The 56,464-nt window shown below is 63.1% G+C and carries 55 protein-coding genes (1 of these 55 cut by a window edge); 36 read left to right on the top strand and 19 right to left on the bottom strand.

The genetic code is table 11. The annotated features are described in order from the left end of the window. The 9 genes from R3E49_RS14435 to R3E49_RS14395 all read right to left on the bottom strand — a co-directional run. Nucleotides 1-116, bottom strand: the 5' portion of a protein-coding gene (locus R3E49_RS14435) for a cbb3-type cytochrome c oxidase subunit 3 (protein ID WP_290744270.1). Its footprint begins 64 nt before the window's first position; 116 of the gene's 180 nt are visible here — the first part of the coding sequence; the start codon lies at nt 114-116; its stop codon lies beyond the left edge, outside the window. 5 nt (nt 117-121) lie between these two features. Continuing rightward, nucleotides 122-730 (bottom strand): cytochrome-c oxidase, cbb3-type subunit II, encoded by a 609-nt coding sequence (ccoO, locus tag R3E49_RS14430; protein ID WP_290744268.1) that lies wholly within the window; start codon nt 728-730, stop codon nt 122-124. Next, nucleotides 727-2,175: a cytochrome-c oxidase, cbb3-type subunit I gene (gene ccoN, locus R3E49_RS14425; protein WP_371295681.1), complete on the bottom strand. Its 1,449-nt coding sequence runs from the start codon at nt 2,173-2,175 to the stop codon at nt 727-729. The genes ccoO and ccoN overlap by 4 nt, the downstream gene beginning before the upstream one ends. 54 nt (nt 2,176-2,229) lie before the next feature. Beyond that, nucleotides 2,230-2,832, bottom strand: coding sequence for a Yip1 family protein (locus R3E49_RS14420; protein ID WP_371295680.1), 603 nt, complete (start codon nt 2,830-2,832; stop codon nt 2,230-2,232). A 116-nt stretch (nt 2,833-2,948) separates the two neighbouring features. Further along, nucleotides 2,949-3,707, bottom strand: coding sequence for a fumarate/nitrate reduction transcriptional regulator Fnr (gene fnr / locus R3E49_RS14415; protein ID WP_371295679.1), 759 nt, complete (start codon nt 3,705-3,707; stop codon nt 2,949-2,951). A gap of 86 nt (nt 3,708-3,793) precedes the next feature. Then, the gene (locus tag R3E49_RS14410; RefSeq protein ID WP_371295678.1) at nt 3,794-4,993 is read right to left on the bottom strand and encodes a helix-turn-helix transcriptional regulator; all 1,200 of its coding nucleotides are present in this window, start codon (nt 4,991-4,993) and stop codon (nt 3,794-3,796) included. After that, nucleotides 4,990-8,415 carry a DUF1631 family protein gene (locus R3E49_RS14405; protein WP_371295677.1) on the bottom strand — a complete coding sequence of 1,142 codons (3,426 nt, stop codon included), beginning with the start codon at nt 8,413-8,415 and terminating at the stop codon, nt 4,990-4,992. The genes R3E49_RS14410 and R3E49_RS14405 overlap by 4 nt, the downstream gene beginning before the upstream one ends. Continuing rightward, nucleotides 8,402-10,630, bottom strand: coding sequence for a pyrroloquinoline quinone-dependent dehydrogenase (locus R3E49_RS14400; RefSeq protein ID WP_371295676.1), 2,229 nt, complete (start codon nt 10,628-10,630; stop codon nt 8,402-8,404). The genes R3E49_RS14405 and R3E49_RS14400 overlap by 14 nt, the downstream gene beginning before the upstream one ends. Then, entirely contained in the window at nt 10,627-11,409 is a 783-nt protein-coding gene (locus R3E49_RS14395; RefSeq protein ID WP_371295675.1) for an SDR family oxidoreductase, read from the bottom strand. Before R3E49_RS14395 ends, R3E49_RS14400 begins: the two co-directional genes overlap by 4 nt. Nucleotides 11,410-11,618: 209 nt before the next feature. Here R3E49_RS14395 and npdG point away from each other — a divergent pair, with 209 nt between their 5' ends. From npdG to ung, 5 genes are read left to right on the top strand one after another with little or no spacing between them, the layout of a single operon-like run. Further along, nucleotides 11,619-12,302 carry an NADPH-dependent F420 reductase gene (gene npdG, locus R3E49_RS14390; RefSeq protein ID WP_290744253.1) on the top strand — a complete coding sequence of 228 codons (684 nt, stop codon included), beginning with the start codon at nt 11,619-11,621 and terminating at the stop codon, nt 12,300-12,302. After that, on the top strand, nt 12,299-13,066 hold the full coding sequence (gene cofE, locus R3E49_RS14385) for a coenzyme F420-0:L-glutamate ligase (protein WP_371295674.1): 768 nt from the start codon (nt 12,299-12,301) through the stop codon (nt 13,064-13,066). Before npdG ends, cofE begins: the two co-directional genes overlap by 4 nt. Then, on the top strand, nt 13,066-14,022 hold the full coding sequence (gene cofD, locus R3E49_RS14380; RefSeq protein WP_371295673.1) for a 2-phospho-L-lactate transferase: 957 nt from the start codon (nt 13,066-13,068) through the stop codon (nt 14,020-14,022). The genes cofE and cofD overlap by 1 nt, the downstream gene beginning before the upstream one ends. After that, entirely contained in the window at nt 14,019-17,252 is a 3,234-nt protein-coding gene (cofH, locus tag R3E49_RS14375; protein ID WP_371295672.1) for a 5-amino-6-(D-ribitylamino)uracil--L-tyrosine 4-hydroxyphenyl transferase CofH, read from the top strand. Before cofD ends, cofH begins: the two co-directional genes overlap by 4 nt. A gap of 3 nt (nt 17,253-17,255) precedes the next feature. Then, a complete protein-coding gene (gene ung / locus R3E49_RS14370; RefSeq protein ID WP_371295671.1) occupies nt 17,256-17,957 on the top strand; it encodes a uracil-DNA glycosylase in 702 nt (233 codons plus the stop codon). On the opposite strand, the gene R3E49_RS14365 is transcribed toward ung, so the two are convergent. Next, entirely contained in the window at nt 17,936-18,907 is a 972-nt protein-coding gene (locus tag R3E49_RS14365; RefSeq protein ID WP_371295670.1) for a folate-binding protein YgfZ, read from the bottom strand. The two genes, ung and R3E49_RS14365, sit on opposite strands and share 22 nt — an antisense overlap. A 110-nt stretch (nt 18,908-19,017) precedes the next feature. On the opposite strand from R3E49_RS14365, the gene R3E49_RS14360 reads away from it, so the two are divergent. Together R3E49_RS14360 and R3E49_RS14355 are read left to right on the top strand one after the other, a co-directional pair. After that, nucleotides 19,018-19,278, top strand: a complete 261-nt coding sequence (locus R3E49_RS14360; RefSeq protein ID WP_371295669.1) for a succinate dehydrogenase assembly factor 2 — start codon at nt 19,018-19,020, stop codon at nt 19,276-19,278. A gap of 37 nt (nt 19,279-19,315) precedes the next feature. Then, complete coding sequence (locus tag R3E49_RS14355) at nt 19,316-19,678, top strand: hypothetical protein (RefSeq protein WP_371295668.1); 363 nt, start codon at nt 19,316-19,318, stop codon at nt 19,676-19,678. Here the strand turns inward: R3E49_RS14355 and R3E49_RS14350 are convergent. Beyond that, a complete protein-coding gene (locus R3E49_RS14350) occupies nt 19,675-21,210 on the bottom strand; it encodes a S10 family peptidase (protein ID WP_371295667.1) in 1,536 nt (511 codons plus the stop codon). The genes R3E49_RS14355 and R3E49_RS14350 overlap by 4 nt on opposite strands. A gap of 215 nt (nt 21,211-21,425) precedes the next feature. Here R3E49_RS14350 and R3E49_RS14345 point away from each other — a divergent pair, with 215 nt between their 5' ends. Next, nucleotides 21,426-22,985: an arylsulfatase gene (locus R3E49_RS14345; RefSeq protein WP_371295666.1), complete on the top strand. Its 1,560-nt coding sequence runs from the start codon at nt 21,426-21,428 to the stop codon at nt 22,983-22,985. An 87-nt stretch (nt 22,986-23,072) separates the two neighbouring features. Here R3E49_RS14345 and R3E49_RS14340 read toward each other — a convergent pair whose 3' ends face one another. The 3 genes from R3E49_RS14340 to nadB form a co-directional block, all read right to left on the bottom strand. After that, nucleotides 23,073-23,648: a CBS domain-containing protein gene (locus R3E49_RS14340; RefSeq protein WP_371295665.1), complete on the bottom strand. Its 576-nt coding sequence runs from the start codon at nt 23,646-23,648 to the stop codon at nt 23,073-23,075. Nucleotides 23,649-23,716: 68 nt separating this feature from the next. Next, entirely contained in the window at nt 23,717-23,992 is a 276-nt protein-coding gene (locus tag R3E49_RS14335; RefSeq protein ID WP_371295664.1) for a hypothetical protein, read from the bottom strand. A 160-nt stretch (nt 23,993-24,152) separates the two neighbouring features. Further along, entirely contained in the window at nt 24,153-25,760 is a 1,608-nt protein-coding gene (gene nadB, locus R3E49_RS14330) for an L-aspartate oxidase (RefSeq protein WP_371295663.1), read from the bottom strand. Between the two features lie 262 nt (nt 25,761-26,022). On the opposite strand from nadB, the gene rpoE reads away from it, so the two are divergent. The 17 genes from rpoE (at nt 26,023) to R3E49_RS14245 (ending at nt 41,975) form a co-directional block, all read left to right on the top strand. Then, on the top strand, nt 26,023-26,607 hold the full coding sequence (gene rpoE, locus R3E49_RS14325) for an RNA polymerase sigma factor RpoE (protein WP_371295662.1): 585 nt from the start codon (nt 26,023-26,025) through the stop codon (nt 26,605-26,607). Between the two features lie 111 nt (nt 26,608-26,718). After that, nucleotides 26,719-27,321 carry a sigma-E factor negative regulatory protein gene (locus R3E49_RS14320; protein WP_371295661.1) on the top strand — a complete coding sequence of 201 codons (603 nt, stop codon included), beginning with the start codon at nt 26,719-26,721 and terminating at the stop codon, nt 27,319-27,321. Between the two features lie 6 nt (nt 27,322-27,327). After that, entirely contained in the window at nt 27,328-28,281 is a 954-nt protein-coding gene (locus R3E49_RS14315) for a MucB/RseB C-terminal domain-containing protein (protein ID WP_371295660.1), read from the top strand. Beyond that, entirely contained in the window at nt 28,282-28,767 is a 486-nt protein-coding gene (locus R3E49_RS14310; protein ID WP_371295659.1) for a SoxR reducing system RseC family protein, read from the top strand. It abuts the gene before it with no gap. Between the two features lie 31 nt (nt 28,768-28,798). Next, nucleotides 28,799-30,199 carry a Do family serine endopeptidase gene (locus R3E49_RS14305; protein WP_371295658.1) on the top strand — a complete coding sequence of 467 codons (1,401 nt, stop codon included), beginning with the start codon at nt 28,799-28,801 and terminating at the stop codon, nt 30,197-30,199. A 115-nt stretch (nt 30,200-30,314) separates the two neighbouring features. Then, a complete protein-coding gene (gene lepA, locus R3E49_RS14300; protein ID WP_371295657.1) occupies nt 30,315-32,114 on the top strand; it encodes a translation elongation factor 4 in 1,800 nt (599 codons plus the stop codon). Nucleotides 32,115-32,118: 4 nt separating this feature from the next. After that, on the top strand, nt 32,119-32,958 hold the full coding sequence (lepB, locus tag R3E49_RS14295; protein WP_290744218.1) for a signal peptidase I: 840 nt from the start codon (nt 32,119-32,121) through the stop codon (nt 32,956-32,958). A gap of 24 nt (nt 32,959-32,982) precedes the next feature. Then, nucleotides 32,983-33,369, top strand: a complete 387-nt coding sequence (locus R3E49_RS14290) for a DUF4845 domain-containing protein (RefSeq protein ID WP_371295656.1) — start codon at nt 32,983-32,985, stop codon at nt 33,367-33,369. Nucleotides 33,370-33,375: 6 nt separating this feature from the next. Then, the gene (gene rnc / locus R3E49_RS14285; RefSeq protein WP_371295655.1) at nt 33,376-34,050 is read left to right on the top strand and encodes a ribonuclease III; all 675 of its coding nucleotides are present in this window, start codon (nt 33,376-33,378) and stop codon (nt 34,048-34,050) included. After that, nucleotides 34,043-34,951 carry a GTPase Era gene (gene era / locus R3E49_RS14280; protein ID WP_371295654.1) on the top strand — a complete coding sequence of 303 codons (909 nt, stop codon included), beginning with the start codon at nt 34,043-34,045 and terminating at the stop codon, nt 34,949-34,951. Before rnc ends, era begins: the two co-directional genes overlap by 8 nt. A 17-nt stretch (nt 34,952-34,968) precedes the next feature. Next, nucleotides 34,969-35,697 carry a DNA repair protein RecO gene (gene recO / locus R3E49_RS14275; protein WP_371295653.1) on the top strand — a complete coding sequence of 243 codons (729 nt, stop codon included), beginning with the start codon at nt 34,969-34,971 and terminating at the stop codon, nt 35,695-35,697. Beyond that, nucleotides 35,694-36,065 (top strand): holo-ACP synthase, encoded by a 372-nt coding sequence (gene acpS, locus R3E49_RS14270; RefSeq protein ID WP_371295652.1) that lies wholly within the window; start codon nt 35,694-35,696, stop codon nt 36,063-36,065. Before recO ends, acpS begins: the two co-directional genes overlap by 4 nt. An 82-nt stretch (nt 36,066-36,147) precedes the next feature. Then, on the top strand, nt 36,148-37,044 hold the full coding sequence (gene cysM, locus R3E49_RS14265) for a cysteine synthase CysM (RefSeq protein ID WP_371295651.1): 897 nt from the start codon (nt 36,148-36,150) through the stop codon (nt 37,042-37,044). 13 nt (nt 37,045-37,057) lie between these two features. Then, nucleotides 37,058-39,292, top strand: coding sequence for a GTP diphosphokinase (gene relA / locus R3E49_RS14260; RefSeq protein ID WP_371295650.1), 2,235 nt, complete (start codon nt 37,058-37,060; stop codon nt 39,290-39,292). Nucleotides 39,293-39,300: 8 nt separating this feature from the next. Beyond that, a complete protein-coding gene (gene mazG / locus R3E49_RS14255; protein ID WP_371295649.1) occupies nt 39,301-40,113 on the top strand; it encodes a nucleoside triphosphate pyrophosphohydrolase in 813 nt (270 codons plus the stop codon). A gap of 176 nt (nt 40,114-40,289) precedes the next feature. Continuing rightward, nucleotides 40,290-40,937: an adenylate kinase gene (adk, locus tag R3E49_RS14250; RefSeq protein ID WP_371295648.1), complete on the top strand. Its 648-nt coding sequence runs from the start codon at nt 40,290-40,292 to the stop codon at nt 40,935-40,937. Between the two features lie 189 nt (nt 40,938-41,126). Next, a complete protein-coding gene (locus R3E49_RS14245; protein ID WP_371295647.1) occupies nt 41,127-41,975 on the top strand; it encodes a hypothetical protein in 849 nt (282 codons plus the stop codon). Nucleotides 41,976-42,047: 72 nt separating this feature from the next. Here R3E49_RS14245 and mobA read toward each other — a convergent pair whose 3' ends face one another. After that, nucleotides 42,048-42,611 (bottom strand): molybdenum cofactor guanylyltransferase MobA, encoded by a 564-nt coding sequence (gene mobA, locus R3E49_RS14240; protein WP_371295813.1) that lies wholly within the window; start codon nt 42,609-42,611, stop codon nt 42,048-42,050. A 122-nt stretch (nt 42,612-42,733) separates the two neighbouring features. Here mobA and tsaB point away from each other — a divergent pair, with 122 nt between their 5' ends. The 4 genes from tsaB to R3E49_RS14220 all read left to right on the top strand — a co-directional run bounded on the left by tsaB (nt 42,734) and on the right by R3E49_RS14220 (nt 46,670). Beyond that, nucleotides 42,734-43,432 carry a tRNA (adenosine(37)-N6)-threonylcarbamoyltransferase complex dimerization subunit type 1 TsaB gene (gene tsaB, locus R3E49_RS14235; protein WP_371295646.1) on the top strand — a complete coding sequence of 233 codons (699 nt, stop codon included), beginning with the start codon at nt 42,734-42,736 and terminating at the stop codon, nt 43,430-43,432. Continuing rightward, a complete protein-coding gene (locus tag R3E49_RS14230) occupies nt 43,432-44,232 on the top strand; it encodes an undecaprenyl-diphosphate phosphatase (protein WP_371295645.1) in 801 nt (266 codons plus the stop codon). The genes tsaB and R3E49_RS14230 overlap by 1 nt, the downstream gene beginning before the upstream one ends. Nucleotides 44,233-44,258: 26 nt before the next feature. Beyond that, the gene (locus R3E49_RS14225) at nt 44,259-45,566 is read left to right on the top strand and encodes a M18 family aminopeptidase (protein ID WP_371295644.1); all 1,308 of its coding nucleotides are present in this window, start codon (nt 44,259-44,261) and stop codon (nt 45,564-45,566) included. 96 nt (nt 45,567-45,662) lie between these two features. Beyond that, a complete protein-coding gene (locus R3E49_RS14220) occupies nt 45,663-46,670 on the top strand; it encodes a tryptophan--tRNA ligase (protein WP_371295643.1) in 1,008 nt (335 codons plus the stop codon). 6 nt (nt 46,671-46,676) lie between these two features. On the opposite strand, the gene R3E49_RS14215 is transcribed toward R3E49_RS14220, so the two are convergent. The 3 genes from R3E49_RS14215 to R3E49_RS14205 all read right to left on the bottom strand — a co-directional run bounded on the left by R3E49_RS14215 (nt 46,677) and on the right by R3E49_RS14205 (nt 50,295). Beyond that, nucleotides 46,677-48,734, bottom strand: coding sequence for a TonB-dependent receptor (locus R3E49_RS14215; protein WP_371295642.1), 2,058 nt, complete (start codon nt 48,732-48,734; stop codon nt 46,677-46,679). 3 nt (nt 48,735-48,737) lie between these two features. Continuing rightward, nucleotides 48,738-49,166 (bottom strand): group II truncated hemoglobin, encoded by a 429-nt coding sequence (locus tag R3E49_RS14210; protein WP_371295641.1) that lies wholly within the window; start codon nt 49,164-49,166, stop codon nt 48,738-48,740. A 103-nt stretch (nt 49,167-49,269) separates the two neighbouring features. Continuing rightward, nucleotides 49,270-50,295 carry a phospholipase A gene (locus tag R3E49_RS14205; protein ID WP_371295640.1) on the bottom strand — a complete coding sequence of 342 codons (1,026 nt, stop codon included), beginning with the start codon at nt 50,293-50,295 and terminating at the stop codon, nt 49,270-49,272. A gap of 175 nt (nt 50,296-50,470) precedes the next feature. Between R3E49_RS14205 and R3E49_RS14200 the strand changes: the two genes are divergently transcribed. The 6 genes from R3E49_RS14200 (at nt 50,471) to R3E49_RS14175 (ending at nt 54,946) form a co-directional block, all read left to right on the top strand. Next, nucleotides 50,471-51,574 carry a phosphoribosylaminoimidazolesuccinocarboxamide synthase gene (locus R3E49_RS14200; RefSeq protein WP_371295639.1) on the top strand — a complete coding sequence of 368 codons (1,104 nt, stop codon included), beginning with the start codon at nt 50,471-50,473 and terminating at the stop codon, nt 51,572-51,574. Between the two features lie 9 nt (nt 51,575-51,583). Continuing rightward, nucleotides 51,584-52,339 carry a sulfite exporter TauE/SafE family protein gene (locus R3E49_RS14195; protein WP_371295638.1) on the top strand — a complete coding sequence of 252 codons (756 nt, stop codon included), beginning with the start codon at nt 51,584-51,586 and terminating at the stop codon, nt 52,337-52,339. Between the two features lie 76 nt (nt 52,340-52,415). Continuing rightward, nucleotides 52,416-53,096 carry a DUF3313 family protein gene (locus tag R3E49_RS14190; protein WP_371295637.1) on the top strand — a complete coding sequence of 227 codons (681 nt, stop codon included), beginning with the start codon at nt 52,416-52,418 and terminating at the stop codon, nt 53,094-53,096. 12 nt (nt 53,097-53,108) lie between these two features. After that, on the top strand, nt 53,109-53,510 hold the full coding sequence (locus tag R3E49_RS14185; protein ID WP_371295636.1) for a TIGR01244 family sulfur transferase: 402 nt from the start codon (nt 53,109-53,111) through the stop codon (nt 53,508-53,510). A gap of 5 nt (nt 53,511-53,515) precedes the next feature. After that, nucleotides 53,516-54,253: an NUDIX domain-containing protein gene (locus R3E49_RS14180; protein ID WP_371295635.1), complete on the top strand. Its 738-nt coding sequence runs from the start codon at nt 53,516-53,518 to the stop codon at nt 54,251-54,253. A gap of 6 nt (nt 54,254-54,259) precedes the next feature. Next, the gene (locus R3E49_RS14175) at nt 54,260-54,946 is read left to right on the top strand and encodes a cytochrome b/b6 domain-containing protein (RefSeq protein ID WP_371295634.1); all 687 of its coding nucleotides are present in this window, start codon (nt 54,260-54,262) and stop codon (nt 54,944-54,946) included. Nucleotides 54,947-54,958: 12 nt separating this feature from the next. Here R3E49_RS14175 and R3E49_RS14170 read toward each other — a convergent pair whose 3' ends face one another. Further along, the gene (locus R3E49_RS14170) at nt 54,959-55,438 is read right to left on the bottom strand and encodes a cytochrome c (protein WP_371295633.1); all 480 of its coding nucleotides are present in this window, start codon (nt 55,436-55,438) and stop codon (nt 54,959-54,961) included. Between the two features lie 203 nt (nt 55,439-55,641). On the opposite strand from R3E49_RS14170, the gene R3E49_RS14165 reads away from it, so the two are divergent. After that, the coding region (locus R3E49_RS14165; RefSeq protein ID WP_371295632.1) for an FAD-dependent oxidoreductase at nt 55,642-56,464 on the top strand (823 nt) is incomplete at its 3' end.

The raw sequence follows: 56,464 nt of genomic DNA, 5'->3' as shown, positions 1-56,464 counted from the left end.
TTGGCAGCCTCGTCAAAAGATTTCTTGCGCTTGCTGCTCCAGGCCCAGATACACAGGCCAATAAAGGCGAACAGCAGCATGGCAGTGCTAAGACCCCGAAGGTCGTTGATATCCATAATCCCTAGCGCCTCGTCTGCAGCAGCGTGCCGAGCTGTTGCACATAGGCAATCAGGGCATCAATTTCCAGCTTGCCCGCAACCGCCGCCTCCGCACCGGCGATGTCTTCATCGGTGTAGGGCACACCCACGGTGCGCAGGGCGTTCATCTTCTTGCCGGTGACCGTGCCGTCGACTTCACGTTCGAACAGCCAGGGGTAGGCAGGCATATTGGATTCCGGTACCACGTCACGGGGGTTGTAGAAGTGGGCGCGGTGCCAGTCGTCACTGTAACGCTGGCCGACCCGAGCCAGATCCGGTCCTGTGCGCTTGGAGCCCCAGAGGAAGGGGTGGTCATACACGAACTCACCGGCAACCGAGTAGTGACCGTAGCGCTCCGTTTCTGCACGCAATGGGCGAATCATCTGCGAGTGGCAGTTATTGCAGCCCTCGCGAATGTAGATGTCACGCCCCTCCAGTTCCAGGGCAGGCAGCGGCTTGAGGCCCGCGATCGGCTCGTTGGTCTGCTTGATGAACATCAGCGGGACCAACTCGACCAAGGTGCCGAAGCTGATGGCCACGATGATCAGGATCATCATCAGGCCAACGTTCTTCTCTACGACTTCATGCTTCATGCGTGACTCCCCTGTGCGGCACCAGCGGGCAGGGGCTGTGCGGCGACATCCTTGCGCGTGGTCATGTAGACGTTGTAGGCCATGATCAACATACCGCCGAAGAAGATGGCTCCACCGGCGAGGCGAACCAGGTAGCCCGGGTAGCTCGCGGCGACTGACTCGACAAAGGTGTAGGTCAGCGTGCCGTCATCGTTGTAGGCGCGCCACATCAGGCCCTGCAGGATGCCGTTGACCCACATGGAGGCGATATACAGTACCGTACCGATGGTCGACATCCAGAAATGGGTGTTGATCAGGGTCGTGCTATACATGCGCTCCTTGCCGAACAGGACCGGGATCAGGTGATAGATACAGCCGATCGAGATCATGGCAACCCAGCCCAGGGCACCGGAGTGCACGTGGCCGATGGTCCAGTCGGTATAGTGGGACAGGGCGTTTACCGTCTTGATCGACATCATCGGGCCTTCAAAGGTAGACATGCCGTAGAAGGACAGGCTGGCCACCATGAAGCGCAGGATCGGATCGGTGCGCAGTTTGTGCCAGGCGCCCGACAGAGTCATCATGCCGTTGATCATGCCGCCCCAGGAGGGAGCGAGCAGTATGATGGACATGACCATGCCCAGGCTCTGGGCCCAGTCGGGCAGGGCGGTGTAGTGAAGGTGGTGAGGGCCGGCCCAGATGTAGACGGCGACCAGGGCCCAGAAGTGCACGATACTCAGGCGGTAGGAGTATACGGGGCGTTCAGCCTGCTTGGGGACGAAGTAGTACATCATGCCCAGGAAGCCGGCGGTCAGGAAAAAGCCCACCGCGTTGTGCCCGTACCACCACTGTACCATGGCATCCACGGTGCCGGAGTAGGCCGAGTAGGACTTTGTAAGGCCGACCGGAATCGCCGCACTGTTGATGATGTGCAGGACCGCCACGGTGAGGATGAACCCGCCGAAGAACCAGTTGGCGACGTAGATGTGGCTCACCTTGCGCTTGGCGATGGTACCGAAGAACACGATGGCGTAGCTGACCCAGACCACGGCGATCAGCAGGTCGATGGGCCATTCCAGCTCGGCGTATTCCTTGGAAGAGGTCATCCCCAGTGGCAGCGTCACCGCCGCCAGCACGATCACCGCCTGCCAGCCCCAGAACGTGAAGGCCGCCAGCTTGTCGGAAATCAGCCGCGCCTGGGTGGTGCGCTGAACCACGTAGTACGATGTCGCGAACAGCGCGCTGCCGCCAAACGCGAAGATCACCGCGTTGGTGTGCAGCGGGCGCAGGCGCCCGAAGCTGGTCCAGGGCAGGTCGAAGTTGAGGATGGGGAAGGCGAGCTGGGCGGCGATCAGGACGCCAACCAGCATCCCCACGATACCCCACACGACCGTCATGATGGCAAACTGGCGAACGACCTTGTAGTTGTAGGTCGAGTGCTCCAGTGCAGCGTTGAGTTCACTCATGTCTTGTTTCCACTGTCAGTAATGTCAGGCAGATCGCCCGCTCGATAAATGCCTTTACACATCGGTAAATGCTGGCCCTGCGCCGAGATCCCAGAGGAACACCGTGGTCACCAGCAGCGATACCAGGATAACCAGGCCGACACCGACCACGGCGGTAGAGAACAGGAAACCCCGCTCCTCCGGAATATTCATCATGATGGGGATGCCCAGGTAGAGCAGATACACAGACCAGCTCACCGCTACCACCCCAATCAGCAGGTCGACCCAGAGCAGGGGGTAGAACCCCGCCGCGCCGAAGACAAACATCGGTGTAGCGGTGAGACCCGCGACCACGATGCCCTTGGCGAAGGATGTTTCCGCCCCATAGGTGCCCGCCATCCAGTGGATGAAGTAACCCACCGCGACGACGCAGCCGACCATGGCGAAGTAGAACAGGATGCAGAGTTGTAGCGCGCTGTCATAGGTCAGGCGTATGGCGGGCCCGTTGCCCACTGTCCAGCCCACGTCGGTGGTGCCGAAATACCAGGCAACCGCAGGAATCAGGGCGAGCACCCAGGGGTAGAGCACCAGGATGTTCTGGCTGCTGGTCGGCAGGCCGGCAACGCTGCGCCACTGGGCGCCGGGTTTGGTCAGAAGACCGATCGTGTGCTGGATCATGTGTTTTTTTTCTCCCCAAAGAATGACTGGTGCCGGGCACAGGCGAAGTGTACCGGGCCGCTCGCCCGCGGCCATGATGCAGATCAAGAATCGGCGGGGTCTTCCCGCTTGAGGTGTCAGTTGGCGATGTTGGCTGCCAGCTGCAGGGCTTCCTGATCCAGGATTTCGATTTCCTTGTTGTCGACGCAGAGGATGCCGTTTTTCTGCATCCTGCTGAAGACCCGGCTGATGGTTTCCACGGTCAGGCCCAGGTAGTTGCCGATATCCACCCGCGACATGGGCAGGCGGAACTGGCTGGCGCTCAGGTTGCGCCGCGCGTTGCGGCTGGCAATGCTGAGCAACAGGGTGGCGACGCGCTCGTCAGCGGAGTTTTTGCTGAGCAGTGTGATCAGCAGCTGATCCTCGGTGATTTCACGGCTCATGAGCTGGAACAGGTGGCGCTGAAGGCTGGGCATGGAGGCGCTCAGGCGCTCCAGGGAATCAAAAGGTATGGCGCAGATGGCCGAGGTCTCCAGCGCCCGCGCCGAGGAGGCGTGGCTGTTGTTGCTGATGCCGTCCATACCGAGGATTTCGCCGGGGAAATAGAAGCCGGTAACCTGCTCGCGACCGTCGCTGGTGGTGCGATAGCCCTTTACGGCACCCGAGCGCACGGCGTAGATGGACTGGAACGGAGTACCTTCGTGGTAGAGCAGTTCGTTCTTCTGCAGCGGCTTGCTGCGCTGGATGATGTTTTCCAGCTGTTCCAGGTCCTGGTGGTTGATGGCCAGTGGCAGGCAGACTTTGCTGAGGCGGCAGGTTTCGCAGTTGACCTTGTACTCGTGGGTGCACGAGCGCAAGGGCGCAGTTTCACTGACATCTTGCAGGCGCATGGACATGCGTGACTCCCCTGGTTTGTAACGCGCAGTATAGTGTATTTGACAGGGCTACTGAACCTCTGTGGGCCAGCTCGCAAAACGATTTCCTAGCCCAGCGAGGCCACACTTTTCAGCACCAGTCGCACCAGTTCCGCCTGCCGCGAAACGCCGGTTTTGGCGAAAATGGACTTGAGCTGGGCACGGGCGGTGTGCTGCGAGATATTCTGTGCCTCAGACACCTCAGCGAGGCTCAGTCCCCGCGACAGCAGGATGGCAAGGTTGGCTTCGGCAGGGGTGAGGTCAAACAGCTGGCCAAGGGTGCCCTGAGAGCTGGGCTCATTCAGGTCCGGGTCGGAAATGAACACGGCAACGCAGGGGCTGGACTGGCCCTCACCCCACTCTGAAACCGGGACCGGGCGCAGTACCAGCCCCAGCTGCGCCCGATCACCGCCGCGCGGTACGCGCAGGGCACGGATGACCGACGCCTCGCCCCGGTGCAGGGCCTTGATGATGGTGTCCAGTGCGGTCTGCAGCTCGCGATTCTTGTCCCGCCCTTCAATGACCAGGTGTTGTCCACGTACGCTGAGGCCGTTGTCGCCCTCCAGAAGCGCGCGTGCGACGGTGTTGGCGCTGAGTACGCGGCCCTGCTCGTCGAGCACGATGGTGGCCACCGCCAGCTGTTCCACGGCGCCGGCGTACAGGTTGCGCTCCGAGGCGGTGCGCCCCAGGGTGGCATACAGCTGGATGGAGAGACGCAGGTGGGGCGCGATGCGGGCAATGGCAGCGCGCTCGTCGTCGTTGAAGGGCGGCTCAGTGTGGCGCCGGGAAAATCGCAGGCGTGCCAGCATCCCTCCGGGCTCCACCGTGTCCAGGCCGAGAATGCGAAACAGCCCCGCGGACTTCAGGTAGTGCTCGTAATACTCCGAGGCGACCAGCTCATCGTCGCTGAGAATGTCCTCCAGTGCCACCACCTTGTCGGGCGGCAGATTGACGAACGGGTCCAGCGCGAAAAACTGTTCGCGGTAGGCGGTGACCTCCCAATCTGCCGGGTCGGAAAGCGGCCGGGCGGCGGTGCCGTCCGCCGCTGGCCGCACACTGTTCAGGATGACGCCGCGATCGTCTTCTGCGGGTGGCCGCAGGACCAGTGAGACCACCTGACACTCAACGAGGCTGCGTAGCAGGGGGAGCGCTGAGGACCAGGGCGGGTTTTCCAGTGGGCCGCGGTACAGGGCCGCCACCAGGTCATCATAGGCAGCGGGCACACCGCCGATCGATGCGACGTCCAGCGGATCGCTCCGCGGGCTCATTTTTCGATACTCGACAGATCCATGGTGACCTCCGCAAGCGGTTTTGGTCGTCCAATACCCCAGCCCTGCAGGTAGTCAACACCAATTTCCTGGAGTTTGCGAATGATGTTCTCATTCTCTACGGATTCGGCAATGGTTTCCTGTCCGAGGAAGTGGGCGAGGTCGTTGATCGAGCGCGCCATGGCGTAATCGTTGCTGTCCTGGTCGATGCTGGTGATGAAGCTGCCGTCGATCTTGACGTAGTCCACCGGCAGCTCGCGCAGGTAATTGTGGCTCGCCAGCCCGGTGCCAAAGTCATCGATGGAGAACTTGCAGCCGATATTGCGGAAAGCCCGCACGAAATCCGCCGCTTTCACCAGGTTGGAAATGGTGCCGGTTTCGGTGATTTCGAAGCACAGGCGGTTGGTGCCTACACCGAACTCCGATATCTGCTCGAACAGGAAGTCCAGGAAGGCATCGTCGGTAACGCTGGCCCCAGACAGGTTGATCGCTACACTCGGGACGACCTTCTGGGCATCCATCAATGAGTTTATCCACATGAACGCTTCGCGCACCACCCAGCGATCCACCAGGGTCATGATGCCGTGGCGTTCGGCCGAGGTGATGAAGTTCTGGGGCGAGCTGAGCTTGCCGCTCTTGTCACGCATGGCCAGCAACAGTTCGTAGTGGCGCGTTGTGGGGCTCTCGCCGGTCATTGCCGTCTTTACAATCGGCTGGGCGCGCAACATGAAGCGCTCGCTGGAGAGTTCGTCCTCCAACGCCTTGCGCGAGCGGCGCTGCTCGCTGCGCAGGTTGCGCACTGTATCCTCGCTGGGCTGGTAGAGGTGTACACAGTTGCGGCCCAGCTGCTTCGCCTGCGTGACCGCCGCCTGGGCATTGGTCATCACCGCATCGACGTCCGGGCTGTAGTCCTGAATCGGGGCGATGCCCACGGAGACGGTGAAACTCACCTTTTCGCCGTCGATGTCCACACTGCCATTGGCAATATCGCTGCGCACCTGTTCTGCCAGCGCCTTGGCCTTTTCGGTGTCGCCATCGACAAGCAGAATCGCGAAAGTGTCCTCCTCCAGCCGGGCGGAGGAGGTCTTGCGCCCATGCAGCTGCGCCAGCAGGCGCGAAAACTCAAGCAGTACCTGGTCGCCGCTGATGCGATCGTAGATCTCGTTCACCAGACCGAAGCGGTCGATATTGAGCAGCAGGATGGCGTGCTGCGAGTGATGCGCATGGGCATGGCGCAGCGCGCGACCCACCTGGTCAAGAAAGGTGTCACGGTTGATCAGGCGGGTGAGGGGGTCGTGGTTGCGGGCGAAACTCAGGGTGCGCTGCACGTCCTCCAGTGTGTTGTACATGCTCTGGTCGACGACGGACAGGCGGTCGGCCGGCGCGGGAGGCTGCGCCCCGCGACTGAGCTGGCGTGCCAGTTGCACCTGGTTGAGCTCGGCGACCTTCTGGCCGCGATCGTTGACGAACAGGAAGCGTTCCCGATCGTCGCTGATCCAGGCCAGCTGAATGCGGTGCTTGACGCCGGCTTTGTCGCGATAGTTCAGCCACATGCCCTTGCCGAGGCTGTCCACCCGCTGCACCCAGCGGCGCAGGCGCCGGGTTTTCGCCAGGCGCTCCTCGCGCGTGGGTTCCGGTTCATCGCCGGCCCCGGAATCTCCCTCGCCTTCACGTTGCAGCAGTTCGACGGGGATGTCGCCGGCGAGTACGCCGCGCAGTTCATCGTATACGGCCTGAATCGACACGTTGCCGGGCAGCGCGCTGCTGATCTGCTGCTCCATCAGGTCGATGAAGGGTTCTGCTTCGAGGCTGCGTTCGACGCACTGGTCCTCGCTGACCTCGCCGCGTTGCTGCTCCAGCAACCAGGTGGTCAGCAACTGCAGGGTGCGTCGCTGCTCCTCCCACTCGTCGCTGTCCACGCCCTGTTTGACGTGCGTCAGCACCATCAGGTCGCGCCAGCCCTGATCGATCAGGTCCTGCAGTATCCGGGGAATCTGCCCGGGCGGGAGGCAATCCCGCACCACGGTTTCCACCGCGTCACGCGCGCGGCGCAGTTTCTCTTTGCCCTCCTGGGTTTTGACCACCCGTTCGATATTGCGCGCATGCGCCTGTGACTGCTGTCGGGACAGCCGTTCAACATGCTCCAGGGCTGCAGCGAACACCGCGGAGTCGCCGTCATAGTCGCGGACAATCGTCGCGACAATTTCGGCGACGCGGCTCTCCAGCATACGGTTCGGGAAGTTCGCTGAACTGCCCAGCGCCGCCAGCTTGTCCACCAGCGTACGTGCCGGGTGGTCCGGTTGCAGGAAAAACTGCGGTTCGGTCAGCGCCAGCCGTGCGAGGGGCAACTGCAGGTTGCTCAGCACAGGCTGCAATTCACTGCTGACGTCCAGCTGTGAGCGGATGGTCTCGAACAGGCTGTCGATCATCTCCAGCTGGTTGCGGTTGTCCGCGCTCAGCGCGACATCGCCTGCAAGTTCCGGTGTCTGGCCCAGCAGGAAATCCGCGACGGCGGTTTCACCCCGCGCCACCTGTGGCGATTCACCACGCTGCTGCAGCAGGGCCAGTGCGTTGATCAATTTCTCGGTGTCGATGACGGCACCGGTCTGTGCCGGCGGCTGCTCAACCTTGCGCTTGAAGTTCAGGGCATTGATCACAGAGGAATACAGTTTTTCTGGACGCTGTTCAGCACTGCCACCGCCTCCCGTGCCAGCCGTGGCGTCGCCTGGAGGTTGCCGCCGTCGGCTGCGATCGGGCCGCTCATCGGCCTTGCGCAGCAGGGAGCCGTTGGCCAGTATCTGGCCTTCGAGGTCCGGTCGTATCCCGGCCTGCTCCAGAATCTCGTTCAGGTGCCGGTACAGGCTGTCGAGATTGCGGACAAACAGGCGGGCAAAGAGATCATAGATGCGCTGGGTGAGCTGCTGCGGTATGCGGTACTCCTCCAGCACCAGTTGCAGCGCACGTGCCAGCTGGGCGACGTGCTCCGGCAGTCGCAGGGTCAGCGGATCGACCCGCACCAGTTCTGCCACGCGAATCTGCAGGGCTTCCATGCCGATGCGGTGCAGGTCCTCGCCGACGTGCGCGAGGCGGTCGACGGCCAGGTAGTTTTCGAAGGTGTGGAGATCCACCAGATCCATGGTGCCACTCTCGTCCATGACGTCCCACCAGTGGTTCAGCTCGGCAGCGGGCGGCGTCAGCTTGTCGTGGAAGCTGCGGTAGTGCCCCAGGAAACTGCCGACCATGCCGCGCTGGTGGATTTGCAGAATGCCGATGGCGTCAGTGACCTGGGTGCGCGATATCTGGCCCTGTCGCGGCGAGGGCGCAGAGCGCAGCAGGTTTTCTGTGAGCTCTTCCAGGAAGCGCGCAAAGCGGCGCTCAAGTTCCCGTTCGCTGATCTGGCGGTAGGTGTCAAACGTGTTCACGCCGGTTTCTCCGCGACGACTGGGCAACCGCGCCGCGCCATGCAGCGGCAGTCCCGGGCGGACGAGCGGAGGTGGATCGCGGAAAGGGGGGCAGGTGACATGTCAGCTCTGTATCGGATGGGGAAGCTCCCGCCGCGGCGAACGAATGCACGCAGTATACCTGCACCAAATCCAGCGACAAGCGCTGGTGTGGTGTGCAGGCCGCGGCATCTAGAGCGCTGCGGGGTTTTTTTTCCGGTAGCGCAAAGGCCAGGATCGCGTCACCGGCAGTGGACCAGCCGTGACCCCCGGCTGCCAGCACGACGAACTGCCTGCCACCGGCTTTGGCCCGGTAGCTCAGTGGCGTGGCGTTCCCGGTGTACGGCAGATCGTATTGCCACAGCAACTCACCGCTGGCGCTGGAAAACGCGCGCAGGTAGGCATCGGTGGTGGCGGCGATGAAAATCAGGCCGGACGCGGTGCTCAGCGGACCGCCCGCATTGGGGGAGCCCGCCTCGAACCAGAACGGCCAGGGTGCCTGCCCGCGGGTCGTGCCCAGCGGGCGTGTCCAGGCGACCTCCCCGGAGAGCAGATCCACGGCTGTCAGGCTGCCCCAGGGACGCGGGTTGCAGGGTGCGCCCAGCGGGGAGAAGAGCGGAAACCGGCGCACGCCATAGGGACTGCCCTGCATGGGGTAGTGCTCAATCGGGTAGCCCGCCGTCGGGTTGAGAGCATCGTACTCGGCCCGCGGTATGAGCTGCACCACCGTCGCCAGGTGCATCTGGTTGACAATAAGCAGGCCCCGCCTGGGGTCGATGCTGGCGCCGCCCCAGTTAATGCCGCCAGTGGTGCTGGGGTAGAGCACGCTGCCCTCCAGGCTTGGCGGCGTGAACATCCCCTCCGACCGGTAGCGTGCGAGGGTTCTGCGGCAGGCGAGTTTGTCGAGCCAGACCAGCCCGTCCATGTCTTCCGGCCCCAGTCTGGCGGGCAGGTGCAGCGGCGCCGGATGTGTCGGGAACGGCTGGGTTGGGGAGAGGGTCTCGCCGGGTACACCGCCCTGCGGCACCGGCCGCTCCTCGACGGGATACAGCGGCTCGCCGGTTTCCCGATCAAGCAGGAACACATGGCCCATCTTGGTGGCCTGCGCCAGCCCCGCGCGGCCGGCACCCACGCCGGGAATGCGAAACAGCGTGGGCTGGGAGGCAACGTCGTAATCCCAGACGTCGTGATGCACGGTCTGGAAATGCCAGCGCACCTCGCCGGTGCTGGCATCCAGCGCGACGACGGAGGACCCGTAGGCGTCAATGCCATCGCGCTCCCCACCAAACAGGTCCGGGGCGGGGTTGCCGGTCGGGACATAGATCAGACCGCGCTCCGGGTCCCCGGCAATCGGCGCCCACACGTTGGGGCTGCCCTGGTGGTAGCGTGCGCGGCCCAGGCTGTCGCGATGCCGCGCCCGGTAGGCCTCGGTGAGAGGCTCCCAGGCCCAGACCAGCTCGCCGCTACGCACGCTGAAGGCGCGCACCACACCGGAGGGCACATCCTTGCGTTCATTGTCCGGTACCAGCGCGCCGATAATCGCCAGGTCGTTCTGTATCCACGGCGGTGACGTGGGATAGTAAACCAGCGGTTCGCCGCCCTGGATATCCTCCTTCAGCGAGACCCGACCTGCAGTGCCAAACTCCTCGCAGGGTTGCCCACTGCGCGCATCCAGGGCGATCAACTCGGCGTCCCGGGTGCCATAGAGAATGCGTGTCCCACAGTGGGCGGCAGCCTCCTCGGGCTCCGCGGACCGCCACAGTGCCACGCCGCGACAGACGGCGGGGTAGAGGCCACTGCGCCGGTTCTGCACATCGGGATCAAACACCCAGCGCTCCTCGCCGGTCTCTGCATCCAGCGCAAAGACCCGCCCAAAGGGCGTGCAGTAATAGAGGCTGTCACCATCCACGATCGGCGTCACCTGCAGCGAGGTCAGTCCCCAGTCCCCGCTGCCGTCGCTGAAATCGCCTGAGCGGTGGCTCCACGCGAGCTCCAGCTGGTCGACGTTCTCCGGCGTAATGTCGGTCAGGTCGGCATACTGTGCTGCCTCCCTCCCGCCGTAATGCGGCCAGCCCTGGGGCGCAGCACCGGCTGCCGCAGCGTGTGCCGGCACGGTGTCGGCGTCGGTGGCGGCATGACAGCCAGCGGCCAGAGCAAGGGCAGCGAACAGGGCAGCGAGGCCGCGATAACGGTTCACGAGCCGGTCGAGGTGTTGGCGGCCTGCAGGAAGGCGGGTTTCTCCCCGCCGCCGTGCACGGCAATACTGGTGCCGCTGATGTAGGAGGCAAGGGGTGATGCCAGGAACAGGCAGGCATCGCCGATATCCTCCGGTACCGCCATGCGGCCCAGTGGTATGGTACGGCCCACGGCGGCCACCCCGGCTGCATCGCCGTAATGCAGGTGGGATTGTTCGGTTTCTACCAGGCCGGCGATGATGGCATTGATGCGCACCAGGGGCCCCCATTCCACGGCCAGCGAGTGGCCCAGGTTGACCAGCCCCGCCTTGGCTGCGCCATAGGCGGCCGTGCCGGGAGAGGGCCTGATCGTGCTGACGCTGGCGATATTGATGATGCTGCCACCCGACGCCTGCCCCTGCATGACCCGGTTGGCCAGTTGGGCGGCGTGCAGCGCCGAGGTGAGATTGAGGGCAATGATGGATTCGTGGAAGCGCGGCGAGACGGTCGCCGCATCCGCATGCGGTGCACCGCCGGCGTTATTGACCAGCACGTCCAGCCGTCCGCAACGCGCGACCACAGTATCGATCAGCGCCTCCAGTTCGTCGTATTTGCGCACGTCGCAGGCGAAGAAAAAGGCCTCGCGGCCGCCAGCGGCGGGCAGCTGTTCCGGAGGATTGCGGCCACAGATGGCAACCTCGGCGCCCGCCGCGAGGAATCGCTCGCTGATGCCGCGGCCAACGCCTTTGCCGCCACCTGTCACCAGGACCACGCGGCCGCTGAAATCCATCGGGTTGTGCATAATGTCTTGCTCCTTGTCAGGGATGGCGGGCAACTTGTGATCGGCGTATGAATTGCCTAATATGCCTCGGCCTCGCGCATCCTAACCCGGTCCACAGAAAACCGGAAACAGCGAGGGTCAAGCGGTCATTTTCGGGCGAACAGAGACGCGGTCGGTAGACTTTGCTGAACTGCTTGCCTCTCCATCAAGCAATCAGGACGTAGACAGTTATGACAACAGAATCTCTTCCTGTACTCGCCATTCTGGGCGGTACCGGCGATCTCGGCACAGGTTTGGCGCGGCGTTGGGCGCAGGCGGGATATCGGGTCATCATCGGCTCCCGCACCCAGGAAAAAGCGGAGCAGGCCGCCAGCGACCTGCGTCAGGTGATGGCTGCGCGCGGTGCCACGGTCAACGTGGAGTCCATGGAGAACCTGGCGGCTGCCGAGGCTGCGGATATCGTCGCGATCACGGTGCCCTTCAGCCACCAGAAGAGCACCCTGGAACTGGTCGCACCGGCCCTGCAGGGTAAAATACTGATCGACGTCACCGTGCCGCTGGTGCCGCCGCGCGTGGCCCGCGTACAGCTGCCCCCAGAGGGCAGCGCGGGCCAGATTGCCCAGGATCTTCTGGGCGAGGGTGTGGATGTGGTGTCCGCCTTCCAGAACGTGGCCGCAGCGCACCTGCAGGATGAAGGCGCGGTGGATTGCGATGTGCTGGTGTGTGGCAATAAAAAGGAAGCCCGCGCCGCGGTCATTACCCTGGTCGAGGCGGCGGGTTTGCGCGGCTTCCACGCCGGAATGATCGCCAATGCCGCTGCGGCCGAAGCGCTCACCTCGGTACTGATCACGATCAACAAACAGTACAGCTGCCACGCCGGCATCCGCATCTCCGGCCTGGATAGCCATGGATGAGTGCACGGCTTGAACTGATTCCCCTGGAGGGCTTTCCCGAAGTCGCACCGGGGGATGACCTTGCCGCACTGATTTACGCCAGCCTCCAGCACAACCGCCTGCAGTTGCAGGACGGTGATGTGCTTGTGCTGGCGCAAAAAATTGTCTCCAAGGCGGAGAACCGCTACCGCCGGCTCGCCGAGGTCGTACCCGGTGGGCGTGCCCTCGACCTTGCCCGCGAGGCGGACAAGGATCCGCGGCTGGTACAGTTGATTCTCGATGAATCTCGAGACGTACTGCGCGTGCGCAAGGGCGTCATCATTGTCGAGCATCGCGAGGGGTATGTGCATGCCAATGCCGGCATCGATCGCTCCAACATCCATAACGCCGCCGACGACCCCCGCGTGCTGCTGCTGCCGGAGGACAGCAATGCCTCTGCGGCGCGCCTGCGCGAGAACCTGGGTGCGCTCTGCGGGCTGCTTCCACAGGTGATCATCAACGACAGCGCTGGCCGGGCCTGGCGGGTTGGTACGGTGGGGCTGGCGCTCGGCACCGCGGGCCTCGACCCCTTGTTCAACCAGATAGGGGATTGCGACCGGTTTGGTAACCGGCTGGAAGTGACGGAGCCGGCTGTGGCTGATGAGCTGGCCGCAGCGGCCTCGCTGGTGCAAGGCCAGGCGGCTGAGGGCCTGCCGGTGGTTCTGGCCCGCGGCGCGCGCCTGCGCGCGTCTCCGCGGGACGCGCGAGTGCTGCTGCGCCCCCGCGAGCAGGACATGTTCCGGTGATGACGGCTGCGGCGGGTTCAGTGCTGGCGCTGTCCGGTGGAGTAGGCGGTGCGAAGCTGTGCCTGGGCCTGAGTGATTGCCTGCCGGCGGAGCGTCTGCATATCGCCTGCAATACCGGGGACGATTTTCAGCACCTCGGTTTGACCATCTGCCCGGATATCGACACGGTGCTGTACACCCTGTCCGGGCGCAATGACTCGGCCCGGGGCTGGGGGCTGGCCGGGGAAACCTGGGAAGTGCTGCAGGCCCTGCAGGCGCTGGAGGCTGACACCTGGTTTCGCCTGGGCGACCGGGATCTGGCGACACACCTCTGGCGCGCCGGTGAACTGGCGCGCGGTGGCTCACTGTCCGCCGTGACGGCAGAGCTGGCCCGCCGCCTGGGTGTGCGGGCGCAGGTCTACCCCATGAGCGATGATCCGGTGCCTACCCTGGTGCACACTGATGCGGGGGAACTGGCATTCCAGGAGTATTTCGTGCGTGAACAGTGTCGTCCACGGGTCAGCGGTTTCCGCTTTCGTGGCATTGATGCGGCTCGATTGCAGCCCTCACTGGCCGCACTCTGCAGGTCGGCCGATCTGGCTGGCGTGATTATTTGTCCTTCCAATCCCTTTGTGAGTATCGACCCGATACTGCGGCTGGACAATTTCTGGCAGACCCTGAGACAGTGCAACACCCGTGTCGTGGCGGTTGCTCCTATCGTTGCCGGGCAGGCGCTGAAAGGGCCCGCGGCGAAGATGATGGCGGAACTCGGGATGCCGGTAACCGCCTGCGGCGTGGCAGAACACTACGCGCGTCATTACCCCGGCCTCGTCACGACGTTTGTTATCGACCACAGTGACGCTACACTGGCGCCGGAGATTGCGGCGCTTGGAATGGAGGTGCAGGTGAGATCAACAGTCATGCAGGAGCGCGCGAGCAAACAGGCGCTGGCGAAGTCCTGCCTGGAGCTGCTGTGACGTCGCCGCTGCATGTGGTGCTGCCGTTGAAGCAGCTGGAGGCGGCAAAGACCCGACTGGCCGATGCGCTGCCACCGCCACAGCGACGGGCGCTGGTGCTGGCGATGGCCGGCGATGTCGTGCGTGTGCTGTCATCCCATCCGGGCGTGGCCTCGATCACCCTCATTTCAGACGCCCCGGAGGCAGATTCCCTGGTCATCGGCGGCAAAGTCCGCCTCTGGTCGGAATCCTCCCTGCTCGCGACCCCCGCTGCGGCGGAGGCGCCGCTGCAGGCGCTCAACCAGGCGCTGGGGGCGGCCTGCGAGCGGTTGCGTGCCGACGTTGTGCCGGCAGATGCCCTGCTCATGGTCATGCATGCCGACCTGCCATTCCTCACGCCCGAAGATATTGACGCTGCACTCGCCCGAAAAGAAGTGGGGAGTGGCTTGCTGGTGGCCTGTGATGAGGCGGGCACTGGAACCAACCTGTTGCTGTTCAGAGCCGACCTGCGGCCAGCTTTTTCGTTTGGCGGTGACTCCTGTGTGCGACACCTCGAGTGGGCCCGCCGGCAGGGGCTTGCGGCGGGTTCACTGTTGCGCCCCGGGCTGGCTCGCGACATCGACACCCCGCGTGACCTGGAGCGCCTTTGGGCAGCACCGGAGACCATTTCTGGGCCTTTGACCCGTGCCTGGGCAGGGCAGTTTGCCCGCGCGCAACAACTGGCGGGTGCGACGGTGGCAGCGCCACCGCGCTCCGGTCTGGCCGCGCTACGTGCCGAATTGATGGGCGGTGTACTGCCCTCTGAGGCGGTCTGCCTGTCCCTCGCGGAGTTCACCGACACGCCCGGTCTGGTAGCACTCGCCGGTGAGCTGCGCGACCGTGGTCACGGCCAGGTGGTGACCTATTCGCGCAAGGTATTTGTGCCACTCACGCGCCTGTGCCGGGATGTCTGTCATTACTGCACCTTCGCTACGACCCCCAGGCAGGTCGCGGCGCCTTACCTGAGTGTTGACGAGGTGCTGGCGCTGTGCCGCGCCGGTGCGGCACAGGGGTGCCAGGAAGCGCTGCTGACGCTGGGTGAGAAGCCCGAGTTGCGCTACCGGGCTGCGCGTGAGGCACTCGCCGACATGGGTTTTGCCACGACGCTCGAGTACGTGGCGCATGTCGCTGGACGTATTCTCGAAGAGACCGGCCTGCTGCCGCATATCAACGCGGGCTGCATGACGGCAGAAGAAATTGCCGCGCTGCGACCGGTCAGTGCGTCCATGGGCATCATGCTGGAGTCTGCCTCCGAGCGCCTGTGTGCAAAGGGCATGCCGCACTATGGGTCACCGGATAAACAGCCTGCAGAGCGCCTGCGCACCCTGCAGTTGGCCGGCGAGGCCTCAGTGCCCTTCACCTCTGGTATTCTCATTGGTATTGGTGAGACCCGGCGTGAACGTATAGAGTCCCTGCTGGCGCTGCGCCGGCTGCACCAGCAGCACGGGCATTTGCAGGAAGTGATTGTGCAGAACTTCCGTGCCAAGCCCGGTACCCTGATGGCCGGTGCGCCGGAACCCGACCTGGAGGACCTGCTCTGGACTCTGGCCGTAGCACGCATCATCTTTGGCCCCGAGATGAATTTGCAGGCCCCCCCTAATCTCAGTCCTGGTGTTCTGCCGCAATTGCTTGCAGCAGGCATCAACGATTGGGGTGGCGTGTCACCGGTGACGCCAGACCACGTCAATCCCGAGGCTCCGTGGCCGCATCTGGACCATCTCGCCCGGGAGACGGCAGCGGCCGGTAAATTCCTGGAGCAGCGCCTGACGATCTACCCCGGCTATGTGCAGCAGGCATCACGGTGGCTTGACCCCGCCCTGCGCACCCCGGTGCTCAGACTGCAGGATGCCGCCGGGTTTGCGCGACGCGACAGTTGGGTTCCGGGAGAGGAGGCGCCCGTTCCGGCAGTTGAGGCAGCACTGCTCTCGTCGCCCCTGAACGCCTTTGCGGTTGCATCCGAACTGCGCGCCGTGGTGGAGCGATGCGAACGCGCCGAGCCCCTTGGCGAAGCCGATGTGGTGCGGCTGTTTGCGGCTCGTGGCCCCGAATTCCGCTTTGTCGTTGAGGCAGCGGATCGCCTGCGCCGGGTGCGCTGTGGTGATGCGGTGAGCTATGTCATCAACCGCAATATCAACTACACCAATGTGTGCTACTTCAAATGCCAGTTCTGTGCATTTTCCAAGGGCAAGCACAGCGAGGAACTGCGTGGCAGGCCCTACGATATCAGTGCCACCGAGATCGCGCGGCGCTGCCGCGAAGCCTGGGCGCGCGGTGCCACAGAGGTCTGCATGCAGGGTGGTATTCACCCGGATTACACGGGCCAGACCTATCTGGACATTCTGGCCACAGTGCGGGCAGCGACTCCCGATATGCATATTCATGCATTCTCCCCGCTGGAAGTGTGGCAGGGCGCCGCAACACTGGGTCTGCCGCTGGTGGATTACCTGCGGCAACTCAAGGCCGCAGGTCTCGGAACGTTGCCGGGAACCGCGGCTGAAATCCTCGATGACGAGGTGCGAGCCACGCTGTGCCCGGACAAACTGAACACGGCGGAGTGGCTGGAGGTGATGGAAACGGCCCACAGCATCGGTTTCCGTACCACCGCAACCATCATGTACGGGCATATCGAACAGCCGCAGCACTGGGCGCGACACCTGCTGCAGCTGCGCGCACTGCAGGCGCGCACCGGCGGTTTTACTGAACTGGTGCCCTTGCCCTTCGTGCACATGGAAGCCCCGATGTTTCTGCGCGGCAAGGCCCGGCGGGGCCCAACCTTCCGCGAGGCGGTGCTGATGCACGCGGTATCGCGGCTGGTGCTGAACGGCTTTATCGACAACATCCAGACCTCATGGGTCAAGATGGGCGAGGCGGGCGTGGACGTCTGCCTGAACGCCGGGGCCAATGATCTCGGTGGCACCCTGATGAACGAGAGCATCACCCGGGCTGCCGGCGCGGCCCACGGCCAGGAGTGGGCACCCGCAGTGATGGAGGCGCGAATCCATGCACTCGGCCGAAACCCACGGTTACGCACCACCCTGTATGGTGATGCAGCCGTGGAGCGTCGCATCGCGGCGGATGCAGCGATTCCCCTGGTGGCGATAGAAAACGCCGATGCCGGGAAATTGGCCCGTGACAAACGGCTGTTGCCGCATGCTGATCTGCCCGTTGTCACGCCGCCAGAGCAGGTGGTACTGATGGCAGCCTGCAACTGAGTCGTGGCTGCGCGCGTACAGCTTGAAGCGAGCTGGCTCAGGCATCTGGCCCCGGAGTTTGAAAAGCCCTACATGCGCGAACTCCGTGCCTTTCTGCAGGCGGAAAAGGCTGCCGGTGTACAGGTGTTCCCGCCGGGCGCCGAGATATTCAAGGCCTTTGCGCACACCCCGCTGGAGCGCACGCGGGTCGTGATATTGGGGCAGGATCCCTACCACGGCCCCGGCCAGGCTCACGGCCTGTGCTTTTCTGTGCGCCCGGGCGTTGCGCTGCCACCGTCCCTGCAGAATATTTTCAAGGAACTGGAGCGAGACCTGGGCATACCCCGCCCGCAGCAGGGGTGCCTCATCCCCTGGGCGGATCAGGGAGTCCTGCTGCTGAACAGCGTGTTGACCGTCGCTGCGGGCCGTGCGGCCTCACATCAGGGCAAGGGCTGGGAGACCTTTACCGACTGCGTGGTGGAACTGGTCAACCGCGAATGCCGTGGCGTTGTGTTCATGCTCTGGGGCAGTTATGCCCAGCGCAAGGGTGCGGCGATAGACCGCGATCGCCACTGCGTACTGACCGCGCCCCATCCCTCGCCACTCAGTGCGCACCGTGGCTTTATCGGCTGCGGACATTTCAGCGCGGCCAACACCTGGCTGGCCCGGCAAGGACAGCCTCCCATCGACTGGCAGCTGCCACCTCAGCCAAACGGCACCGCATAGGGAAGTTGCAGAACCGCCAGTGCGGTGCCCCTTTCGGCTGCGGTGAGCAGCCCTTCCTCCACTGCAGTCTCGGTCGTGGATACCAGGGCCAGCTGCGCACCACTGTCTGCATGTGCGGCATTGATGACCGTGCCGGCGGGCTGCGCCTGGCCAGCCCGGAACAGTGCATCACCGGCGTGCAGCTCGGTGCCAACAGGCGCTGTCATAAGCAGCATGCGGCGTTTCGCCTTGCCCTTGTAATGCATGCGTGCGATCACCTCCTGCCCGGGGTAGCAACCCTTGCGAAAGTTGATGTGGCCGATGAGGTCGTAATTCAGCTGTTGCGGCAGGAACTCGCCGCTGGTTGCCGCGGACAGCCGCGCAACACCCTGTCGCAAGGTGGCGGCCTGCCAGGCAGTTTCATCCGCCTGCAGGGCCGACTGTGCCCTGAGTGAGCTGAGCAGGTCGCTCGCGGCGGTGCTGCGCACCCAGAGTTCCACTGCGTCTGTATCTCCAGTGGTGCGCAAGGCGATGGCGTCTGCTGTGTGCGTCCAGGCCAGCGGGGCTGCGGGAACCTCCGGAAGCCCCTCGCCCAGCGCGCCGGTCAGCTCCCGCCCCTGAATCCCCAGCAGCTGCCAGTCCTCGCTCGCATTGCGCAGCTGTACCTTGGAGAACACGGCGAACCGACGCAGGTTGTCCAGTGTGCGCTCGAGTATCTCCCCGCGCAGGCGCAGCAGCAGCGTGTCGGGTGCCACGGCGAGAGCGACGAAATCGGCGAGCACGCGCCCCTGTGGGTTGCAGAAGGTACCGTAACAGGCGGCGTCCGATGCGAGCTGCCGAATGTCGCAGCTGGCCTGGTTGTGCAGGAAACTCACGGCATCGGGGCCGCTGACTTCGAGCAGTGCTTCGGAAACCAGCGGCGTCAGCAGCAGCTTGGTGTGTGGGCAGTCGGGGCTCTGGTGGTCTGTCACAGTATGCTTTGCACCTCCTGTCTGTGTAGTGCGGCCGCGGTTTGGCCGTGCGTGGCGACGACAGGCTATAATAGCGGCTTTTGACGTTTGCGTACCCAATGGGAGCTGTCATGCTCGACACAGAAGACCACAATCGCATGCGCTGGGCCAGCCGTCGCGGAATGCTGGAGCTCGATCTTGTGCTGGAGCCATTTGTCAACCAGTGCTACCCGCAGCTCGATGCCGTCGATCGGGAACGCTATCGCCAACTGATGCTCTGCGAGGATCAGGAGTTGTTTGGCTGGTTCCTGCGCCGGGAGATGCCCGAGGACCCGGAGCTGGCCGCCATTGTTCGCAACATACTCACCTTCACTCGTCCTGACCTGGACTGACCGTCGCCCACAACCCTGCTGGTGTCTGTTCTGTCTGTTGCTTCTGCTGGCCATCACCGAGTTGGCCGCGCGCGGCTACGGCGAGTATGCGCTGGCTGCATTACCCGCCTGGGCGCTCGTCGCCCGGGTGGGCATGCCGCGGCCCAGGGACCGCTGGCGTCTGGAGATTCATGCGCAGCAGTGTTGGCTGAGCGGCCCCTGCTGCAGCCGTCTGGCGCCGGTCGCTTTTGAACCCCATGCCGTCCTGCTGCCGCGTGTCTGCGTGCTGGTCTGGCTGCGGCTAGGCAGTCGCCGGCGACACTACCTGTGGCTCTGGGCGGCAGATTTTGATGACGCCGACTACCGCGCACTGCGCCGCTGGTGGCTTGTCTACCGCCCTCGCGAGGAGCGTTTCCGCTAACGGATGAAGTGTGCGAGATCGGCCTTGAAGCTGGCCATGGAGGGAGGGTGCAGGTACATCATGTGACCCGCTTCGTAGTACGCTTCGCTGATATTGCCGCGCAGTTTCTCCGGCAGATCCATATGCCGCAGGAAGTGGCGGGTGGCGCCGAGTGGGGTGGCCAGATCGTAGTAGCCCTGCTGCACCAGAACGCGCATATTGGGGTTCTGGGTCATTGCAAAAGCCAGGTCCACCGCCGTGTTGGCGACGGGCTGCGTGCCCACCGGGCCAGGATGGGTGTGTTCCTGGCTCCACGCCTGCCAGAGGTCTGCCGAGGTGATGTAGGTGAGGTCAGTCTTCACCCCGACCACCTCGCGATAATAGTCGTTGAAGGTGGCGACAAAGGCCGGGCCGACGGCGGGGAAAAAGGGGTCATACATGAAGTCCTCGGCCACATGATTGATCCCGTCGCCGACAAAGCGGGAGTCGATGCGACCAACAGTTTTGCGCTGGCTGCGCAGCAATTCCTTGGCGAAGCGCGCCTCATCGATGCGCAGGTTGGCCCGCTCCCAGTAATCCGCGCTGATGCCGGTGAGTCGCTGCAGGCCACGCAGCACCTCCTGACGCGCCGCGGCGCTGGCGGCGTTGCCCTGCAACAGCAGCGGGGCGTACTGCTCCAGCGCGAAGCGCTCGGCCTCTTCAACCATCGTGTCCAGCGACTCGGGACGGAATTCGCTGACGCCGTGGTACCAGGCCGTGGCGGCAAACGTGGACAGGTAGTTCACATAGGGCAGGTCGTTCGGGGTGCCCGCGCTGCCGGCGATGTAGTCCATGTAGGGGGAGACCAGCACCACCCCGTCCAGCGCAATACTGTGGCGGTTAAGCAGGTCCCATGCCACACCGCCGCTGCGTATGCCGCCGTAGCTCTCCCCAAGCAGATACTTGGGAGACGTCCAGCGGCCGTTTGCCGTAATGTAACGCGCGATAAAATCTGAGACTGTCTGGATATCCTTGCTGACGCCCCAGAAGTCTTCACCTTTGCCTTTGCCGACGGCGCGTGAGAATCCGGTGCCGACGGGGTCGATCATGACCAGGTCGGCCCTGTCGAGAATACTGTATTCATTGTTGGTGTAGCGAAAGGGGCCCCGCGTGCTGAATGCGGTGTCCTCAACCACGGTGCGCTGTGGCCCGAGTATGCCCATGTGCAGCCACATTGAGGCGGAGCCGGGCCCGCCGTTGTAGGCGAAAAGCAGCGGGCGGCTGCGTTTGTCTGTGTCTGCCCTCACGTAGGCGGTGTAGCCGTAATGGGCGATCACCTCGCCGTCATCATTTTTCATCTCCAGCGTGCCGGCAGTCGCGCGATAATCGATGTGCTTGCCGTCGATTCGCACCCGTCCGCTGCTTTCGGCGTGCAGCGGTGGCGGGACAGGCAGTGCTGCTTCGGCCGTGTCGTCGCTGTCATCGGCGGTGACAGGCGGTGGGGTCAGCAGCAGGACGGCACCAAAGCACAGCGGTGCCAGCAGCGATCGCAGCGTCATGTAACTGGAGGGCATGTGGTCTTCCTCGGAAATGGGCGGGCGTAGGGTATCAAGTCCTGTACCGCACGCAAGGGTGACCCCGCTGGCCTCGAGGCCGCTGCGTGAGCGGACAGCCGGGGGCGCTGCGGGTTTGGGTATTTGTGCCTCGCCGGGGTCATTGCGCTGGTGTAGTGGCATCGCGAGGTGCTGTCGTGCGCTAATACGGGCCCAGTTTTTGATAGGGCAATAACATGATAACGCGTAATCCGACTCGCGCCTGGCGGCATCTGCTTGCGATACTGTTCCTGCTGGGGGCAGGCTCGGTGGGCGCGGCCGGCCAAAAACCCAACATCCTGGTGATCTGGGGGGACGATATCGGCTGGTCCAATCTCAGTGCCTACCATCAGGGTATGCTCGGTGGCAGTACGCCGAATATTGACCGGATTGCGCAGCAGGGCGCGCGCTTCACTGACTACTACGGCGAGCAGAGCTGCACCGCCGGACGATCCGCGTTCATCACCGGCCAGCACCCCCTGCGTACGGGGCTGCTCAAGGTGGGGATGCCGGGCGCAGAAATCGGCCTGCAGGCTGAGGACCCCACCATTGCGGAACTGCTCAAACCACACGGCTATGCGACCGGCCAGTTCGGCAAGAACCACCTTGGAGACAAGGACGAGTTCCTCCCCAGCAATCACGGTTTTGACGAGTTCTTCGGCAACCTCTACCACCTGAACGCCGAGGAGGAGCCGGAGACGTATTTCTACCCGAAGGACCCGGAGTTCCGTAAACGTTTTGCGCCCCGCGGTGTGATTCGTTCCTATGCCGATGGCCGCATTGAGGACACCGGTCCCTTGAGCCGCAAGCGCATGGAAACGGTGGACCAGGAGTTCACCGATGCCGCAATTGATTTCATGAGCCGCGCGCAGCGCGATGAGAAGCCGTTTTTTGTCTGGTTCAATGCCACGCGCATGCACAACTGGACACGGCTGGCACCGAAGTGGGACGGCGCATCCGGTTACGGTTTGTACGCGGATGGCCTGATGGAGCACGACGATCACGTCGGGCAGCTGTTGGACACCCTGGACGCGATGGGCATCGCCGACAACACGATCGTGATCTACTCGACGGATAACGGTGCGCAAACCAATACCTACCCGGACGGGGGTGTTGAGCCGTTTCGCGGTGAGAAGGGCTCTACCTGGGAAGGGGGCTTCCGGGTGCCGGCAATGATCCGCTGGCCTGGTGTGGTCCAGCCGGGAACCGTCATCAACGATATCTTCTCCCACCTCGATTGGCTGCCCACGCTGCTGACCGCCGTGGGTGAATCTGATATCAAGGATAAGCTGCTGCGTGGACATCGTGTGGGCAACAAGACTTTCAAGGTGTATCTCGACGGCTACGACCAGACGGAATTGCTGGCTGGCACGGGCCCCGGCAAGCGCAACAATCTGTTCTACTTTGACGACAACGCCAACTTCAACGCCTTGCGCTGGGGCGACTGGAAGCTGCATTTCGCCTGGGCAATGCAGGGCTGGAGCGGCCCGCGCGAGGCGCTGAACTTCCCGCGCATCATCAACCTGCGCAGCGACCCCTACGAAACGTCCATCGATTCCGGCCTGTACTCGCGCTTCTTTGCCGATCAGCTGTGGTTGTTTGTGCCGGTGCAGCAGGAAGTCGGCAAGTGGCTGGCCACGTTCCGCGAATTCCCGCCGCGGCAGCCGACGGCGAGTTTCACGATTGACCGCATCATGCAGCAGATGCAGCAAATGCAGCAGATGCGCGCCACCGCCGCGCAGGCGGCCGGCGGCTGAGCAGGCGCTGAACTCGGGCCTGCCTGAGCGCTATCCCCTGCGGCGAGCCCGAGCCGCGCTTGCGTTTCGGGCCCGCCCTGCCCGTAGCTAGTGCAGCAGGGCTTCGCAGATGTCGGCGAAGGTGCGTGCCTGGATACGATCCTGGTAGTCAACCTGCAGGCGGCGGGCAATCTGTCGCGCATCCAGCAGGCCGCGCAGGCTCACGCCGTCGTTGGCAATCACCATCAGGTAGTCCTGGCCAAGGTGCTGCATGGTCTGCAGAATCCTGCCGACGTTGGCGTGCAAGACCTGGTCGTGACGTACGCCCTGCAGTGCTGAGCACGGTGTCATCACATCGCCCACCGTCAGGTCCTGGCGCACCTTGCCGGTGGCGACAGCCACCTGCATGAGCCGCGATGAGACCAGGTCACGGCGGGTGATAATGCCTTTCAACTGTTCATCCATGTTGATGACCAGTTTCAGGCTGGCGTGCTCGCGGTCCAGCAGCATCAGGGCTTCGGCAATGCCGGTATTGCTTTCCAGCAATGGAGGCGCGGTAAAGTCAAAATCCAGCAGGGCTTTACTGGCCGGGCTGGAAAGCTGCAGATCGCGCGGCAGTTCGGGCTGGTGAATGCGTTTGACCTCGGTCAGCGGCAGAGTGTGCAGTGATTTGTAAGCGTCCATGGAATATCTCCCTAGGCACACGCGATGCGTGGACCTTGTTGTGTCAGAAAAAAGGGTGACGGAGAGATTCAACGAACGGGGGGCGCCCTGGGGTTGTGGGGGGGATAGGGGAGTGCACTCGCCGGTCGGCGCAGGGCACCGCAGGCAGCAACGTGGTATCCGGTATCGAGCGACTCGGCCAGTGCGCGACCGGGCAGTGCCGGCTCGCTTTTGCTGTCCTCGAACAGCGAGGTATCGATGACATCGCCGTAGCTTGCCAGGCCGGCTCCGGGGTCGCTCGCCGCAGCCACTGAACTCAGGGCGCTACCGAGAGCGCAGGCGAGCAGGAAAAGCAGGGGAGCCAAGCCCTTCAGCCACCACCTGTTTGCTCTGTGAACGCCCTGCATCGGCCAACACCCCTCAGCTACCGACAAAACGTTACACCCGATGGCGAGCGTGCCCGCAGCGGGAATTACGGTATTAATACAGGTTTCTCCGCGCGGTGGACGGTTGGCGCAGCGCGCTTCAGCGGGCGATGGACGGCGTGTCAGCGCCCGGTGCCTCCGGCGTGAGTACGGTGTCCTCTGCCCGCTCGAGCAGTTCGGGGTAGTCGAGGGTGTAGTGCAGGCCTCGGCTTTCTTTGCGTGCCTGCGCGCAACGGATCATCAGTTCCGCGACCATCGCCAGATTGCGCAGTTCGAGCAGGTCATTGCTGACCTTGTAGTTGCTGTAATACTCGTTGATTTCATCCTGCAGCAGCCGGATGCGATGCTCGGCCCGGGCGAGGCGTTTGTTCGTGCGCACGATGCCCACGTAATCCCACATGAACCGCCGCAGTTCGTCCCAGTTGTGTGAGATCACCACGTCCTCGTCGGAATCCGTTACCTGGCTCTCGTCCCACGGTGGGGCGGGCTGGGGTGGCGGACACTGTGCAATGGTGGCGGCGATATCCGCGGCGGCGGACTCGGCAAAGACAATGCACTCCAGCAATGAATTACTGGCCATCCGGTTAGCACCGTGCAGACCTGTACAGGAGGCCTCGCCAATCACGTAGAGCCCGCTCACATCGCTGCGGCCCGCGGTGTCCACGATGACACCACCACAGGTGTAGTGGGCCGCCGGTACCACCGGAATGGGCTCGCGTGCGATGTCGATGCCCAGCTCCATGCAGCGGCTGGTGATGGTCGGGAAGTGTTCTTCAAGGAAGGCGCGCGGCTTGTGCGATATGTCGAGAAACACACAGTCCACGCCCAGTCGCTTCATCTCGTGGTCAATGGCGCGGGCAACAATATCCCGTGGCGCCAGCTCCGCCCGGGGATCGAAATTGTGCATGAACTGGCTGCCGTCCGGCAGCCGCAGTTTTCCGCCCTCGCCGCGAATCGCCTCGGTAATCAGAAACGACTTCGCTTTGGGATGGTAGAGGCAGGTGGGGTGGAACTGGTTGAATTCCAGATTTGCAACGCGACAACCCGCGCGCCATGCCATGGCGATGCCATCCCCGCTGGCGCCGTCGGGATTACTTGTATACAGGTAGGCCTTGCTTGCACCACCGGTGGCCAGCACCACGGCACGAGCCTGGAACAGGTCGACACGGTCGCGCTCGCGGTCGAGGATATAGGCTCCTTCGCAGCGCCCCTCATGGGTGACCAGGTCGACGGCGACCCGGTGCGGGAACACGTCGATGTTGGCCGCGGCAAGCACGCGCTCGGTGAGGACCTCAGAAATTGCTCGACCGGTGCGATCGGCTGCGTGGATAATGCGGCGGTGACTGTGTCCGCCTTCCATGGCGAGGTGGAACTCGCTTGACGCCCCGTGTCGCAGGTCGAAGTCCACACCCTGCTCCACCAGCCACTCGACACAGCGGCGACTGTGGCTGACGGTGAAGTGCACGGCCTCGGGGTTGCACAGGCCGGCGCCCGCAACCAGGGTGTCGGCGACGTGGGAATCCACGGTATCCGACGAATCCAGTACGGCGGCCATCCCGCCCTGAGCCCAGTAGGTCGAACCCTCATTGAGGTCTCCCTTGCAGACCAGGGCGACCCGCAGGTGGTCAGGCAGGCGCAGTGCGGCGCTGAGTCCGGCAGCGCCGCCGCCAATGATCAGGACATCGTGTTGCAGGGACGTGGCGGACATAAGTGGGTGCTTGCTGCCTCAGGATGTGAAATATATTATGTTGCTCAATAACTTACGTAACACAGTTTAGAGCAGGTCACCGGGATGGCGAGTATAAACGAGGTATCCCGGATTAAGGAAATACACCATTGTGGAACTTTTTGGGCAACAGCCCCTCTTACAGGCATCGTGGCGTGAGTGTGATTGTCCAAATTGTGGTCGCTACCGGGCCGCCGGTTCGCAGCAGTGAAATGCTGGCATTGAGCAGGAAAGGAGTCACGGAGTGACAGCGGCAGAGACCGACCAGCAACTCGTGGCGCGTGTACAGAAGGGCGATTTGCGGGCATTCGATGTGCTGGTGCTGAAATACCAGCACAAGATTTTCAGCCTGATCAGCCGTTATGTGCATGACGCCGATGAAGTGCAGGACGTGGCGCAGGAAGCCTTTATCAAGGCCTACAGGGCGCTGCCGCGGTTTCGTGGCGACAGCGCGTTTTATACCTGGTTGTACAGGATAGCGATCAACACGGCGAAGAATCATCTTGTGGCTCGTTCGAGGCGGCCACCAGGTTCCGATGTCGAGATCGATGATGCGGAATATTTTGAAGGCGGCGCCGCGCTGCGTGAGATTGAGACACCCGAGAGCGCACTTTTCGGTGAAGAGCTCAAGCAGGTTGTCGATCGGGCCATTGCGGAATTGCCGGATGATTTGCGCACCGCGGTAACTTTGCGCGAGTTTGATGGTCTCAGCTATGAGGACATCGCGGAGATCATGGGCTGTCCAGTCGGTACGGTGCGATCACGCATCTTCCGTGCCCGGGAGGCGATAGACCGGCAGGTCCGCCAGCAGATCGATGGTGTGGCGTGACGGCAAGTGGCGCCAGAGCAATACAGGCAAGTCGGGCAGCGCAATGTGTGAACTGCCCCGCGTATTTGAAGCAACTGACAACGCCGGTACAACAGGCAGAGGATGTGGGTAATGACAGAACAACTGCGTGAGTCTCTCTCGGCATTGATGGACGACGAAGCGACGGAACTGGAACTGCATCGCGTACTGGGTGAACTTGAGCACAACACTGATTTGCGCCAGACCTGGGTGCGCTATCAGGTCGCCCGGTCGGTCATGGCAGGACAGCCAGTCAGCCACGCCGGGCTGGATATTTCCCGCAGTGTCAGCGCTGCCCTCGCGGCCGAAGCGGGCGCAGGAGAGCGCCGTCCCGGTCTGCGCGAGCGCTGGCTGCGGCCGCTGGCCAGTCTCGCGGTAGCCGCCTCCGTCACGGCGGTGGTTGTGCTGGGGGGGCAGCAACTGTACCAGGCGGGAAGCCCGGACGCCGTCAGCGCGCCGGTCGCAGCCAGTGGCGTTTCGGCTGTGGGTTTTGTCAACACCCTTGGCGCCGTGCCAATGCGCGCGAGCTACGGCGCGCAGGCGGTTCCGCAGTTGGAGCCTGCGGCACGCACAGCCTATCGCGAGCTGGCGCGTCAACGCATGTACCAGTACATGCAGGAGCACGCGGAGCACGCAGCGCTCAATTCCCCGCAGGGTCTTATTCCGTTTGCGCGCGTTCCCCAGATCGAGGAGTAAACCCGCGTGAAGTGCCTGAGCTGGTTGCTTGCTTCCAGTCTTGTGTGTGGCCTCGCGCTTGGTGCGTCCAGTGCCGCCGCGCAGCGCGCGGCCTGCTCTGAGGCAGATGCCGAAGCCCTTGACTGGCTGGCCCGTATGGCCCGGAGCCACAGCGAGGTGGCCTATCACGGCGTTGTCACGCTGCAGCGCGGCGACGATATGCAGGTGGTGCAGGTGGCCCGCTCACTTGCCGACGGGTATTCATCTGAACATCTGACGCGGCTCACCGGCCAGGGTGCCCAGGTTATCCGCTCCCATCACCCGATCAACTGCACGCACCCGGGGGAGCGGCTGCTGAACCTGGGAGATCGGGTAGACCCGGGTGATTGTGGCCTCGCCGGGTATTACCGCTTTCAGCTCAGCCCCGGGGAGCGCATCGCGGGGCGCCAGTCGGTCAAGCTGGAAATCCAGCCGCGCGATATGTACCGCTACGGGTTCCTGCTTGAGTTGGACAGGGAAACAGCATTGATGCTGCGCGCCAGTACCCTGGGTCGTGGCGACAAGGTGCTGGAACGCTTTCAGTTCGCGGATTTGAGTTACGGTGAGCCCCTCGAGCCGCGGCAGGGCATGGAGACGGTTCACCCCGCTGCGCATCCACATCCCGATTATCCGGCCGCTGGCGCGCGACTCACGGTGCCCTGGACCGTAAGCTGGCTGCCCGGCGGATTTACCGCCACGGACAATGTCGATCCCGCCGGCTCCCGCCGTACCTACACTGACGGACTCGCGGTGTTTTCCGTGTTTCTCGAGCAGCTGCCCCGGGAGTTGCGCCCCGGCGAAGGCCTGGCGAGACTCGGCAGCTCGCTGTCCTACACGCGTGGTATGCACCTGGCCGAGCAGCCGGTGCTGGTGACGGTCATTGGCGAGGTGCCGGTGAACACCGCACGTATGGTGGCCGACTCAATCCGGGTGGTGCGCTGAATGTTGACCGAAACTGGCCGCGTCGTCGCGCTGGAGGCAGACAGCCTGTGGGTGGAGACCATCCGCCGCAGCACCTGTGGCAGCTGTGCGGCGCAAAAGGGCTGCGGCCATGGGCTGCTGAACCGTATCCGTGACGGTCAGCGTGGCCTGGTGCGTGTGCTGCCCGGCGAGTTTTCTCCCGCGGAGTACCAGATTGACGATGAAGTCGAGATCGGTATCCCCGATGAAGTCATTGTGAGGGGCTCCCTGGTGGTTTACCTGTTGCCGCTGCTGACCCTGCTGGCGGGGGCCGCGCTGGCCGCACGCTGGCTGCCCCTGGCCCCCGACCCGGCCGCCGCACTGGGCATGCTGGCTGGCTTTGCCATCGGCCTTCTGGTCGTTCGGTGGCATGCCTGGCGCCATCGTAACGACCACCGCCTGCAGCCGGTACTGATGGGCGCTCCGCTGCGCCGCACCGGTGTTGCGCAAGCGCTGCATGTAACCTGAAAAGCGTTTTTACTGACCAAGGATTGAACGAATGATCTCAAGTAGAAGCTTGTCGACCGCCTTTTTTCTGTGCCTCGCGCTGCTGGCGCCGGGGGTGTCTGCGCAGTCACTGCCGGACTTCAGCCGCATCGTGGACACCGGTTCCCCGGCCGTCGTCAAGATCATCGTCGAGCACTCCGCTGGCCGTGCAGCCAGTGGGCAACCCGATATGGAGCAGATTCCCGAGTATTTGCGGCGTTTTTTCGAGTACCGCGGCGACGTTCCCCCGCAACGCCAGCGGATGTCGATGGGGTCAGGCTTCATCATTTCCGAGGATGGCTTCATTGTTACCAACAACCACGTGGTCGACGGGGCGGAGAGTGTTCTGGTGCGCATGATTGACCGCCGGGAGTTCGAGGCCGAGGTGGTTGGCACCGACCCAAGGTCCGATCTCGCTCTGCTTCGCGTGGCGGCCGAGGGTTTACCTTTCCTGCGCCTGGAAGCGGGCGATTCCCTGAAAGTGGGCGAGTGGGTGCTGGCAATCGGCTCTCCCTTTGGCCTGGACTACTCGGTCACGGCGGGCATCGTCAGTGCCATGGGGCGCAGCCTGCCCACCGAGGAAGGCGAGAACTACGTCCCCTTCATACAGACCGATGTGGCCATCAATCCGGGCAACTCCGGCGGCCCTTTGTTTAACCTGAAGGGCGAGGTGGTCGGCGTGAATTCGCAGATTTTCACCCGCAGCGGTGGGTCCATTGGCCTCTCCTTCGCCATTCCCTCCAGTGTTGTGCGTAACGTGGTTGCCCAACTCCAGGAGAAAGGCCGAGTGACGCGCGGCTGGCTGGGCGTAACGATACAGGATGTGGACAAAACGCTGGCTGAGTCGTTTGGCCTTGATCGGCCGCAGGGTGCCCTTGTAGCGCAGATCGCCGAGGATGGCCCCGCCGCCAAGTCCGGTTTGCAGCCGGGTGATGTGATATTGCGTTTTGACGGCAAGGATATCCCTACGTCATCGGACCTGCCGCACGTGGTTGGGCTGGTCGCGCCGGGCGAGAAAGTGCCGGTAGAAGTGATGCGCGACCGCAAACGCAAGACGCTGCGGGTGACTGTAGGGGGTTTGGACGCCGATGACAGTTTCGCCCTGCGCAGCGAGCGCAGCGGCGACGCCGGGGCAGGGCGGCTGGGGCTGGTGGTGGATGATGCCAGTCCGGAAGCGCTGGAGCGGTTGGGGCTTTCCGGGGGCGTGGTGGTGCGCCAGGTGGCGCCCGATTCGGTGGCGGCGGACGCCGGCGTGATCCCCGGTGACGTGATCACCATGCTCGGCGCCAGCCCGGTGAAGGACGTGGACAGTTTTCAGCGCGCAGAGAAGCGGCTCTCCGCTGGCGATTCTGTCCCCCTGCGGCTCATCCGTCGTGGCTCACCGCTGTTCATCGGTCTGAAACTGCGCGACTGAGGCCACTCCCGCCATGCCCCCGGCTTTCCGCCGACGGCATGGCGGCAGGGAGGGCATTGGGTTACAATCTTGCGTCTTTTCGCCAGCACCCAATGACCCTGACCGAGCAACGTGAGTGAGTGAACTCAGCCACATCCGCAATTTTTCCATTATTGCCCACATCGACCACGGCAAATCCACCCTCGCAGACCGCTTTATCCAGCACTGCGGCGGGTTGAGTGCCCGTGAAATGGGTGCTCAGGTGCTCGACTCCATGGATATCGAGCGCGAACGCGGGATTACCATCAAGGCGCAGAGCGTCACCCTGAATTACACCGCGCGCGACGGCCAGGTGTATCAGCTCAACTTCATCGACACGCCCGGGCACGTGGATTTTTCCTATGAAGTGTCCCGGTCCCTCTCAGCCTGCGAGGGCGCGTTGCTGGTTGTTGACGCCGGACAGGGGGTGGAAGCGCAGTCAGTGGCTAACTGCTACACCGCCATTGAGCAGGGCCTTGAGGTGCTGCCCATTCTCAACAAGATGGACCTCCCGCAGGCGGACCCCGACAAGGCGCGCAAGGAAATCGAGGAAATCATCGGCATAGACGCCACCGAAGCCTGCCTGGTCAGTGCCAAATCCGGTATGGGTATCGAAGACGCGCTGGAATACCTGGTGGAGAAGATCCCCCCGCCGGAGGGCGACCGGGAGGCCCCGCTGCAGGCGTTGATCATCGATTCCTGGTTCGACAATTATCTTGGCGTGGTGTCTCTGGTTCGGGTCAAGCAGGGTGTGTTGCGCAAGCGTGACAAGATCATGCCGAAGTCCACACGCAAGGTGCACCAGGTGGACGGGGTCGGCATATTCACGCCGAAGCGGCTGGAGACGGATATCCTGCAGGCGGGTGAAGTGGGCTTTGTGGTGGCCGGGATCAAGGAGATCCAGGGCGCGCCGGTCGGCGACACACTGGTCAATGCCCAGCATCCCGACGTGCCGGCCTTGCCGGGCTTCAAGAAAATCAAGCCGCAGGTTTACGCCGGCATCTTTACCATCTCCTCTGATGACTATGAAGATTTCCGTGACGCGCTGGCCAAGCTGACCCTGAACGATGCCTCGCTGTTTTATGAGCCGGAGACTTCCGACGCTCTGGGGTTTGGCTTTCGCTGCGGCTTTCTGGGCATGCTGCACATGGAAATCATCCAGGAGCGGCTGGAGCGGGAATACGACCTCGACCTGATCACCACGGCACCGACGGTGATCTATGAGGTGATCAAGAAAAACGGCGAAGTCGTGCAGGTGGACAACCCCTCGCGCCTGCCCGAAGCCGGTGATATCCAGGAAATGCGCGAGCCCATCGCGCGCTGTAACATCCTCGTACCCCAGGATTACCTCGGCAACGTCATTACCCTCTGTGTCGAGAAGCGGGGTACGCAGAAGGACATGCTGTTCCTGGGAAGCCAGGTGTCGGTGGTCTATGACATTCCGTTGGCGGAGGTGGTGCTGGACTTCTTTGACCGGCTGAAGTCGGTCAGCCGCGGATACGCTTCACTCGACTACAGCTTTGACCGCTTCGAGGCGGCCAGCCTGTCGCGACTGGATGTGCTGATCAACGGCGAGCGTGTGGATGCCCTCGCTGTCATTGTGCACCGTGACCATATCCTGCACCGAGGCCGGGTACTGACAGAAAAAATGAAGGAACTGATACCACGGCAGATGTTCGATGTGGCCATACAGGCGGCGGTTGGCGGCAAGGTGGTCGCCCGACAGACCGTGAAAGCGCTGCGCAAGAACGTCACGGCCAAGTGCTATGGCGGGGATGCCAGTCGCAAGAAAAAGCTGCTGGAGAAGCAGAAGGCGGGTAAAAAACGCATGAAGCAGGTGGGTAACGTAGAGATACCGCAGTCAGCGTTCCTGGCTGTGCTCAAGGTGGACGGATAGCACGATGACCATAGATTTCCCACTGATCCTCGTGATCCTGGTGTTTGGCAGTGGCGGTATCTGGCTGCTGGACGCGTTGCTTTTTGCACCCAAGCGCCGACGGCAGCGGGATACGCTGCGTACCACTTTTCCCGGATGGGCGCAGGAGGGCAGCCGCGACGCCCTGGCCTATGACGCGCAACTTGCCAGTACGGCTGCGGAACCGGCGCTGGTGGAGTACTCCCGCTCTTTCTTTCCGGTACTCTTCGTGGTCTTTGTGCTGCGCTCATTCATTGTCGAGCCGTTTCAGATCCCGTCCTCCTCAATGGTGCCGACACTGGAAGTGGGCGACTATATCCTGGTCAACAAGTTCACCTATGGCCTGCGGCTGCCGGTGATCAGAACCAAGGTCATGGATCTGAACGAGCCCCAGCGTGGGGACGTCATGGTGTTTTTCCCGCCGCACATGAATGACACCTACTACATCAAGCGCGTGATCGGCCTGCCCGGGGATACCGTCAGCTATCGCAACAAGCGTCTCTCGGTCAACGGTGAGCCCGTCGCGACGGAGAATCTCGCCGTGTTGCCGGGTGCCGGAGCGCGCTTTCAGGTCAGCCAGGAATCACTGGGCGAGACTGCGCACCTGATGCAGGTAGACCAGTTGCGTCCCGCGCGTGACTTCAGCGTGGTCGTCAAACCGGGCCACTATTTCATGATGGGTGACAATCGTGACAACAGCAGTGACAGCCGGGTCTGGGGTCAGGTCCCGGAACGGGATATAGTAGGCAAGGCCTTCGCGATCTGGATGCATTGGGACTCCCTGTTCAGTGTTCCCAGTTTCAGCCGCGTAGGGTCTATCCAATAAGTCAGCCAGCTCGCGGGGGTGGGTATGAAATTGCGTCACAAGCAATCGGGAATGTCGTTTCTGGGAATGCTCACGGTTGCCATCATGGTGGGGTTCTTCGTTATGTGCGGCCTGAAGATGGGGCCGAGTTACTTTGAATACATGACGGTCAAGGACGTTGTGACGCGGGTGGCAAATGAACATAACCCCGATGTCGACACTATAGCCGACATACGTCGCAAGCTCGATAACCTGTTCAACACCAACCAGATCTACGGGCTCAAGCCGAGTGAAATCGATGTGTTTCGCAAGGACGGCAAGACCTGGATAGACGCCAACTACGAAGCACGTATACCCCTGTTTGGCAAAATCGATGCGGTTATCCGCTTTGATGACCTGGAAATGCAGGCGGGCGCCGGGGACGGCTCCTGACCTTGCATGGATAAGCTGGCTCACCTGCAACGCCTGCTGGGGTATACCTTCAGCGATCCGGCGCTGTTACAGCTGGCTCTCACCCACCGGAGCGCATCCGGCACCAACAACGAGCGCCTGGAATTTCTCGGCGACTCCATCCTCAACCACGTCATCGCCGAAGCGCTGTATCGGCGTCTGCCCAAGGCCCGGGAGGGAGACCTGAGCCGGTTGCGCGCCAGTCTGGTGAAAGGCGACACACTGGCCGAGGTGGGCCGGGAACTGGAGCTGGGCGAATACCTTCGACTGGGGCTGGGTGAGCGTAAAAGCGGTGGGCACCAGCGCGGCTCCATCATCGCGGACGTACTGGAGGCGGTCACCGGCGCCATTCTGCTTGACGGTGGGGTGGACGCCTGTCGCGAATGCCTGTTGCGCTGGTTTGACAGCCGCCTGCAGGGCGTGCAGCCGGGGGCGGCGCGCAAGGACCACAAAACGCGGCTGCAGGAGTTTCTGCAGGGTCGGGGGTTGGCATTGCCTACCTACGAACTGGTGGCCGTCGAAGGCGAAGATCACAACCAGCGGTTTCACATTCAATGTCGGCTGTCGGTGCCCGCTGGCGCATTCCCGGGTACCGGGAGCAGCCGCCGCAAGGCCGAGCAGGCCGCCGCACAAGCCGCGCTGGAGGCGCTGTCTGATGTCTGATGCAACGCAGACGGCCTTGCGCTGTGGCTATGTGGCGATCGTGGGGCGACCCAATGTGGGCAAATCCACGCTGTTGAATCATCTCCTGGGACAGAAGATCAGCATTACCTCGCGCAAACCCCAGACAACCCGCAACCAGGTGTTGGGGATCAAGACAGAAGACGACTGCCAGATCATTTTTGTCGATACCCCGGGCCTGCACCAGGCCGAGGCGAGGGCGATCAACCGCTACATGAACAGAGCGGCGAGCAGCGCCATCCGCGATGTCGACGTGATTGTCATGGTGGTAGACCGCACGGCGTGGACAGACGAGGACGAGTGGGTACTGCAGCGTGTCAGGCAGGCAGCGGTGCCCACCCTGCTGGTGGTGAACAAGGTTGACCTGCTGGAGAACAAGCAGGTGCTGTTGCCGCACCTGCAGGCCCTCGCGGAAAAAATGCCGGAGGCCACGATTGTGCCACTGTCTGCCTTGCGCGGGCAGAACCTCGATGCGCTGGAAGGCGAAATCCGCCAGCGCCTGCCGCACGCGACGCACTTTTTCCCCGAGGACCAGATTACCGACCGCAGCCAGCGCTTTCTGGCGGCCGAGATGGTGCGCGAGAAGATCATGCGTCAGCTGGGTGACGAATTGCCCTATGCCGTTGCAGTCGAGATCGAGGAGTTTCGGCAGGAGGGTGCAATTCTCAACATCTCGGCCCTGATCCTGGTCGAACGCGACGGGCAGAAGCGCATTCTGATCGGTGAAGGCGGCAGTCGCCTGCGCAGTATTGGCACCGATGCGCGTCGTGACATGGAACGCCTCTTCGACAGCAAAGTGATGCTGCGGCTGTGGGTGAAGGTGAAGTCGGGCTGGTCCGACGATGAGCGCGCCTTGCGCAGCCTCGGTTACGACGACCGCTGACAGGCGCTGCCAGCCCTATGCGCGTCTCTCTTCAGCCTGCCTACCTGTTGCACAGTCGCCCGTACCGTGACAGCAGCCTCCTGCTGGATATGTTCACCGCAGAATATGGCCGTGTGGCGCTGATCGGACGCGGAGCCCAACGCCGCAGCCGCGGGGGCAGCCAGGCCTCCCTGCTGCAGCCCTTCAGGCCATTGCTGGTCAGTTTTTCCGGTCGCGCCGAGCAGAAACCGTTGCTGGCAGTGGAGGCCGCCGGCGCCCTGCCGGCGCTGCGCGCTGAACGCCTGTTCAGCGGTCTGTATCTCAATGAATTACTGGTGCGGCTGCTGCAGCGACACGATCCGCAACCCGAGCTGTTCGCGCTCTATGGCACGACCCTCGGCGGCCTGGCCTGCAACCCTTCAACGGAAGCCGACCTGCGCCGCTTCGAGTTTGGCCTGCTGGATGCACTGGGTTACGGTTTCGATCCCGCCCATGACGGTCATAGCGGCTTGCCGGTAGAGCCGGGGGGCTGGTACCAGTATCAGGCTGAATTTGGCCTGGTCGCCTGTAGCGATGCAGTCACGGCGCCGGGGGCCCGTTTTGCCGGGGCCGATCTGCTGGGTATTGCCGCAGGGCAGTACGATGGTGAATACAGTATGGCGGCCAAGCGTCTCCTGCGGCACGCCCTGGCCAGCCATTTGGGTGAGCGGCCTTTGCACAGCCGCGAGCTGTTCCGCCAGTTTCGCTACGCGGGGCGTCAACAGTGATTGCCCTGGGCACGGACATTCTCGAAATCGAGCGCATTGCTGCCGTGGTGGAGCGGCTCGGAGAGCGTTTCGTACAGCGTATCCTCACCCCCTCTGAGCGCGCCGAGTACCACGCCAGCCAGCAGCCGGTGCGCCTGCTGGCCAAGCGGTTTGCGGCGAAGGAGGCGATAGCCAAGGCGCTGGGCACGGGAATCGGTCGCGGCGTCAGCTGGCAGGACATCGAGATACAACACGATGCACAGGGCGCTCCGCTGGTGGTGCTCAATGGCGGCGCGGCCGAGGTCGTCGAGCGTCGCGGTGGCCAAGGGGTGTTGCTCTCGCTGGCGGACGAGCAGGCCTATGTGGTGGCGTTTGCCGCACTGCAGTGACATGGCAGGCCGATCCGCCGCAGGACATGCCCGCGGCCGGGAAAATCGCTATACTGGCCCGCCACCCGGGCTACGGTGAATCATGTCCGACTATCCCACAATAGAACAGTGCATCGGCAACACGCCCCTGGTACGGCTGCAGCGTCTCCCAGGTGCGACGTCGAATACCCTCTTAGCCAAGCTGGAGGGCAATAACCCTGCGGGTTCCGTGAAAGACCGTCCGGCATTGAGCATGATCGCCGAGGCCGAGGCCCGCGGCGACATACGCCCCGGTGATACGCTGATTGAAGCAACCAGCGGCAACACCGGCATTGCGCTGGCCATGGCGGCCGCCATTCGCGGTTACCGATTGCTGCTGATCATGCCTGCGCACATGAGCAGCGAGCGCAAGCAGGCCATGTCCGCCTACGGCGCGGAGCTGATCGAGGTGACCCAGGCCGAGGGCATGGAGGGTGCGCGTGACCTCGCCCTGAAGCTGGAAGCAGAGGGCAAGGGGCGCGTGCTGAACCAGTTTGGCAACCCGGACAATCCCCTGGCGCACTATCGTGGCACCGGCCCGGAAATCTGGCAGCAGACCGCGGGCACGGTCACGCACTTTATCGCATCCATGGGCACCACCGGCACCATCATGGGCGTGTCCGCTTTTCTGAAGGCGCAGAACCCGAACATCCAGATTATCGGCTTGCAGCCTGTCGAAGGGTCGAGCATCCCCGGCATCCGTCGCTGGCCGCAGGCTTACCTGCCTGCAATTTTTGATGCGGCGCGTGTCGACCGGGTGATGGATATTTCGCAGCAGGAATCCGAGCACCACATGCGCCTCATGGCGCGGGAGGAGGGCATATTCTGCGGCGTATCTTCCGGCGGTGCCATCGCTGCAGCACTGAAAGTCTCCGCGGAAGTCGATAACGCGGTCATCGTCGCCATCGTCTGCGACCGCGGTGACCGCTACCTGTCCACAGGCGTTTTCGCCGCTTCCTGAGGCACGCTGCAGTATGGTTCGAGTCCGGGAGCAATCTCACCTTACACCGACCGGCGAGATAGATCTCGAGCGCTGGCTGGCACAGCTGCCGATACTGCATCGCGAGGATGACGAGAACCGCTTGCTCGAGGCCTGTCGCCTGGTACGCAGCGCCAGTAGCCGGCCTGGGCGCGATCTGCCGGATTGGGCCCACGACCCGGACTGTTTTGCCGCAGGCCTGGATATTGCGCTGATTCTCGCGGAACTGCATGTGGGTACTGATTGTCTGGTGGCCGGCATCCTGTACCGCGCAGTGCGGGAAGAGCGCCTCGCGCTTGAGGATGTCGAACAGCGTTTCGGGGCCGCTGTCAGCCACCTGCTCAGCGGTGTGTTGCGTATGGCGGCCATCAGCGACCTGAAAACACAGATTGACTCGCCGGTACTCGGTCAGCCGCACGGCCAGAAAGACAATATCCGCAAGATGCTGGTGGCGCTTGTGGACGATTTTCGCGTGGCGTTGATCAAGCTGGCAGAGCGTACCTGTGCTATCCGCGCAGTGAAGAACGATGACGAAGAGCGGCGCTGGCCGATCGCGCGCGAAGTGTTCGATGTCTATGCCCCGTTGGCACATCGGCTGGGTATCGGCCACCTCAAGTGGGAACTGGAGGATCTGTCCTTTCGCTACATCTACGGAGACGCCTACCGCAAGATTGCTCGCCTGCTGGACGGCAAGCGCCTCGAGCGGGATCGCTATATCGCCCGGGTGACGGAGGAGCTGACGCGCGTGCTTGGCGAGGCCGGGCTGCAGTTCAATATCAGCGGCCGCGCCAAACACATCTACAGCATCTGGCGCAAAATGCAGCGCAAGGGTATTGGCTTCTCACAGGTCTACGACATTCGGGCCGTGCGCATTCTGGTGCCGGAAATCAAGGATTGTTATGCGACTTTGGGGCTGGTGCACGGGCTGTGGCGCAATATTCCCAACGAGTTTGATGACTACATCGCAAACCCCAAGGAAAACGGCTATCGCTCCCTGCACACCGCCGTTATCGGGCCCGAAGGGAAGATACTGGAAGTGCAGATTCGCACTACCCAGATGCATGAAGAGTCCGAATTGGGCGTCTGTGCGCACTGGCGCTACAAGAAGTCGGATGTGCCGACTAACCTTGCAAGCAGCTACGAAGAGAAAATTGCCTGGCTGCGTCAGGTCCTGGACTGGAACGAGGTTATCGGCGACAGCGGCGACATGGTTGAGCAGTTCAGCTCGGACCTGGCACAGGACCGCGTCTACGTATTCACGCCTAATGGCGACGTGGTAAACCTCGCGCACGGAGCCACACCGCTGGATTTCGCCTATCACGTGCACACTGAAATCGGCCACCGCTGTCGAGGTGCCAAGGTGAACGGCACCATTGTGCCCCTGACTTACACGCTGCAAACCGGGGAGCGGGTAGAGATTCTCACCAGCCGTCAGGGGGTACCCAAGCGGGACTGGCTGCAGTCGGGTTTGGGCTATCTGCGCACCTCGCGGGCGCGGGCCAAGGTACAGCAGTGGTTCAAGGCGCAGGCCCGCGAGGACAACGTGGATGCCGGCAGGCACCTGCTGGAACGCGAGTTTCGTCGCCTGGCCCTGACCAGTGTGGATTACCGTCGCGTGGCCGACAAAGTGCATATGCCCACCGTTGATGATATGTACGCGGCGGTGGGTGCCGGCGACCTCGCCTATTCCACTGTGTTGAATGCGGCGCAGTCGCTGGTGGAAAAACGCGCTGAGCCGCAGTTACAAGTGGCGCGGCCGGGCAGCGATCCGCTCTCCCGCGGACAGATTCGTGTGCAGGGTGTTGGCAATCTGCTGACGCACATGGCGGGCTGCTGTAAACCGCTGCCCGGGGATGCCATCACCGGTTTTATCACACGCATTCGCGGCGTCAGCATCCATCGCAGCGACTGTGCGCGCCTGCTCGGTCTGCAGGAGAGCGCACCCGAGCGGGTGATCGAGGTCGCATGGGGTGAGTCGCCACGCGAAAACTACGAAGTGGATGTCGCTATCGAGGCCTATGATCGGCAGGGCCTGTTGCGCGATATCACCAACCTCTTCGCCAATGCGCGGATCAACGTCCTCGCCATCTCCACCCAGACCAACAAGAAAAAACACACCGCGACCATGCGCCTCACCGTGGAAGTGCCCGACCTTGGTGCCCTGTCCAAGCTGCTCGAGCGCATCAGCCGCTTGAGCAACGTGGTGTCCGTTGCCAGGGTGTCCGAGTGAGTCACGCCATGCCCGATACGCATTACACCATTGCTGACCTGCTGCGTGTGATGCAGCGCCTGCGGGATCCCGACGGTGGCTGCCCCTGGGATTTGCGGCAGGATTTTCGCAGTATCGTCCCCTCGACGCTGGAGGAGTGTTACGAACTCGCCGCCGCCATCGAGCACGGCGACTATCCTCACGTTGCGGAAGAACTGGGCGACGTGCTGTTTCAGGTGGTTTTTTATGCGCAATTGGGTCGTGAGCAGGACCTGTTCTCTTTCGAGGAGATTGTGCATACCTTGGTAGACAAGCTGTTGCGGCGACACCCGCATGTCTTTGCCGACGGCAATATCGAAGGCCGCGTGGACGCGCAGTGTGAGGTTGCCGACGTGAAACGCAGCTGGGAAGCGATCAAGCGTGAGGAGCGCGCCGCACGCTCACAGCGCGGTGTACTGGATGATGTCCCGGTGGCGCTGCCGGCGTTGCCGCGAGCACAGAAGCTACAGAAGCGCGCTGCGCTGGTGGGCTTCGACTGGCCGGATGCTCGTGCGGTGCTGGTAAAGCTCGAGGAGGAGCGCAACGAACTGCAGGAGGCTATGGCGACAGGTGACGCTGCAGCGATTGCGGACGAGATGGGCGACCTGCTGTTTACCTGCGTGAACCTGGCACGCCAGCTCGGCCTTGACGCCGAGAGCACGCTGCGCCACGCATCCGCTAAATTCGAACGGCGCTTTCGCGTGATGGAGGCTGCACTGGCCGAAGCAGATGGGCGCGGTCTTGCGGCCTTGACGGCCAAAGAGCTCGAGGCGCTGTGGGTGGCGGCCAAGGCTCGCGAATAAGCGGGGCTGCCTAAGCGGGGCTGCCTAAGCGAGGCTGCCCAAGCGGGGCTGTCTGGGCGGGGCTTGTGCAAAAACCCGCCCCTGTGTATGGTTAGGCCCCCGTTTGTATGGCCATATTGCTACGCTCCGCAGCGGCACGGGCCAGAGCTGCACGATAACCTCGAGGATTCACCTGCATGCGATTAATACTCCTTGGCGCTCCCGGCGCCGGTAAAGGCACCCAGGCACAGTTCATCACTGAAACCTGGGGCATCCCCCAAATCTCCACAGGGGATATGCTGCGAGCTGCGGTTAAAGCCCAAACCGAACTGGGAATTGCGGCGAAGGAAGTGATGGATGCAGGTGGACTGGTGTCGGACGACATCATCATCGGCCTGGTCAAGGAACGCATCAAACAGGCGGATTGCGCGAACGGTTTCCTGTTTGATGGCTTCCCGCGCACCATCCCGCAGGCAGAGGCCATGGTCGACGCCGGCGTTGATATCGATCACGTGGTGGAAATCGCAGTGGAAGACGAGGAAATTGTGGCGCGCCTGAGCGGGCGCCGCGTGCATCCCGCATCCGGTCGTGTGTATCACGTGCTGCACAATCCACCTCAGCGCGAAGGCCTGGATGATGAAAGTGGTGAGCCGCTGGTGCAGCGTGATGATGACAAAGAAGACACTATCCGTAAGCGTTTGCAGGTTTATCAGGAACAGACACGTCCGTTGGTGCAGTTCTACCAGTCCATGACGGGGCCGCGCGCACCTGCCTGCCATCGTGTAGAGGGTGTCGGTAGCGTGGAAGACATTCGTCGCAAAGTGTTCGCGGCATTGGGCCGCTGAGTATTTTCAACCGCCGCTCTCTTACCCCAGGCGCAATTTAAGCGCGCTTGAAAGTGCTTTTTCTGTAGGCCCTGGCAGCGTCGCGCTTGCCGGGGTGTTCCTGCGTTATAAATGTGCAGTTGTCAGCGCAGTTGAATGTTGCTATTTTGCGAGCAACATTGGGAACACCAACAGTTGGAGAGATCGCGTATGGCAACGGCCAAAGGCAAGGCGAAAGCAACAACCGGCACACGTAAGGCGCCGGCGAAGAAAGCGCCACGCAAGACGGCGGCTGCTGCCTCCGCAAAGAAGTCATCAACCGCAGCCGCTGCAGAAAAGCGCGCACGTGACGCACTGGCCAAGCTGCAGGCGACTGTTGAGTCGGAGAAAAAAGCCCTTGCCGAGGCGCGCGCAAAATTGAAAGCTGCGCGCAGCGAGGCGGACGCACGGGCACATAAAGCGGCAAGCAAAACGGTGGACCGGGTGAACTCCCGCCTCGACAGTGCGCGCGCCAAGCTTGATGGCATGCGCCAGCGCGTGAAGGAACTGATTGCTGAAGCGCAGTTGGCTGCGCACCGCGTAGCAGCCGAGGAGCGTGTTCTGGCGAAGAAGGCAGAGCTCGCCGCCAAGGCGGAAGCCGACAAGGCGCGCGCGCTGGCCAAGCACGCCCGTCAGTGGAGCAAAGAGCGCGCCAAGGCCGATGCCGAGAAGCTGTCGGCATTGGAAAAGAAAGTGCTGGCGCAGTTGCGCGCAGCGGAGAAAAAGGCCGAAGCTGCTGCCAAGGCTGCGTTTGGCAAAGCCCGCAGCGGGCGCAAGTCCGTAGCAACCAGCGTGGACTCAGCGCTGTCTCGCGCCGGTAAGTCCAGCGGTAGAAAGGCGGCGGCAAAGTCCGGCGCGAAAAAGTCTACCGCCACCAGCGCCAAACCCAAGAAAACCAAGGCCGCGGCGAGCAAGCCAAAGGCCGCCAAAGCCCAGACCAAGGCGAAAGCCAAGGCCAAGGCTGCCCCCAAAAAGGCGGCTCCCGCAAAGCGTAAGGCAACGGCCAAAAAGCCGGCCTGAGGTAATCTCCGCACACCAGACCCGCAGCGGTAGCCCCGCTGCGGGTTTTTTTTTGCTTGCAACATGCCCGCCTCAGTCGAAGGCGTCGGGGGTGTTGCAGTTGAGAAAGTCAGGGCCGCTGAATTCAACCGTGACAGCATGCTGTGACGCGTACCAGCCCTGCACCGAGCGACCTCCTGACCCCAGATAGTCGGGGAGCCCGGCCAATACACGTCGCCGCAGGACGGCATGCAGGTAGTGCGCGCACCCCGCTGCTGAAGCGTAGGCGATATCAGCCTCAGGCGAGGCGTCCAGCGCAAGCCGCAGACGCTCGCCCAGGTTCAGGGGCAGTAAGGGTGTGTCGCAGGGTGTCACCAGTAGCAGCGATGACCTGGTCTCAGGCAGTGAGTGCAACCCGGCGAGGGGACCGGACACGTCTGTAAGGTCGCTGAAAACCCGGTCTGCATAGCGTTTGTAGTCATCCCTGTTGCGATTACAGTTGATCAATAGCTCACCCACCTGCGGGCGAAGGCGTGCGGCGACCTGTGCAACCAGCGGCTGTCCGCGCCAGTGCAGCAGTCCCTTGTCCCGGCCGCCCAGGCGCAGTCCTGCACCACCGGCCAGTATCACACCGGTGAGACGCGTATCGCCCTGCACATTATTCAACGGTTTCACCCCCTCCCAGGTTCAGGCCACTCGCTTGCTGTGAGATAATCCTACATCACAGTGGCTTCGCGCGCGCGCGGCCTGTGCTGTCACCTGTCTCGTGTAGCGAACCCATGACAAGTATTCTCGCGATTGATACCTCTACCGACGCCTGCTCCGTTGCACTGTGGGACAGCAACACCGTGCGTGTTTTGCTGGAGCATGCGCCGCGCCGCCACAATCAGCTCCTGCTGGGCATGCTGCGTGAACTGTTGCCGCAAGGCCCCGGTAATCTCGACGCCGTGGCCTATGGTTGTGGCCCCGGTTCCTTCACCGGCCTGCGCATTACCGCCAGCGCCGCGCAGGGCATTTGCTACGCAGCACAGTTGCCCGCCCTGCCCGTGTCCACGCTCGCCGCGCAGGTTCAGTCTGCGATTCGCCTCGGGCTGGCAGGCGAGGGTGACTGGGTGTTGAGCACCCTGGACGCGCATATCGGCGAGCTCTACTGGGGCCTGTATCGGGTCGTTGATGGCTTGCCCCAGGCGGCGTCTGCGGCGTCAGCCTGCCACCCCGGCGAATTGGCTCTTCCGGTGAATGAGTCGCTGGTCGCGGTGGGTAGTGGCCTGCACTATGCCGACCAGATACCAGACACCTGCCGGGCCCGTTTCAGCGCCGTCCACACGGAGTTGCTGCCGAGTGCAGAGGACATCCTGCCACTTGCCCAGCACGCCTTTCTGGCCGGGGAATGGCAGCCTGCCGAGGCGGTTTGCCCGGTCTATGTACGCGATGAGGTGCGCTGGAAGAAGCTCGCCGAACAGGGGCCGCGCAGCTGATGGATGTCTTACAGGCCATGTTTCTCGCTTTCCTGCAGGGCGTAACCGAGTTCCTGCCCATATCCAGTTCCGCACACCTGGTCATCCCCTCACTGGTCCTGGGCTGGCAGGATGAGGGCCTGACCTTTGACGTTGCGGTACACGTGGGCACCCTGCTTGCCGTGGTGCTGTATTACCGGCGTGATCTGTGCGCCATGGCGGGCAGCTGTCTCGGACTGCTGCGGGGTCGGGGAACGAATGCGGACACGCGCCTGGTGCTGTGTCTGGCTCTGGCCACCGTGCCGGTTTGTGTGGTTGGCTTCCTCGCAGACGAATTCATCGAATCGCAGCTGCGCACCTTGCCTGTCATTGCGACGACCACGCTGCTGTTTGGCCTGCTTCTGGGGCTGGCGGATCGACATGCCCGGCATGCCGCGTCCTTCGCGACGCTCACCCTGGGTGTCGCCCTGGCCATCGGGCTGGCACAGGCGCTGGCGCCTGTGCCCGGTGTATCGCGCTCGGGTGTGACGTTGACGGCGGGCCTCCTCCTGGGTCTGGATCGCAGCACGGCGGCTCGCTTTGCCTTCCTGCTGTCGATACCCGTTATTGCTGGTGCAGGGTTATTGAAGGGCGTACAACTGGTGCAGGCGAGTGCTCCGGTGGACTGGGCGCTGATGCTCTCTGCTGCCCTGTTGGCGGCCGTCACTGCCTACGCCTGTATCGGCCTGTTCCTGCGTCTGCTGGAACGGGTTGGCCTGATGCCCTTCGTGTACTACCGCATTGCCCTGGCTGCGGTGTTGTATGCGCTGTGGCTGTTTTAACGTTGTTTCAAGGAGACGCAGCATCCATGGATGTCGATCAGTTCAACCGCGAGTTGCTGGCCTTTCTCGCCGCCGCCAGTACACCATTCCATGCGGTTAGCGCGTTGGCGAGCCGCCTGCAGTCCGCGGGCTTCAGTCCGCTACGGTCAGACCAGGCCTGGTCGCTGGAGCCGGGCGGGCGCTACTACCTGACGCGCAACGACAGTTCTATTGTTGCATTTACCATCGGTGCCGAGGCTGCTCCCGAGCGCGGCATGCGTATGGTCGGTGCGCACACCGACAGTCCCTGCCTGATGGTCAAGCCTGCACCGGAGAAGCGGCGCGCGGGGTATTTCCAGCTGGGCGTGGAGGTCTACGGTGGTGCGCTGCTCAATCCCTGGTTCGATCGTGATCTGTCGCTCGCTGGGCGCGTCAGCTATGCCGATCAGGCCGGTGCACTGCGCACGGCGATGGTGGACTTTCGTCGCCCGCTGGCGGTGATCCCCAGTCTCGCCATCCACCTCGACCGCGAGGCCAACCAGTCGCGCAGCATCAACCCGCAGACAGATATCCTGCCGGTACTGGCCCTGCGGGCGGAGCCGGGCACGCCGTCATTCCGCGAACTGCTGCGCGATCGCCTGCTGGTGGAGCATCCGGACTGCGGTGTTCGGGAGGTGCTGGACTACGAGCTCTGCTTTTACGATACGCAGCCCCCGGCGCTGGTGGGATTGCATGAGGAGTTCATCGCCTCGGCCCGCCTCGATAATCTGCTGAGTTGTTTCACCGGGCTGCAATCACTGCTCGCTGCAGACGGACGGCAGAGCTGTCTCCTGGTTTGCAATGATCATGAGGAGGTGGGCAGCCTGTCCACCTCGGGAGCCCAGGGCCCTCTGTTGCTCTCCACCCTGCGGCGGCTGGTGCCGGATGAGGTGACGCTGGCGCAACTGGTGGCAAACTCGCTGATGATTTCCGCAGACAACGCCCACGGCATTCACCCGAATTATGCCGACAAGCACGACGATAACCACGGCCCGCTGCTGAATGCCGGCCCGGTCATCAAGATTAACGCCAACCAGCGCTACGCCACCAATGCAGAGACGGCGGGTCTGTTTCGCCTGCTGGCGAAGGAGGAGGGCGTGGCGGTGCAGAGCTTTGTGGTCCGCTCGGACATGGGCTGCGGCAGTACCATTGGCCCGATTACCGCCGGTGGCACGGGTATCCGCACGCTGGATATCGGTGTCCCCACGTTCGCCATGCACTCGGTTCGTGAACTGGCCGGGCGCGACGACGCCGCGCAGCTGTGTCGGGTTTTGCAGCGCTTCTACAATCACTCCGGCAGGCTGACGCCAGCGTGAGCCCGCCTCCCATCCGGCGCGCACGCGTAGCCACTGCCGGGTGCACAGGATAAACTGGCGGCCGCAGCTGTTTGGCCGTCAATGGACAGGATATTCATGACAACACAACGAGTTCTCACCGGCATCACCACCACCGGTACGCCGCATCTGGGCAATTTTGTCGGGGCGATACGCCCGGCGATTGCAGCCTCAAAGGACCCGGCGACAGAGTCCTTTCTGTTCCTGGCCGACTACCATGCCCTGATCAAGTGTCAGGACCCGGCCCAGGTGCGTCAGTCCAGCAAGGAAATTGCCGCCACCTGGCTGGCCCTGGGGCTTGATACCGAGCGGGCTGTGTTCTATCGCCAGTCGGATATCCCGGAAATTACCGAGCTGACCTGGATTCTGTGCTGCAACGCAGCCAAAGGGCTGATGAACCGCGCGCATGCCTACAAAGCCGCGATCCAGGCCAACGAGGAGGCGGGTGAGGACCCGGATTTCGGCGTTACCATGGGGCTGTTCAGCTACCCGATATTGATGGCGGCGGATATCCTCATGTTCGGCGCACATCGGGTGCCGGTCGGTCGCGACCAGATCCAGCACGTGGAGATGGCGCGGGACATCGCCCAGCGCTTTAACCACCATTTTGCCCCACTGTTCACGCTTCCCGAAGCTGTGGTTGAAGACCATGTCGCTGTCCTGCAGGGCCTGGACGGTCGCAAGATGAGCAAGAGCTACCAGAATACGATTCCGCTGTTTCTCCCGGAAAAGCAGCTGCGCAAGGCGATCAACAAGATCAAGACCAACCTGCTGGAGCCCGGCGAGCCGAAGGACCCTGACGATTCAACCGTGTTCCAGATTTGGTCCGCTTTTGCCTCAGCTGAGGAGACCGCGCGTATGCGGGCCGACTTCGAGGAAGGTATCGCCTGGGGCGAGGCCAAGCGACAGCTGTTCGAACTGGTGAATGCAACTCTGGCGCCGGCGCGCGAGCGCTACGAAGCCCTGCTCAGCGACCCCGGCCATATTGAGTCTGTACTGCAGCGGGGTGCCGAGCGCGCGCGGGCCTTCAGCGTACCGTTGCTGGCGCAGGTGCGCGAGGCCGTTGGCATTAGCGCGATGCGCTGATGCCGGTCATACGCCCCAGTTGTAGCGCAGCTCCATGAATACCCCGCGTGGCCGGCCGACGAAGTAGCGGTAGTTGCCAAAACCGACATCCGCACGCTCCGCATACTCTTCATCCAGCAGGTTGGTCACCCGCAATGTGGCGCCGAGGTTGCGGGTGAGGGGGGCGCTCAGGCGCACGTTGAGCAGTGAATGCCCCTCGTATTCGAACGCGTTTTCCGGCTCGAGGTAATACTCGTCCATGTACACCCATTCCAGTTCCGCCACCGGTGTGCTGCCGTGTCGCGCCGCGAACTCCCAGCCAATTCGCGCACTGCCGAACAGGCGCGGAGCGGTGTCGATGTCGTTGCCGTCAATCGATTCATTCACGCCCAGCGGCAGTGCATCGTTGGCGTAGCGGTGCCGTGCGGCTGTGGCGTCGAGGCGTGCATACCACGCATCCTGGCTGCGGTAGTCGAGGCTGATTTCCAGCCCCGTGTGCTCGGTGCGAGCACCGCTGACATTACGGCGGTCTGCGTCCTGGAAAATGACCTCGTCCTTGTTCATATGGTACAGCGACAGGTCGTAGCCGAAACCGGCGCCGTTGTCGCCGCGCAGACCGATTTCGATGTTGTCCATCACCTCCGAGTCAAGATCGGCGACCGACTGGCCTGACTGCAGGCGGTACAGCTCGCTGGTATCCGGTGCCCGGAAGCCGTTAGCGGCGCGCAGGTAAACGCTGTGGCCGGGGCGCAGGAGGTAGCTGGCGCCCGCGTTGACGGACCAGTCAGTGAAGCTGTCGGTGCGGTCGGCAACCCTGAAGAACCGGCACGCGGTCGCTTCCGGCGCACAGACGGAGCCTGCGGGGCCGCGATTGTCGTAGTCGTAATGCGTGTACTCCACGCGCAGGCCACCATCCAGTGTCCAGCGCTCGGACAGCGCATAGTTCAGCTGGCTCCAGGCCGCCCCGACACTGGCGTCCACGGTGTAGTCGTAATGCACGCCCTGCGGCTGGTTGGGGCTGAAGGGCTGTTCCTGCACCTCCTGCAGGGAGCCCTCGGTGATCTCCAGGTCCACGCCGCCCACCCACCTCAGGTTACCCTGCTCGCCGTGCAGCGCGGTTCTCAGGCCGAGTGATTCGTGAGCGTTGGTCTCCACGGGCTGCCAGGGGAGGAAATGCTGCAGGAACTCCATCCGGTTGCGGCGCAGGTAGGGGGTGATGCTGAGCTGCATGTCTGGCCCGATGTCTCTGCTGGCCTCACTGTAGAGGCGCAGAGACCAGGCGTCCCGGTAGGCTTCCGGGTTGGGGTTGCTGCGGCGCAGATCATCGTCCTTGTAGGCCTCGAAGCCCTGGATGAACCCCGCCGTCTCCTGGTTCAGGTTGGCCCCATCCAGCACCGTACGGAAGTTCCAGATGTCACCCGCGTAGTCGTGGCGCAGCGTGAGTTTCTCCTGGTCGTAACCCGAATCGTCCTGATAACCACCGTCGGTGGAGACGTTGCCGCGCAGGCTGAAGGCGTGTCGCCCCGCGGCGTGGTTGAGGCTGAGCTTTGTCCGGTAGTAATCATCCGGCCCGGCTTCCACGGCAAGTTGCTGTCCTGCCGCAGGGTTGGGTGCCGCACTGAGTACGTTAATGACACCGTGCATCGCGTTGGAGCCGTAGCTGGCGCCCGCTGGCCCTTTGATCACCTCGATACGGCCGGCCTGCTCAATGTTCGCATCGAACAACTGGTTGACGTTGCAGAAGCCGGGCGCGCGCAGGCTGATGCCATCTGCGGCCATGAAGAAAGAGCCACAGCCGCCGGCCCCCGTCAGCACCGGAGAGCGCAGGGCAGTGAGGCTTTCCTGGCCATTGCCGCGGCTGATCCAGGCGCCGGGCACCTGCTGCATGATTTCAGCGGGGTGCGTGTGTCCAATCAGGATCAGCGCTTCATCGTTGATGACCGACCAGGCCAGTGGCAACCGGCTGGCCTCTTCGCTGATGCGTTTGGCGCTGACGATGACCTGTTCCAGGACGGGCTCGCTGCTGGCTGTTGCAGCATAGAGGGCGGCGGCCAGAGCGCCCGCCAGTGTTCTGTTGACCTGCATGGTTTATCCTGCGGCGATAATGTTGGGGTTGTTGCGCGGTGAGTCGTCGTTGTCGCGGTTCTGCACTGCCTGCGCAATGCGCTGGAAGGGCACGCGCAGCATGGTTTTCAGCTCATCGCTGGCACCGCCTTCCTCCAGCGCCTGTTCCATGCACCAGAGCCATTGCGCGGTCATCTTCGGGCCGATATGGAAGGGGGCGTGGGGCTCGGTCAGGCAGACACCGCCGTGCTTTTCGGCATAGCGCGGGGGGCCTCCCATCCAGCCTGTCAGGTAGTCGGTGAGCCGCTCGGTGACCGGGCCGAGGTTGTCGGCGTGCATGGCGCGCAGCTCCCGCACCTCGGGTCGGCTGTCCATGATGCGGTAGAAATCCTCACACAGGCGTCGTATGCCGTCGTCGCCGAGGATCGCATAGGGTGTGTTGGGTGTGCTCATAGTCGCGATGTGGATAGTGGCTTTGTGAGGGACGCAGTGTACGCGTCGGGGCGCTGAAAGTCCTCCCCGCACGGGCGGCTGGCTGCGCCATAAACGTTCGGGATTATAACAAATCGGTCATCGATACGCCGAAGCCGATGCGACTCTGGTGCAGGTTGTAGTCGATCAGGCTCTCGCCGTAGCCGTTGAAATACTGCACGTAGCCTTTGAAACGGCGATTGACCGGAAAAGTCCACTCCAACTGCACCGAGCCACGATTATCTGCCTGCAGGTTGTTGCGTACCTGAACCGCGAACTCGTGCTGCTCCCACTTCCAGATGCCGGTGAGGTCGCCGTAGCCGAGGTAGTCCTCGATATCGGGGTTGTCGTCGCTGCCGCTGCTTTCGGGGATCCGGTACCAGCCGCGCACGTTCAATGTCATGCGGCGACGCTCAAAGGCAGCCCCAGCCACGATGCGGTTCCAGCTGCGCGAGAGATCACCGCCCTGGCCGTTGGACTCGTGTACGAAGCCGACGTCCCAGAGGGTGTTGGTAAAACCCCAGAAGCGCCAGTTGTTGGCGAAGGACAGCGATACTTCCGGCTGGTAGTTGGTTTCGCGAAACGGTGAGGACTCGTTGTAGACCTGCCACCAGTTGCGTTGCGTGTACCCCACCCACAGGTGGTTGTTGCGCCCCAGGATGTTCTCCCAGGCGATGGTTTTCAGGCTCAGCTGGAATTTGGCTTCCAGCCGGTCCATCGCCTCGTCGGGCTGCTGCTGGGCCCAGGCGTCACGGTTCAGTGTGTCGGCGTAGGTGAGTGGCAGCAGATAGTTGCGGTGATGGGGGGTAATCACCCAGGCGTTGCCCGTGAGCTCAGCTTCCTCGGCGATGCGTTTGCCGAACAGCAGTTCCTCCTCGGCCAGGTTGACCGGTTCCACGGCTTCTTCACCCAGGATGTCGTCTTCGTCCGCTCCCCATCCCAGTGACGACTCGGGTGTGTTGGGCGTGCCCGGGGCGCTGCGTCCGGCCGCAGTGTCGTAACAGGCGAGGCGAGCCTGATCGTCGCTGATGCTGACGCAATTTTCCGCCAGTGCGGAAGGCGCGGCCGACAGGCTGAGCAGCAGAAGGAGAGGTGGGCAATGCTTCTTCATCAGTTTCGGGGCGGACTGTTCATCGTCGTGTAGTGTAACGGAACCGTTTCCGCAGTGACAGGCAAGGTGCCCCGCCCCGCCCAGCTCTGCTAGAATCGCCGCTCACTTCGGGTCGCCTGCACGGCGGCCCTGGCAATGGATCGCTCTGTGTAGGAGCGCAACACGGGAATCTGCCATGAGCCTTGCCCACACTGTGCTGGCGGTGAACAACGACCTTCCACTGCGAGTGGGTGCCCCTGTGCACTCCGGCAAGGTGCGTTCCGTGTACTGGCTTACCGCCACAGACAGCGCACGGCTGATCCGCGAGCGGGCTTACCCTGTTGCCGCGGACACGCCGTTGGCGGTGATGATCATCAGTGACCGTATCTCGGCCTTCGAGTGTATCTGGGAAGGAGAAGAGGGTCTCGCCGGCGTACCGGGCAAGGGTGCGGCGCTCAACGCGATCTCCAACCACTGGTTTCAGCGCTTCCGAGAGCGGGGGCTGGCGCCCAGCCATATTCTCGAAACGCCGCATCCACTGGTCTGGATCGTGCAGAAGGCGCGGCCGGTGATGATCGAGGCCATTGCCCGGCAGTACATCACCGGATCCATGTGGCGCGCCTACAGCAAAGGCGAGCGCGAATTCTGCGGCCTCCGCCTGCCCGATGGTCTGCAGCGCGACCAGAAACTGCCCGATCTGCTGGTGACGCCGTCCACCAAGGGTATTCTGCGCGGCATCCCCGGTGTGCCCGAACAGGACGATGTGAACATCGCCAGGGCCGCACTGATAGACCACTTCAGCGCGTTCGGATTTCGTTCAGCGGCGGATGTCAGCCACTACGAATCGCTGTTGCGTGCCGGTTTTAACGTCATCAGCAGCGAGCTGGCTGCGCTTGACCAGATTTTCGTCGATACAAAATTCGAGTTCGGTTATGTGACCAACGCCGCCGGCGAGCAGCAGATGATTTACATGGATGAGGTGGGAACCCCCGATTCCTCGCGCATCTGGGACGGCCCTGCCTGGCGCGAGGGGCGTGTTGTGGAGAATTCCAAGGAAGGGTTTCGCCAGCTGTTGCTGAACCACTTCCCCGACCCCGACATCCTGTTGAACAAGGACCGCATGCCGGAGCGCCTGGCACTGGCCCGCGATACGCACCTGCCTGCCGACGTGTTCCAGCAGGTTTCGGCCACCTATACCGGGCTCGCGGAGAAAATCACCGGCCAGCCTTTACCCCGTAGTGATGATCCCCGCCGCGAGATCCTGGACATTCTCGGTGGTGAGTTCGGGCTGTTGGCCTGAGCCGACCCCGTGCTCACCGATCCTGCGTTTTATCTCGTCAGTGTTCCCGCGGTGATGCTCTACGGCATCGCCAAGGGCGGTTTTGGCGGTGCAGTGGCGATCCTCGCAGTACCGCTGATGGCGCTGGTCATGTCGCCGACCCAGGCGGCGGCGATTCTGCTGCCCATCCTGGTGGTGATGGACGCGGTGGTGGTGCGGACGTACTGGGGCGTGTTCGATCGCCGCGCGCTGCAGTTGCTGCTGCCGGGTGCATTGGTGGGAATTGGCCTGGGTTTTCTCACCGCCGGTGCTATGGACGACAATTATATGCGGGTGTTGGTGGGACTGATCTCCACGCTGTTCGGTGTGCAGCAGCTGCTGGGTTTTGCCGGGCGCGCCAGCCAGCGTCATCGCGCCGCTCCCGCCGCGGTGTTCGGTACCCTCGCGGGTTTCACCAGCTTCAGCATCCACGCAGGTGGACCGCCGCTGACCATGTACCTGCTGCCCAAGGGCTTGCCACCGTTGGTGTTCGCCGGTACGGCCGGCCTGTTTTTCGCCGTCGTCAATCTGGTCAAACTGCTGCCCTATTACTGGTTAGGGCAGTTCACGCTGGATAATCTGCTGTATTCACTCATACTGGTCCCACTGGCTCCCCTGGGAGTCCGGTTGGGGCACGCGCTGGTGAAGCGCTCCCCCGCGAAATTCTACTACCGGGTGATCAGTTTTTTCCTCGTGGTACTGGGGGTGAAGCTCCTGTGGGATGGGGTGTTCGGGCTGCTCGCCTGAGCGACGAAACGGTGGTATACCGCTTTTCGATTGCCTATAGTGCGTGCAGGGTTCGATGACTGAAAAGGAGATATCCATGTCTCAACGTATGACCTCTGTGATCCTGTTGGCCTGCGCTGTGTTTGCCGGCTGTGCGACGTCGCCTGAGGTGACCGACGATGGCCTGGCCCGTGTGGACGGCTACCGGTTTGCCGATGTGTACGTGCGCCCGGGCGCCGACCTGGCGCACTACCAACACGTGGAAGTGGACGATTGTGAGGTGGCCTTCCGCAGGAACTGGCTGCGTGACCAGAATCAGAGCAGCCGCAGCGTGACCACGCGCATCAGCCAGGAAGATGCCGACCGCATTCGCGGCGACGTCGCCGCCGCCTGTGACGAGGAGTTTCGTGCTGCTTTGAGCAAGCCGCCGGCCTACTCGCTGGTCGAGACGCCGCCGGAAGGCGAGGATACCCTGGTGCTGAAGCCAGCCATTGTGAATCTGGATATCAATGCGCCGGATGTGCAGTCCGCTGCCCGGACGCGCAGCTATACCACCTCCGCCGGCGAAATGACGCTGGTGCTTGAGATGGTCGACGGCGTCACCGGAGAAGTGCAGGCGCGTGTTGTCGACCGTCGCCGGGGTATCGATCAAGGGACGCTGCAATGGACCAGCAGCGTAACCAACCGGGCGGAATTCAACCGCATTCTGCGGCGCTGGGCCGATCTGCTGCGTGACGGCTTCGACCGCGTGCGCGACGGGTCCGCTGCGGCTGGATAAGGGGTAGAGACCATGAGAATTATTGAGGTGACGCCACAGGTCGCGGTGTCCGAGCAGCTCAACCTGGACGATGTGCCGGCGATCGCGGCAGCGGGGTACCGGGTGCTGGTGAATAATCGTCCCGACGGTGAGGCCCCCGGTCAGCCAAGCTCGGCCGAATTTGCCGCCGCTGCCGCGGCGAGTGGCCTCGACTACGTGTATTACCCGGTTAACGGGATGAACTTCCCGGGCCCCGATCTGGCGCGTCTGGCGGCGACCTTCAACAGCGGCAGTGGTCCTGTGCTGGCGTTCTGCCGCAGTGGCACCCGTTCCATCAACCTGTGGCTGGCGACTCGCCCTGCGGAGGATTTTCCGCAGGCGGTGCAGCGCGCCCGCAGCCTCGGCTACGACCTGTCCATGGTCGGGCAGCGCTGAACGCTGTGAACACCGGTCACGAGCAGGCGTCGCAAGCAGCTGTGGCGCCCGCTCGCCCCGCGAGCACCGTGGTGCTGCTGCGCGACGGCCCTGACGGGCTCGAAACACTGCTGCTCAAGCGCAACAAGGCCCTGTTGTTTGCCGGTGGTTACTGGGTGTTTCCCGGCGGGGCATTGGAAGCCGGTGACCTGGAGCAGGCGGCTGGCGACGAAGAGCGTGCCACACGCATCGCGGCGGCGCGGGAAGCGGAGGAAGAGGCGGGTCTGCGACCGTCGCCGGAGGATATGGTACTCATCAGCCACTGGACCACCCCGGTGATCGAGCCCAAACGGTTTTCCACCTGGATCTACGCCGCGCCGGTGGCGGCCGACGCCGAGGCCAGAATCGATGGCAGCGAAATTCACGCGGCGCGCTGGGTGGCGGTAGCGCAGGCAGTGCGGGAGCACGATGCCGGTGAACTCGGCGTATTGCCGCCAACCTACATCACCCTCTGTGACCTGGCGCGCTATGCCAGTGTGGAGGAACTGTTGCGCATTGAGCGCTCGCGGCCACCACAGTCGGTGTTTCCGCGCTTCTGCCATGCCGATGGGCAGGTTTTTGTCATGTTCCGCGGCGACGCCGGCTACGAAAGCGGCGATGGCAGCTGCCCCGGCGCCCGTCACCGTGCAGTGCTTGAAAACAAGTGCTGGCGCTACGTCTATGAGGACGTGGCGGCCGAGTTTCCCTGCCTGATTGGTCCCTGAATCGTCGTGAGTGAGCCCCTGGACAACGGCAAACGTGGCGGCGCGGGATTCCCGCTCTGGGACTGGCCCACGCGCCTGTTTCACTGGTCGCTCCCCGTGCTCCTGCCACTGGCGTGGTGGACCGCGGAAGAAGGCCAGATGGAGCGGCATCAGTGGGTAGGGTATACCCTGCTGGTGCTGGTGGTGTTTCGCATTGGCTGGGGCCTGATAGGCAGCCGTCACTCCCGCTTCACGGATTTCCTGCGCGGGCCACGCATGGTGCTGGGGTATCTCCGTGGACAGGTGCCGGCGGGCCCGGGTCACAACCCACTGGGTGGATGGTCGGTCGTGGTGCTGCTCACGCTGTTACTGGCCCAGGCCGTTAGCGGGCTTTTCAACAGTGACCGGATTCTGTTTGACGGACCGCTGTATTATGCGGTGGATAGCAGCACCCGGGATTTTCTCGGTGTGGTGCATGAATGGGCCTTCAATGCCTTGCTGGCGATGGTCGCGGTGCACCTGCTGGCCGTGGCCTGGCACCAGTGGCGGTTGGGTGAAAAGCTGCTGCAAGCCATGTGGCTGGGACGCGCGGGTGGGCGGGAAGGGGAGGCGCCCGTGGTCGGCTGGTGGCGGGCGCTGCTATTGCTTGCTGCGGTCAGCGGCCTGTTCTGGTGGATACTGCAACAGGCACCGCCGCCGCCGCGGATGTGGTAGGGACGGGCCCGATCAGTACAGGTAGTCTTTCGACTTGTATTCGTCGTGGCAGGCCTTGCAGGTCTGGCCGGCTGCGCCGACCTGCTGCGCGATCGCCGCTCGATCACCCCCTTTCACGGCAACGCCCAGGTCCTTGGCAGCGGCCTGCATGTCACTGAGTTTCTGCGCGAAGTCGTCGCGGTTTTCCCAGATCTCCGGTTTTGCACGGGTGGTGCCCTTGTCGGAACCATCGGGGAAGCCGCGCAGCAGGTTCAGCGAAACAACCGCATTGAAATCATCGGCAAAGCCCTGCAGCTGTTCCTGGTTCCAGGGCATTTCGCCCTTCACCATGGCGCCCATGGGTCCGAAGTTGGCCCCCAGCAGCGCAAAATAGGACTGCCGGTAGGATTGGTGAAATTCGTTCTCGTCGAGGTGCGACAACGCCAGGGGAGACAGTGCCAGGGCGGCAACCGAGACCAGTGCGGCAACAGGCTTCAGTACGGATTTGCTCATGGTGCGCTCTCTTGTTAGCAGGACGTCAACCCATCCTATAGGGCCTTGCCACCTGCTGGCAAGCAGGCGCTGCGCTCGATTCCGCTGCCGAGGCCAACGGCGCCGGCCAACTTTTTGAACCTGCCTTGTGTTACGGGGGCGACCACTGCGGAAAAGGCCGCGCAGTGGGCTACCATGGGCGATGCATTGGTACGAGGTATGGCATGAGCGCTCAGCAGTGGGATTACAGTTTTGATGTGGTTGTGGTGGGATCCGGAAATGGCGGGCTCACGGCAGCGCTTTGCAGTTATGAGATGGGCACGCGCGATGTGCTGGTGGTGGAAAAGTCCGACCTGTACGGTGGCACCAGCTCCATTTCCGGGGGCGGTGTCTGGATACCCTGTAACCGCTACGCACGGCAAGCCGGCGCCGAGGACTCGCTGGAAAACGCGCGCACCTACCTGCGCCAGCTGATTACCGAGGAGGAGGTGCCGGATTACCAGCTGGATGCCTTCCTCGAGAATGGCCCGAAAATGGTGGATTTTCTGCACGAGCGCACACGCGTGCGCTACGTGACGCTCGAGCACTACCCGGATTACTACACCAACCTCGAGGGCGCGATGGTGGGTCACCGCTCCATGGAACCGGAGACCTTTCCGGCCAGCGAGCTGGGTGAGGAATGGCGCCGCCTGCGGCGCACCCACCCGATGATGCACCTCGGGGGGCTGATCGGCTTTACCCAGGTGGAAGCCGCGCTGTTGATCGGCCAGCAGCCCGGCTGGTGGAAGACCGCGCTGAAGCTGGTGGCTGCCTACGTCGCCGATATTCCCTGGCGCCTGAAGGACAAGTATCACCGCCGCCTCGCCACCGGCTGTGCCGGCGTGGCGCGCCTGCGCGCCTCGCTGCAGGATCGGGATATTCCGCTCTGGCTGAGCACCCCCATGCGCCGGGTCATTGATGAGGACGGCGTGGTCACGGGTATCGAAGTCACCCGCAATGGTGAAACCCTGCGCATACAGGCGCGCAAAGGCGTGATACTGGCTGCCG

It is taken from the genome of Haliea sp., from assembly GCF_041395985.1.
Lineage (GTDB): Bacteria > Pseudomonadota > Gammaproteobacteria > Pseudomonadales > Halieaceae > Haliea.
Note: the sequence above shows the minus strand (reverse complement) of the source record. Positions and strands in the feature narration are given on the sequence as shown.

Excerpts from the sequence above, each read along its gene's own strand:
- tsaB (WP_371295646.1), top strand. The coding sequence starts at position 42,734 with ATGACAAGTATTCTCGCGATTGATACCTCTACCGACGCCTGCTCCGTT.
- R3E49_RS14290 (WP_371295656.1), top strand. The coding sequence starts at position 32,983 with ATGAAATTGCGTCACAAGCAATCGGGAATGTCGTTTCTGGGAATGCTC.
- era (WP_371295654.1), top strand. The coding sequence starts at position 34,043 with ATGTCTGATGCAACGCAGACGGCCTTGCGCTGTGGCTATGTGGCGATC.
- cofE (WP_371295674.1), top strand. The coding sequence starts at position 12,299 with ATGAGTGCACGGCTTGAACTGATTCCCCTGGAGGGCTTTCCCGAAGTC.
- R3E49_RS14225 (WP_371295644.1), top strand. The coding sequence starts at position 44,259 with ATGGATGTCGATCAGTTCAACCGCGAGTTGCTGGCCTTTCTCGCCGCC.
- R3E49_RS14310 (WP_371295659.1), top strand. The coding sequence starts at position 28,282 with ATGTTGACCGAAACTGGCCGCGTCGTCGCGCTGGAGGCAGACAGCCTG.
- nadB (WP_371295663.1), bottom strand. The coding sequence starts at position 25,760 with ATGTCCGCCACGTCCCTGCAACACGATGTCCTGATCATTGGCGGCGGC.
- R3E49_RS14340 (WP_371295665.1), bottom strand. The coding sequence starts at position 23,648 with ATGGACGCTTACAAATCACTGCACACTCTGCCGCTGACCGAGGTCAAA.
- mazG (WP_371295649.1), top strand. The coding sequence starts at position 39,301 with ATGCCCGATACGCATTACACCATTGCTGACCTGCTGCGTGTGATGCAG.
- lepB (WP_290744218.1), top strand. The coding sequence starts at position 32,119 with ATGACCATAGATTTCCCACTGATCCTCGTGATCCTGGTGTTTGGCAGT.
- R3E49_RS14395 (WP_371295675.1), bottom strand. The coding sequence starts at position 11,409 with ATGCACAACCCGATGGATTTCAGCGGCCGCGTGGTCCTGGTGACAGGT.
- relA (WP_371295650.1), top strand. The coding sequence starts at position 37,058 with ATGGTTCGAGTCCGGGAGCAATCTCACCTTACACCGACCGGCGAGATA.
- fnr (WP_371295679.1), bottom strand. The coding sequence starts at position 3,707 with ATGTCCATGCGCCTGCAAGATGTCAGTGAAACTGCGCCCTTGCGCTCG.
- R3E49_RS14305 (WP_371295658.1), top strand. The coding sequence starts at position 28,799 with ATGATCTCAAGTAGAAGCTTGTCGACCGCCTTTTTTCTGTGCCTCGCG.
- R3E49_RS14245 (WP_371295647.1), top strand. The coding sequence starts at position 41,127 with ATGGCAACGGCCAAAGGCAAGGCGAAAGCAACAACCGGCACACGTAAG.
- R3E49_RS14210 (WP_371295641.1), bottom strand. The coding sequence starts at position 49,166 with ATGAGCACACCCAACACACCCTATGCGATCCTCGGCGACGACGGCATA.
- R3E49_RS14170 (WP_371295633.1), bottom strand. The coding sequence starts at position 55,438 with ATGAGCAAATCCGTACTGAAGCCTGTTGCCGCACTGGTCTCGGTTGCC.
- R3E49_RS14190 (WP_371295637.1), top strand. The coding sequence starts at position 52,416 with ATGTCTCAACGTATGACCTCTGTGATCCTGTTGGCCTGCGCTGTGTTT.
- cofD (WP_371295673.1), top strand. The coding sequence starts at position 13,066 with ATGACGGCTGCGGCGGGTTCAGTGCTGGCGCTGTCCGGTGGAGTAGGC.
- R3E49_RS14215 (WP_371295642.1), bottom strand. The coding sequence starts at position 48,734 with ATGCAGGTCAACAGAACACTGGCGGGCGCTCTGGCCGCCGCCCTCTAT.
- R3E49_RS14350 (WP_371295667.1), bottom strand. The coding sequence starts at position 21,210 with ATGCCCTCCAGTTACATGACGCTGCGATCGCTGCTGGCACCGCTGTGC.
- R3E49_RS14220 (WP_371295643.1), top strand. The coding sequence starts at position 45,663 with ATGACAACACAACGAGTTCTCACCGGCATCACCACCACCGGTACGCCG.
- rnc (WP_371295655.1), top strand. The coding sequence starts at position 33,376 with ATGGATAAGCTGGCTCACCTGCAACGCCTGCTGGGGTATACCTTCAGC.
- R3E49_RS14230 (WP_371295645.1), top strand. The coding sequence starts at position 43,432 with ATGGATGTCTTACAGGCCATGTTTCTCGCTTTCCTGCAGGGCGTAACC.
- ccoN (WP_371295681.1), bottom strand. The coding sequence starts at position 2,175 with ATGAGTGAACTCAACGCTGCACTGGAGCACTCGACCTACAACTACAAG.
- R3E49_RS14360 (WP_371295669.1), top strand. The coding sequence starts at position 19,018 with ATGCTCGACACAGAAGACCACAATCGCATGCGCTGGGCCAGCCGTCGC.
- ccoO (WP_290744268.1), bottom strand. The coding sequence starts at position 730 with ATGAAGCATGAAGTCGTAGAGAAGAACGTTGGCCTGATGATGATCCTG.
- R3E49_RS14420 (WP_371295680.1), bottom strand. The coding sequence starts at position 2,832 with ATGATCCAGCACACGATCGGTCTTCTGACCAAACCCGGCGCCCAGTGG.
- npdG (WP_290744253.1), top strand. The coding sequence starts at position 11,619 with ATGACAACAGAATCTCTTCCTGTACTCGCCATTCTGGGCGGTACCGGC.
- R3E49_RS14320 (WP_371295661.1), top strand. The coding sequence starts at position 26,719 with ATGACAGAACAACTGCGTGAGTCTCTCTCGGCATTGATGGACGACGAA.
- R3E49_RS14345 (WP_371295666.1), top strand. The coding sequence starts at position 21,426 with ATGATAACGCGTAATCCGACTCGCGCCTGGCGGCATCTGCTTGCGATA.
- R3E49_RS14410 (WP_371295678.1), bottom strand. The coding sequence starts at position 4,993 with ATGAGCCCGCGGAGCGATCCGCTGGACGTCGCATCGATCGGCGGTGTG.
- R3E49_RS14185 (WP_371295636.1), top strand. The coding sequence starts at position 53,109 with ATGAGAATTATTGAGGTGACGCCACAGGTCGCGGTGTCCGAGCAGCTC.
- cysM (WP_371295651.1), top strand. The coding sequence starts at position 36,148 with ATGTCCGACTATCCCACAATAGAACAGTGCATCGGCAACACGCCCCTG.
- recO (WP_371295653.1), top strand. The coding sequence starts at position 34,969 with ATGCGCGTCTCTCTTCAGCCTGCCTACCTGTTGCACAGTCGCCCGTAC.
- R3E49_RS14200 (WP_371295639.1), top strand. The coding sequence starts at position 50,471 with ATGAGCCTTGCCCACACTGTGCTGGCGGTGAACAACGACCTTCCACTG.
- adk (WP_371295648.1), top strand. The coding sequence starts at position 40,290 with ATGCGATTAATACTCCTTGGCGCTCCCGGCGCCGGTAAAGGCACCCAG.
- R3E49_RS14205 (WP_371295640.1), bottom strand. The coding sequence starts at position 50,295 with ATGAAGAAGCATTGCCCACCTCTCCTTCTGCTGCTCAGCCTGTCGGCC.